Origin of the sequence: Bradyrhizobium sp. 190 (assembly GCF_023073415.1) — a bacterium.
Lineage (GTDB): Bacteria > Pseudomonadota > Alphaproteobacteria > Rhizobiales > Xanthobacteraceae > Bradyrhizobium.
Window position 1 is genome coordinate 57,672 of the sequence record NZ_JADPJL010000061.1, and the last position, 41,945, is coordinate 99,616.

Here is a 41,945-nt window from a genome sequence, read left to right on the forward strand (position 1 = left end):
CGCAGCTTTCGACGTCGCATAAGCACTGCCGGCAAACGGGTGCACCCGCGAACCCGCAATTGAGGTCACGTTGACAACTGATCCCGACGCAGTTTTCAGCTCGCGAAAAAGGCCTTGCGCGAGCAGAATCGGCGCCACGAGATTGAGGTGGAACACGCTCATCCAGGTGTCGACTGACGTCGACAACGACGTCAGTCGCGTGCCGCTCGAGGTCTTCGGTGAAATGCCGGCATTGTTGATCAATGCGTGCAATGGCGCGCCCGCAAGGCGCTCCTTGATCTCGGCGATGGCACCAGGCAACATCCGATGGTTGCTGAGATCGACCTGGATATGATCGTCTGCACCTGACTTCCAAGGGCATAGCCCGCCATCGAAGGCCTGGCGCGCGCAAGAAATGATGCGCCAACCCGCTTGCGAAAATAGCTTTCCGGTGGCGTGGCCGATGCCACGCGATGCCCCGGTCAACAGCACAGTCTTCTGCTCTCCCTGCGGGATGGGGCCCCTATCGGTCTGAAATGGACAGCGCACATCCGTCGCCGACGATGGATCGGCAACGGCATCGTCATTTCTCCGGTCGGAACTCAAACACGCCTCCGATTCTGTCCTTGCCCGTGAGCGACCGTGCAGGATTTGGGCCAGTTGCGATGCAGACGAACCTCTGTAGTTCTGCGGCCGAGTGTCGTGTTCGCGACAGTTTGGATCGTTCCAGACATAGGCCCGTTTGGCTTCGGACAGCAGCAATGCGCTGCGCGCACCAAGCCGAATGCGAGTGCCCGCAAACACGTCGGTGCGTGGCGCGGTGCATAGGCCCGGCGCATCCTCAAAGCGGGTACCGTGCGGCATTGGCGATGGTCGCTAGTTGCCTGCTGCTGATGCAGCCAGGTGGGGTCCGCAACCTAAGTTGGGTCGATACACAACAGCTATCGATCTCACTTAATTCGACCCTTTATGTGCGACGGATGACGTGTGGTTGCTTGACACTCCGCGCGTCCTGAGAACCAGCATAAGGTCGATAATCATTTCCAATTCATCCTCTCCCGATCGACTGGGTCCGCTTATCCCATGAAGCGAGCAGATGAACTAAGACGAACGCCTTCCCATATCAAGACTAGGAAATGGGAAAGTACGACACGTCGCGATTCTTACTGTCGCCCGGCAGTCGCTGGGGATTGTAATCTGACGTGGCTCACGCTTTACGTGAGGTTCGCATGCGAAGTGGCACCATTGTCGGCGGACGCTCTGCACCTTTTGGTCAACGATGCCAGCTTCTCCGGCTGAATGATGAGGCGACCAGAAGCTGAAAACAATGGATTTCTCAGACGCCCCCGCCCTCACGATCACAAGCATGCTGGTCGATGCGAAGGAGTCCGCCCCCGCGGAGTGCGCCCCCCGGGGCGCTCGTCGATGCTCCCCCTATTGTCGAACGCTAATCCTTGCAGAGGAAACAACATCGTCGACAGGACCGAAGGGCTATAGGGGCAATGCTAAGGGGCGATATGATCCACGACAATGCTGGTTATGATCTGCACCCAACCGAGATAACAGCGGACGATTTTTCATTCCAGATCAAACGACTGAAATCATTCAAGTCGAACTCAATGATTCGGGGCACGAAACGGCTCGCATAGCGCGTGAAGGCGCTAGTCGGCGGAAAACGGATCACGGTATCGCATCGCCCAAGAAGATACATATCGATGAGAGCGGAAACACCGCCATCGGCCCCGAGGGCTGCACTATGTAATGGCCCGGTCTGATGCGCCTGGAAACGTTTTTCGATAGTAAATAGATCGGGAAACACACCCGACACCCGATCAAGGACCTGCGCGCTGTCCGTGCACAAGAACACCCTTATAGGTCTTTGATGCGGTAACGCTTTGGCCTTACGAATCGCAGTGCATACCTGCCGTAAGGCGAGCTCTGGATCGGCCCAGTACGGCGCGTGCCCCATAACATCTTCGCCGTTGCCGTGTCGAATATGAACCCCGACAACGGTGTAGAAGTGTTCCTGATAGATCGCATCAATTCGAGCTTGGATTTCAGATCGCGGTTTGATGCTCTGAATATCTGTCGTTCCGCATCCTCATCGCAACGCGACATCAGACAAGCATCATCACACACCACGGTGTTAGCTTCACTATCCTGCAGGGTTTCGAATAGATGGCTGAGCTCGTCACGTTCTCGGAAGATTTGTTCATCTGGCCGGTAAACGCAGTCGATCGATGGCCTATTCCACCAGTCGGGGAAAAACGGACCCGGGAATGAGAACTGATTAATCTGGTCATCGCAGATGACGCGTACGCCAGCGATGTCTTGAATTGGTTCGAAAAAGACTGGAAAGGCGTTGGTGAAGGGTTCGTCCAGATAACAGGAGCCACGCCAATCGATGGCTAGGGTCCGCCCCGTCCCCTGCGCATAACGCCAAGCTGCCGCGAGCGACCACAGACAATCGCCAAACCAGTACGTCGTCGAGAAACCACGAACCGATCGTTCATCGAGCCTCCAACAAGCATTTGCGTCGGCCCGCTGCAGGATACCGCATGGATAGGAACATTATTGAAGATCTCCTATTCTGGCCGCTGTTATGCTTCGTCTGGCATTTGATCGCGGTCTCGATGCACCCGAGCGGCATATGGTGGATGTACTCGAACGAGGCGCAGCTCCCACAATTCCCGAAGTTCCTTGACGAGAACCTCACGCCTAGCCTGATCGAGCGTAGTTTTCTCGAGGAGATCCCCGAGCAGGGCTTCGCCCTCGATCCCCATCAGCAGATCGAACAAATCATGGGAAATACGCACAGCGCCACGGCTGGACGAGCTCACACGGATGCCGCACAAAGTCTCCTGGCGATCTCGGGCTGTGTAAGCGCGGACGCGATGAAGTGATGCATAAGCCGGCAACGAAACCGCGAGTGAGCTCCAGTCCTTTAACGTTGTCGCCCGTTTTTTGACGAGGAAGGGCCCGACCACAAGTCCATCTAGGTCTGTGGTCAGAAATGTGGCAATGGCGTCTGCAACCGAATCCACGATTGGCTCGGCATTGTTGTTAAAGGACGTATTGAGCAGAACCGGAATTCCTGTCCGCTTCTTAAACTCACTGATAAGCTCCCAGTAGGCCGGATTCGCTTTGCGCGACACTGTTTGCAGCCGCGCCGTACCGTCAACATGCGTGATGGCGCTGAGCAAGTCACGCTTGGCGCGGTGCACGCGAACGACGAAGTTCATAAAGGGCAATTCGTGCGTGCCATCAGGCAGGTCGAAAAATTCGCGCGCATCCTCCTCAAGCACTGATGGCGCGAACGGTCGATAGCCCTCGCGCTTTTTGACCATCGCGTTGATCCGGTCCTTGTTTGCGGCAGGCCGAGGATCGGCAAGAATGCTGCGGTTGCCAAGTGCACGTGGCCCGAACTCCGAACGACCCTGCACCCAGCCGATCACCGCTCCATTAGCCATCCAGTCGGCTGCACTCCGTGCCACGTTATCACTACGTTCAACGTCGAGGTGGCCGGCCCATGCATTTAGCTCCTGCTCCACGGTGCGGTCGCTCCCGAGATCAGGACCCCAATAGACTTCCTGCAGTCGCTCGCGCGGCGCCGGTCGGCCGAACTCGTTAGAAATCATTAGTGCAGCGCCTAACGCGCAGCCAGCGTCGTGAGACGCGGGTTGCACAAAGATGTCTTCGAAGAGCCCGGAATACAGCAGCTTACCATTCAAGGTGCAGTTGTGGGCTACCCCTCCAGCTAGGCATAACCGCTTCATACCGGTGGCCCCGCGGTGATGCCTGAGGATATGAAACACGATCCGCTCCAGCGCTTCCTGCAATGAAGCACTTACGTCTCGATGCTGCTGCGTGAATGGCATTCCCTTTCGTCGAACCTCGATGTTGCGGAGCAACGTCGGACCGATGCGGTCCAGGTGGACCCGGTAACGTCCATTGTCGGAGAGTTCGTAGAACTGCTTGAAAAGCTCGCGGTGGGGCGCGGGATCCCCGTAAGGTGCAAGCCCCATGACCTTGTATTCGTCGAATAATCCATAGCCGAGATACCGGATCGTCTCGAGATAAAATAGCCCCAGAGAATTGCTCTCCGGGAACGTTTCGACTTGCGTAACTTCGGTTCCAGAACCTCGTGCCAAGAGCCCAGAGAGGAAATCACCACCGCCATCAATCGCGAAAATCAAGCTTTGGTCGAATCCCGACATCGCAAACGCGCTGACGGCATGCGCGATATGGTGGCTTACGAATGAGACACGCGAAGCATCGACCTCAGTGCCGAACTCCTGCTCCAACATTTTCCGCAGCAACAGTTTGGCATCCAATGGAATGGAGACGTCTGGGTTGGAAATGACCAGACGTTCGAGCATGGCATTCGAATAGGCCTCGGTAGCGTAGAACGCGATACGATCGATATCACTGAGCTGAACTCCCGCAGCCGAAAGGCAGTATTGAATCGAACTACTCGGGAATTTGTTAGAGTGCTTGATCCGATTGAAGCGCTCTTCTTCGACCGCCGCAATCACGCGTCCGTTCCGGACGAGCACTGCCGCGCCATCGTGCAGAAATGTATTCCCAAGCTCGAGTGGGTTTTCATATACTTTATCCAACCCGCCGCTCAGTCCCAGACACAGCATCTTGCTCTCCATTCCTCGTGACAGGAGGCCCTATTGGCCTGATTTCAGCATCGTTCCACTAAGCTGCACTGTCGCTCGCGGCTGCGAACGCCATTCAGACATCACCAGCATCCAAGGATTCTTACGTGGTGCCCGGCTTACTCAACGATATGAGCTCAGCCATTGTGGCGCCCGCGTTCCATACTGCTGACAAATTCACTGGATCGCCTTCGCTCACAGGTTGACATCCATGCGCGCGATTTCGCGCTTCAGTCGCGGCACAGAGGCAGCGCCCACTAGGGTGCTTGCAGCAGAGGGCAGGCAGTCGACAAAGATAGCGCGCTGAGCCAGTCATGTCGTCCTTCCAAAACGGAACCGTACATGTAACTGCCGTATGCTGCGCCGTCTCGAGCTGTCGCGGCACAATTGGCGGTACAACATCGTGTGTCTCCATCGCTTCTGCGGAACGTCGCATTAACGCATGAGGCGCCGGCGAAACAGCGCCGTCGACAGGAAAAACGGTATCACCGCGTATATGCAAAGCGCACTGATATGGAGGGCTGCACTGCCAGCCGGGCGCCCCAGCATCGCGGGCCGGATGAGGTCGACCGATTGTGCCAGCGGCAGTATGCCCGCCACGCTTTGAAAGATGCTGGGCAGCTGGGCTACCGGAACGACTGCGCCGCAGAGGAAGATCATCGGCGTGATGAAGAGCGTCTGGTAAAACACGAAATACTCGTACTGGGCGCAAGCGATATGACGACCATCGCAAGGTCGCGAAGACGAGGCCAGTGAGAGCGATTGCTGGCAGCACATAAAGAATTGACGGCCCATTCGGCATAGCCCAATGTAGCGGCAACAATCGCGATTATAGTTCCGGCCAGAACGGCCTTTGTCGCTGCCCACGCCAGTTCACCGAGGACGATGTCGCCTAGCGTGAGCTGCGTGTACAAAATTGCTTCCCAAGTTCGCTTGGCATCCATGCGGGCGAAAGTCGCGTACATCGCTTCGAAGCTCGCGGAGATCATCGCACTCGTCGCCACCATGCCAGCCGCTACAAACGCGATGTATGAAGCGCCGTCAACGCGCCCCACAATATTTCCGAGGCCAAAGCCGAGACCAAAGAGATTTGTCATGGGATCGACGAGATTCCCCAGAAGCGATGCAAGCGCGACCTTCCTCCATGCCAGAAAATTCCGACGCCATACCGAGACCCAGTTATATGCGTTCGCAGGCATGGCCGCCATGTAGCCTTCACCCACGATTCATTTCTCCATCTCGCGCCCGGTTAGCCGCAAAAAGACATCCTCTAGATTCGGAGGACGCTGCAGAATGCGTAGACCCGCGCGCCCGCGCAGCCGCACGCGGACCTGCTCCGGATCTGGCGCATAGCAAAAGAGCGTCTCGTCACTGACTTCGATGCGGCGCGCGTAAGGTTTGATCAGCGCCAACAACTCATGCGGATTGCCGCCATAGATCTCGATAACGTCGCATCCAATCTGCTCATCGATCAGCGTATGAGGCTTGCCTTCGGAGATCTTGCGACCATTCTCGAGCACACACAGCCGATCGCACAACCGCTCGGCCTCTTCCATAAAGTGAGTGGTCAAAAGAATCGTCTTGCCGCGGGCCAGAAGTAATCGCAGGCGTTCCCAGATGGCGTCCATGCGGATCGAGGCCGGTGGTCGGCTCGTCCATTATCAGCAAATGCGGGTCGTTGATCAGCGCACGCGCCAGCGTCAACCGCCGCTTCATGCCGCCGGATAGGCCGGCGACGCGCGCATCCGTCTTGCTTTCGAGGCGGGCGAACTCAAGCAGTGACGGCACGATCGCTTCGATTTCGCGTGCGCTCATTCTGAAGTAGCGCCCAAATACGAGCAGGTTCTCGCGTACGGTGAACTCGAGTTCAAGGTTGTCGAACTGCGGCACCACGCCGATACGCACGCGTGCCAAGGTTGCGCGTACGGGGAGCGGCTCGCCGAGCACTGTGATCTTGCCCGCATCAGGCCGTACCATGCCGAGGACCATACGCGCGATCGTGCTCTTGCCCGCGCCGTTCGGCCCCAGCAGGCCGAAGCACTCTCCCGGCGCAACGGCGAACGACAGCCCGTTGACGGCAATCTTGTCGCCATTATGACTTCCCTACGGCCGGTAAAGTCGATTGCTGCGGTGGACATACGTTGATCCTAGACTGAAAGAAGTCGTTCGGCCGGCGATCGCTCACTTACAACGGTTTTGGTCCACAGCAGGCCGTCGCACCAGACGTGTTCAACGCCTCCCCACTGGCAGGCCGCTGCGGCATCCGGAAAAAACCCGCGTCCATGGTGGTTGGCACTCGTATTGCAAAGTAGCGGAATGCCGGTGAGTTTTTCATATTCGACGAGAAGCTCGGCCACTTTGTGCTGAGAGGTTCTTGGAATGGTCTGCAATCGCGCAGATCCGTCGAGGTGTAGAACAGCAGGAATTTTGTCCCACCATTCTGCCCGTATCTGGTGATCGAAAAGCATGTAAGGATCAGGCGTTCCGGGGCTGAAAATTTCCGGCGCACGGTCCGCCAGGCATATCGGCGCCACTGGCCGGAAGAGCTCACGAAGCTTGATGTCGTTGAGATGGTCCTTCGTTCCCGCCGATGTCGCGGCTGCGAGAATGCTTCTGCCACCCAATGCCCGTGGTCCAAGTTCGGCGCGGCCGGCCAGGAACACCACGGGCTTGTTGCTCGCGAGGATGGTAGCGAGTTCACGCATACTGCATGGCGCAGCGTCCCATTCGGACGAGGCGTTGCTGCTGGGTGCCAGAGCCGGGCCACTGTAAACCGACCATTGCAGCGCAACGAAGCCTTTCTCCGCCGCCATTGCGGAGCAAGCGGCACCGATTGCCGAGCCGCTGTCGTTCGGAAAGGGCGGCACCCAGACATCATCGAACAGTCCGGTAGCACGAAGTGCACTATTCCATTTGATATTGAGACCGCAACCACCGGCTATGCATAAATTGCGCGGTCCCGGACGTGAATGTCGCTGCAAAGCAACAGCAATTTCCCGGACGAGGAGACGCTCGAGGAAACTATGAAACGATGCAAGTACATCTTCGGGCAGCTTGGCCTTCAATCGGAGCGCGCTCGCGTCGAAAAAGTCGTGCATAGCCTCAAGTGAGGACTCCGCGCTGTTGATCTCGGCACGGTAGCGTCGAGCATGCTCCGTGTCGGCCGCAAAGCGCTCCTCGTAGAGCTCCCGAAACACTGCAACGATGTCTTCATCCACAGACCCGAGCGCGATGTAGGCCATCAGCTTGCCGGCAACTCCTAGGTCCCAGCTGGTACGGCTCGCCCGTTTATAAGGTCCAAAGTGATGGCCGGCGACAGCATAAGCATGGCCTATGATCGGAAACAAGCATTCGAGGAAGCGCGCGCCGCTGGGTTCTACATAGTAGAGACGTGGAAGGATGGACCCATCCCATACCAGGCAGAAGGCGGGTTGTCCGGCTTTGGCAAAAGGACTCGTGCAGTATGCGGAGGCCACATGGCCTGTGACGTGGGGATAGCTTCTATAAGGGAAGACCCTGCCGTCAAGCATCAGGCTAGAACCGTCGCGCGAAGTGAGAAGGCCTTCGGCATGGCGCTCAACATACGGCGCCCCTTTGAGAGTGATAGGTGTCGCCCCACTGAGGACCTGGAATTGCGACTCGACCTCCCCGTCCCAGCCGTCGATGACGAACTGATCTACATCCTGCGGATCCAGACCATGCTCGGCCAAAGCGACAACAACCGCATCAAGATTGTCGATGGATTGATACCGCGGATTATTGTCACGTTTCTCCTGCTCGACGCAAAAGACCAGCCGCCCGTCCTCCACAAGAGCGATAGCCCCGTCATGCGTCAGCTTGATGCCGCAGATGCGCATAGTGCCTCCCTATTAAAGTTGGCGATTCGATTGAATTGAAGATCGAAACGGACGCCGAAAGCAGGCGATCAAGCAGTCTTCATTATCCGACACACCCTGGCACTGCACGCGCTCGACCTCGACCAAGGTTTCGTTCAACATGGCGATGACCGTTTCGGCACCAGCAGCGTGACCCCAGCGCCGGCAGTTGGCATCTCGGGCTGATCCGAAAATCAGATGCCCGTCCGGCGCGAGCATACTCACCAGCTTGTCAATGGCCGTGCGCATCTCGGCCACGTCACGGAGGTAATACAAAACTTCCGCCACGACGATCAGATCGAACCGCTCGGCGGTCGAGAACTGTTGAATATCGGAGACTGTCCACGCAATATGCGACCACCGCTTCGTCCGTGCGGACGCGCGACCAATCGCTCGCGGCACGACATCAATCACCGTGAGCCGTTGGCAGTGAGGTGCTAGCTTTTCCGTGAATGCGCCGGCCGCGCACCCGACTTCGAGACCATTTCTGATGACCCCTTGGGAAATTGATAGCCGGAGCATCTGCGTGTGACGCTCCCGCTCGAACGGACTACCGTCGAGCCGCCACGGATCGTCGGCGGCCAATTCCCGTTCTAACAATTCATACTTCTCGTTCAAGCGCACAGATCGTCCACCTCGGTTGAAGAATCACTTGCCGCTGCAAACGCCGTCAGAGGTCGCCAACCTCGACGAGCCGCGCGAAAGATCCGTCCTGCGAATTGACCCAGAAACTCCCGAAGCTCCTGTAGCGTTCGGTCCAGTGATCGGGTTTCGGATGACGACCTGCTGTTCACCCTTCTTCGGTACGCTGGCAGCCTCCCGTGACAGCCAATCGCTGTTGCTCAAGGTACACAACGCGTAGGCTTTCACGGGTAGTAAGAGAAAGAGGTTGATGAGTGTGTGCAGAGAAAAGCCGAGAAATCGAAGTTGCCGAGCACGCAACGCCGCCACGCTGCAGCGGACCACGGTCATTAATGTGATCAGTAGGCATGTCCACCACGGCACTGTGGCTGTGAGTGCGAACTGCGTGAGCCCCGTCAATAATGATAGAGCGAGCAATAGCGGCCCGAGATTCTGCCCGACAACATCTAGTGTGAGATAGCGATCGAGACCGGAGAGCAGGCGCAGCCCAAGTAGCGTGTCCCGGAAAGTGCTCCGTGCCCACCGGAGTTGTTGGCGCAGATACGGCCTTAGGCTATCCGGGACCACCGTTGCGGCGATGGCGTCCGGAACGTACTCGGTTCGAAACCCTGCTTTCAGCATGAGTATCGTGAGATGACGATCCTCACCAAAGTCGCTCGGCTTTCCCCGAAAAAATTGCGTCTCGTACTGATCTAGCAGTAAAAGAAGCGCGGACCGGCGGTACATAGCACAGGGGCCGCAGCAGCACATAACAGCACCGAAGCGAGCCTGTGCCGCGCGCTCTTCGTTGCAAGCCAGCCAGTACTCCATATCAATCAATCGGGTGAGCCAGGTGTCGCTCCGGTTGCTGGCTGTCAACTGCCCCATGGCCGCGCCGATCGCCGGATTTTGCATCTTTCGGGTAAGCTTCGTAACCACATCGGGGGCGAGTACCGTGTCCGAGTCGACGTTGAGCACCAAGTCTCCAGATGAGCGCCGTATTGCGGCGATCTGCGCCTTGCGCTTTCCTACATTCTCTCGCAGCATAACAAACTTAAACCTCGGATCGTCAGTGTAGGTCTCGTGGACGGGCGCCACATCGTCGAGGTTTCCAGAACCGTCATCAACAACATAGACCTGCAGTTTTCCTGCGTAGTCTTGACTTGCGATGGACTCTAGGCACGCCGAGAGCGTACGCGGGCCCTCGTTGAAGCAGGGGATGATGACATCCACGCTCGGCAGAGCTTCGGTGTCGATAGCATTGTCCAGCGATGAGACGTCTGTCGGCAGGGCATAAAGCGTCTGCACGCCCTTATAGACAGTCGAGAGCAACGCATAAGACAAGACAGTGACAGTGCTGGTTGTGGCAAGCAGGTTCATAGGGGCGTGTCTGTTCTTTGAGATTGAGGAAGCGAGCGGATTGCAAATCCACGGCCGCGGATTGCTGGAATGAGGCGAGAAAGCGCCTTCAGGGTCTGGTCGCGCAGACCAGCGTGAGTGCCCCGTCCCAACTCGTCGGGAGGACATCCGTCGTGCAGGAGCACAATTGCACCTGACCGGAGAGAGGCCAGCACCATCTCGACAATTGCGTCCACGCCAGGACGAGACCAGTCTCGCGGGTCGACCGACCAGTGCAGGGCAGCCAATCCAGCCCTCGCTGACGAAGCGAGCACTTGTTCGGTCCACATGCCATACGGCGCACGGATGTGTCGCACCAAGGCCTGGGGGCACGCCGTTCTGATGGCGCTGCTCGCCGCTAGTATTTCAAATTGCACTTCAGCCGGTTTGCACCTAGATAGGTCCGGATGATTCATCGTGTGGTTTGCGACCTCGTGCCCTTCTGCGATCATTCGTTGGACTAGTTTCGGCTGGTCTGCTGCGTACGCGCCGATAACAAAGAACGTCGCCGGCACCCGCTGTTCCGCCAGCACGTCCAGGACATCCGATGTGCAAAGCGGATTAGGACCGTCGTCAAACGTCAAATAGACGCTGCGATCCCCGGCGGCCTCAGCGCACTCGCTACGCACTGCGGACAAGCAGTCGAGATATCTCACAGCTCTGGCCCGTTGCGATCAATCAACGTACCAGTCGGCCACTCGCTGATCGGCCGTCCAATTGGCAAAACCACAACGAGCACGTCTTCGGTCCGCGTGGGCGACAAGTTGGGATACACATCTGGGAGGGTTGACCGCACGCGAACGCCCGAGAGTACGGTGGCCAGACCGGGCCGCTCGAGCAGCCTTGTAAGATGTTCCTTCAGCGCATGCCGAACCGCGCCGAAGCCGAATGGCACGCCAAGGTGCTGGAGTACTGGATACATCACGCGCATTGAGTGGCTGATTCCGAGTCCCTCAAGATCCGGACGTACACCGTACAATCCCAATTCGGCCACCAGTAGGTCGACCTCTCCGACTTTGATGAAGCGCCGCAGTGCCCCGATGTGAGCAGCTACGCCGCGCGTGTCGTAGCCAATGACACGGACCTCAGGCCTCGCGCCGGCCCAACTTCGACCGCCTTCGAACGGACTTGCATTAAACTCGCCGGTCGGTCCGTAGGTCTCTCGAAAGAACTCGGACAGTTCGATGTGGTCGGCGAGTCGCAACTCATTCTCCCAGCACACCCTCCACTGCACCTGAGAGCGCATTGAGAGACCTCTCGCTGAACTGGAAAGGACTATGTTCATGGCTGCCCCTGCGCACTGTCCGGTCTCTGAGAGTGGAGTTGTTGATGCATGCGAGCAGTTCGCGCTCGCTGAATGGCCTGCTCAGGTAACGGGACACGCTGGCACGTAGCGCGCGCGGCCGGTCGTCCCCAGGACGGCCCGTGAGCAGAATGGTTGGGATAGCCTTTCCAGATGCGACCAGATGCTCGCGTCGCTCGACCGCGAGCATCGCTGTCTAACTGCGTCTCCGCGATCAAGAAGGACGCTCTTAGAAAGCGACTGCATTTTTGGCACTTATCTGCGCTCTGGACCGGTTCTGGGATGTAACCCGCCGAAAAGAGCATGTCCGTCAACTCATCACGGAAAGATCGATAAGCACCCATGACGGAGATTAGGTCCAGCGCTCTTGGCACTCGCACCAAACCTACGAGGGACTTTCCCTGCAGTTTTGGCACAATTTGACTGCGAGGATGCGCGATCCATTTGACCGAAGCGCAGACGTATTTGACGCCTGTATTCGACTCCGGTGTCTTCGAGAAGCTAAGACGGAGTCGAGCGCCGGTTCAGCAGCACGGAGGTAAGCTGCCGATATACTCAGAGTTGGAAAGACTATACGAAGGTTTATCGGCAGTCGGCGGCCATGCGAACTACGCGGCGCTTGTCGCATCGACCCATGGTGATGCGGCTTACGCATTCCGCCGAATCTCGCGGAAATGGCAGGGTTAAGTTGATGCTCAGCAAACACTTGAGTTCTCTTGGAGCCAGGGCAAAGATCGTTAATCAGCCTGGTTGCCTGAATTCGATTTGACTGACGTTTTTGCTATCCGTCATTCCGCAAAATTGGTAAAATCGATTGTTTTTATGTAACCCATTCACAGCATGGATAGCTCAAGATTATGCGCTTCAAAGGCCTCGACTTGAATCTCCTCGTCGCGCTCGACGCTCTGATGACCGAGCGTAATCTCACCGCCGCAGCGCGCAGCATCAACCTGAGCCAGCCAGCCATGAGCGCGGCAGTCGCCCGGCTCCGCGCCTATTTTCGTGATGAACTATTTACGATGAGGGGCCGCGAACTTGTCCCAACACCTGGTGCGGAAGGGCTTGCCGTCCCAATTCGGGAGGCTCTGCTGCACATCCAGCTGTCGATTATTTCGCGGGATACGTTCAATCCAGCGCGATCGGATCGCCGCTTCAGGATCAACCTTTCCGATTTCATGACAGTCGTGTTCTTCCGAAAGATCGTGGACCGTGTCGCGCGGGACGCTCCCGCCGTCCGCTTCGAATTCCTGCCTCTCTCGGACGACCCCGATCAGGCTCTTCGGCGCGGCGAGGTCGATTTTCTTATCTTACCAGAGTTGTTCATGTCGACCGTCCACCCTAAAGCGGCACTGTTCGAGGAGACGCTCGTGTGCGTGGGTTGCCGCACGAACAAGCAGCTATCACGGCAGCTTACATTCGAGAGATACATGTCGATAGGGCACGTCGCGGCCACGTTCGGGTCGACGCAAAGGCCCTCCATCGAGGAATGGTTTTTGCTCGAACACGGTGTCAAGAGACGCATTGAGGTCGTTGTGCAGGGCTTTAGCATGATCCCGCCTATACTATTGAACACCGGCCGTGTAGCAACGATGCCCGGAAGGCTTGCCAAGCATTTCGCAAAGACCACGCCTCTGCAGATAGTCGATCTTCCGCTGCCACTTCCCGCATTCACGGAGGCCCTCCAATGGCCTGCCCTTCACAATACTGATCCGGCAAGCATATGGATGCGGCAGATAATATTGGAGGAGGCGTCCCGCATGGCTTCTCCCCGAGAGGCCACGCGACGTCGCAGGCACTGCTAGTTTGCTCGCCGCGTCTGACCACCCGCTCTTCGCCAATCGAGATATATCTTTAGGGGCTTCAAGAGCAGCCGGCCCAGATAAGCTCCCTGCCTGCCAATCCTTCGGATGGCTAGCCCTGCAAGAGGACACGAACGCCCTCTATTGCACGAATGGGATTGCACAGTCGAACAGCCGCAGCCCGCGCCGAATTGCCATCAAGAAATCGATGCCAGGCATCGACTCTGTCGTGTGGTCAAGCGATACAATCCTCCTGAACGCCGGGACCTTGAGCGTCCCGGCAACAGCCGTGAAGCGAAATGTTCTCAGAACTGGCCCAACGCGAACGAGATGATCATCGGCGATCGCGGCAGTCGGCATTTGGCATACCAGCATCATCGCAACTAATGCATTTCAATCAAGAGAAGACGCCCGCCTGCCAGGACACGATACCTAAACGACAAATCGCTTGAATCGCACGCTGCGTCAGGTTGTAAGCAGGGCTGGAGTTTCGACCATGAGTCCAGCAACATCACGTAGCCGGCGATTGGCCATGCAAAAGCGCTGAAGCCACCGGCGTAGCGGTAAGCACTAGCGCCGCTGTGATCGTGGAGGGTTTCCGAGCGAATGTTACCGTGATGGCGTACTTCAAAACTGCGAGCGATTTCCACGCCCGGTCAGCTCTCCTTCGCGCGGACCGACGTGCTTCCGATCGAGTACGAGATCTGGGGCGCTATAATTTTGGGAATGGCTGGGCGCGATAGCGATCCCCGATGGCCAGCAGATTCCGTTGCGGACTCGGGTCTTGGCGAGGAGAGTGAAACAGTCACAGGAGTCGCCGCCGCTTTCAACAGAGTAACAGACATGCGTTTTGAAGGCCTTGATCTAAATCTTCTCGTCGCGCTCGATGCTTTGATGACCGAGCGCAACCTTACCGCGGCGGCACGCCGCATCAACTTGAGCCAGCCGGCCATGAGCGCGGCCGTCGCCCGACTGCGCGCCTATTTCCGCGATGAGCTATTTACGATGAGGGGCCGCGAACTTGTCCCAACAGTGCGTGCGGAAGAGCTGGCCGCCCCAATTCGCGAGGCTCTCTTGCACATCCGGCGCTCCATTATTTCGCAGGATACGTTCAACCCAGCGCGTTCGAATCGCCATTTCAGGATCATCCTTTCCGACTTCATGACAGTCGTGTTTTTTCCGAGGATCGTGAACCGTACCGCCCGGGAAGCTCCCGGCGTCAGTTTCGAACTGCTGCCACTGGCCGATGAGCCGGATGAGCCTCTCCGGCGCGGTGAAGTCGATTTTCTTATCTTACCAAAATTGTTCATGTCGAACGAGCATCCTAAAGCGACACTGTTCGAGGAGACACTTGTGTGTGTAGGCTGCTGTTCCAACAAGCAGCTGCCAAGGCAGCTTACATTCGAGAGATACATGTCGATGGGGCACGTTGCGGTTCGGTTCGGGCTGACGCGAAAGTCCTCGATCGAGGAATGTTTCTTGCTCGAACATGGTCTCAAGAGACGTATCGAGGTCGTTGTGCAGGGCTTTAGCATGATCCCGCCTATGCTATCAGACACCGGCCGCATAGGGACAATGCCACGAAGGCTGGTTGAGCATTTCGAAGAAACGACGCATCTGCGGATCATTCAACTTCCACTATCACTTCCCGCATTCACTGAGGCCGTACAATGGCCTGCCTTTCACAACAGCGATCCGGCAAGCATCTGGATGCGCGAGATATTATTGCAGGAGGCTTCCCGAATGGCTTCTGCGCGTAAGACCACGCAAATGTCCACCCGTTCTTGAAATTTAGGCAGAACGTCTCATCACCTGCTCTTCACATCAATCAGGATCTAGATCCTTAGTGCGAACTGGCCCTCATTTTTCGTAAGCGCGACCCACTAAGTACGTTTACGTGACGGCTTTCTCGCTTCACCTGAATGGGCGACAATTTGCGGCGCGCGCACGGATCCCCCGCCCAAGCGGTTCGCAATGTTATCAATTCAATGATAGCAGCATTGGTCCTTTGTCAACACGCTGCGTCCTGGATAGCGTATTAAGATACTCGGCGAATCTACACGGGCGACGATGAGCCAGCATCGCATCGGTCTATTAGTGGCGCTGGTCGAGGATGATCGCCTGCTGGCGGGTCACTCCCGCGGGTCGCGATGCGCATCGTTATCGCTATAATTTATACTTCGAGGACTTCGAGTAGCGCATCACCTGTAACGCGAGCATGTCGGACAGCCCGTCGCCACTCGATCGCTTACCCTATCGTCGTTCTTCCCAGCCTCGGCTGCCGATCAACACACGCATTCGGCTTTCCGCATTTCTTGCAACCATCTCTCAGGATCTGCGTCCCTGCGAATTTGAGACTTCGTACTCTTCACCCGGCCAATCCGCCTGCATATAGAGACCACTTGGCTGGGCTATTCTTTAGAGAAAGTGGTCCGATATCGCCTCAGCGATTCAAGTCAAAGCACAGCGCGACCGTGTTGCAAAACTGCATCACTTGAATGCGAATTGCATTTCGTCGATGTACGTCGCCGGTTTGTCTCCATTTGACTCTACCGCAACCAAACAACTGGACGATGTGCGCCCACTTGGCGCGATGATAAATAAGGAGCCGATGTTGCAGCAATACAGTGGCGTCTACGATCCGGAAGAACTCTCGGCCTTGGGAAAGATTCTTGATGAAGCATTCGCGGCGTTACCGGCATCCATGCAAACACCAGAGAATCGAACGGAACTCGCCAAGCTTGTTCTCGCTCGTGAAGCCACAAGCGAGAGCGACTTGGCAACCCTGAGGAATTTGATGGACGCCGTTGCATCTGCCGCTTGATCAATTGGCACTCTGAGGAGAGTCACGTTGCTTGCGGCGGCAATGGACGTCGGTTCACTAGACCCTTGAAATGTCTTGACTCTTACGCGACGTCAGGTTGTAGCCTCGCAGACCGAGAAACATGACCAAAGCTACATCACGAACGCGTCGACGCGCATTGGCGAACTTGCAGAGGCTGCCGGCATAACGGTACGCATCCTGCATCACTGCAAGCACACAGGCCATTAGGTGCGTCGGAGCGAACCAAAGGCGCTCAGCGGATGTACGACCGTGAGGGCGTAGAACGAGTATATCAAATTCGATCGCTGCATGAGCTTGGCTTCGCCCCTCACTAGCGGAGCCAAAACGTTGCGGCGATGCAGTGGTTTGTACGAGCGGAAGGGCCTCTCGATCTTAGGAAACATTCTGATGAAATATTCGCGACGTTACCGGTCTTGATACGAATGAGCGAAGAATGGTACGGCACTCGCCAACATCAAGCGCAGCAGCCAGCGAAGCCGAATTGACGTTCCTGATGATCTTGATGGTCACCATCGCATCACCGCTTAATCAATCGGCGATATGAGCAAAGTCACCTTGGTTGCGCCCAGATGGAAGACGGTTCAGCTAGATCATTCAAATAGCTTGAATCTCACGCAATGTCAGGTTGTAGGCTTGGAAACTGAGAAACATGACCAAAGCTACACCACGAAGGCGTCGATGGCGCATTGGCGAACTTGCAGAGGCTACCGGCGTAACGGTACGCACTCTGCATCACTACGAGCACATAGGGCTATTAAGTGCGGCGGAGCGCACCGATGGTGGCCACCGAATGTACGACCGCGACAGTGTACAACGAGTGAACCAAATTCTAGCACTGCGTGAGCTTAGCTTCTCACTTGAGGAGATCCGCGGAGCCATGGAAGGCAGCTCTTCGCTTACCGACCTGTTGCGCAACCACTTGGAGCGCATCGAAGTTCAAGTCGAACGTACGACCCAGTTGCGAGATCGTTTACGTAACATGACCACGGATGACGAAGTACATGTCAGTGTGGATGAGCTACCTGCGACGTTAGATGCAATGTCGCGGGTTGAGAAACGCGCTCAAACGCCCCGATGCAGATGCGCCTCAGACCCAAATCGAGAGGAGCGGTGGCAACGGATCCACAAGGAGTTGCGCGATTGTATGATTAGAGGCGAGCATCCTTGCAGCGAACGGGTCACTGCTGTGGCCCTTCAAGCGCGCTCGCTAATCACCGAAGTCGCAGGAGCGGAATCAACAGCTTCAACGATACTGAAAGTTCTTGCGCGATTGAGCGCACCTCGCAATTTGGCTGGCTGGGATCCCGGACTAATGCAGTATCTCGATCTTGCACTTGCCGCATTACAGTGATTAGCCGTGCTGGCACTCGCGCCTAATCCGTGCGCGGCTGCCGTTTGCGTTCAGCCAGCGCGCTTCGGAACCTGTCGGATCTCAATTGAGCAGCCGATTTAGATCTCGATTAGCCGGTCATGCGCTTCGAGCCACGAGCGGCCTTAAGGCAAATGTAGAACCAACGTCCGATCTACACAGCAATCTGACAGGCCCCTATGGCGGCGCCGGTCGGCTTGCAAGCACCTCCGGCGTCTGAAGCCTGATGCTCGAAGCCGTCGTCCCAAGCTCCCAAGCCAATGGCGCGAGCAGCACCAAGTGCGGAGAGCCAAATGTACCTTGTGACCAGGCACGATCCTGCCTCGGGGGTGAGACGTCCTGACCACTGGTGAGCCCGAGCAGCTTGCTCAACACCTGACCGCTCGGACTTGGCAACTCGAAACGAGCCTGGGTCGGTGTTCCGAGTTGAAAGATCCTTCTGCATACATCTTTCGTAATTCCGAGCGAAATCTCCAACGGTGGCGAGCGAACGTCCCCTTCTGGTTCGTGCCAGATGCTTTGAGGCATGCGCTGCATTTTCTCAAGTTTTCCTCGTCTGCTTCTGGGGCCCGGCAGTTTGGCCATATTCATCCAAGAGTCTTTGAGGGGGCTTGAATCGCACGCAGCGTCAAATTGTACGATCTCAAAGTAGGTGGCGCGGTCTCTTGGCAGAACGCTCAGAGACTACTCCGGCTATCCGTGGAGGATCGCCTTGGACCTGCAGTACGTGATGGACTTCTGGGCGAGAGCTCTCGGCGTCTACGGGGCCGAAATGGATGATAATCAATGGTGTTACATAAGTTTGATCAGCGCGAGCCCGGCTCGCGACTAAGCGACACCTCAGAAGGTCTGGCGCACAGCACGACTGACCGCAAACTCCGGCCATATCGGGAGCTCCGAATGTCAATTTATCGTGTCAGTTCAGCCGCGAGTGCAGCCATCCTTGCTTGTGCTTTGGTTTCGACTGCGCCCGCTGCAGACATTAATATTGCCGTCGCCGGACCGATGACCGGAAGCACTGCTGCGATTGGTGTGCAGCTGCGCGAGGGTGCTGCCGCGGCCGTTGATGCTTTGAATGCCTCCGGCCTACTTCCCGGTACAAAGGTCATATTGAGCGTCGCCGACGACGCGTGCGATCCCAAGCAGGCTGTCGCAGTAGCGAATCGGCTGACGGCGGATCGGGTCAAGTTGGTCGTTGGCCACCTTTGTTCTTCTTCCTCGATCCCAGCTTCCGACATTTACGCTGAAGCGCAAGTTATTCAAATTTCGCCCGGCACAACTAATCCGCAGCTGACAGAGCGTGGTCTCAAGACGGTATTTCGAATCTGCGGCCGCGATGACCAACAAGGCGTCGTGGCAGCCCAATACATCCTGCGACACTACCCGAACAACAAAATTGCCGTACTTGACGACAAGAGCACCGCTGGCAAGGGTATTGCCGATGTCGTCGAGTCGCGTCTTCGGGAAGCGGGCAAAAACGTCATTCGGCAAAGCTATGCAGCCGGCGAAAAGGACTACACGGCCCTGGTCTCAAGGATGAAAAGGGACGGAATCCAGATCGCCTATATTGGCGGCTATTACACCGAGATCGGGTTGATTGTGCGCCAGGCGGCAGACGCAGGCGCAGCTTTCACGATCATGGCGAACGATCCGTTGATGACTTACGAATTCTGGGCCATCACGAGCAGAGCCGGAAACGGCACCCTGTTCACCTTCATGCCCGATGCCACCAAGAATTCCCAAGCCGCGGACGTCGTGGCTAGACTCAAGGCTTCCAAACTGTCTGCGGAAGGCTATACGCTCTACGCCTATGCGGCCGTCCAAGCTTGGGCGGACGCGGTGAAGCGGGCCGGCTCCCTCAACGCCACCCGGGTGGCAGCGGCGCTTCGTTCGCAGCCGATCGAAACAGTAGTCGGGACGATCCGATTTGATACCAAAGGAGACAACGCGTCTCCCGGCTTCGTAGTTTACCGCTGGCACGACAGTATTGTCGAACCCGTCGAGTAGAACTGATCGTCGCGACGGCCCCGCATATTCAGCCAATGAAGGAAATCATGAAACCTCCGCAACAGCGCAAATGGCGAGCTACTCGCGTTGCTTCTCGCGCTCTCCGCGATGCTTGCGGTCCTACCCTACCCCGGATGCGTCTTCCGGAAGGCGACGAGGGCGCGGCATTAGTTTTGCCTGGCACCTGGACTAAATGCTGGAATGTCATTCTGGCCAACTCAAGAATGACAGCCAATCCCATTCCGGCATTGAGCCGCCAGATCGCGCAAAACTTCGACCGCCGACGATTATCTTCGGCTTCGCTGGGGTTGGCACGTAGCGGCAGGTTCACCAACCTCTAAGAAACTCGGCAGTTCGAGCTGCCGCCCCCAGCAAGATTTGGATGGCTGCCGTCTTGTTATCCCAATGAGGCATCCAGCTCTGCCATCGCCGGCGCAACGGGTCGGCATGCTGACAATCCGAATCGCCTCGGCGGCTTAAAGGAGAACGATGTGTCTGATGCAAAATTGCAAGGTGTGCTCTCTTCTCTTTCGCAGGCAGCGAGACAATTAGATGCTGTGCCGTCCGGCCGGCCCGCACCGGATGCTAGCTACGTGAAGCTAAACACGAATGAGAACCCATTTCCACTACCAACAATGGTGTGGCAAAGTGCGATGGCGGCTCTCGAGCGGCAATATCTATATCCGGAAGATGACAATATTGGCTTGAGGAAAGCAGCCGCCGATGCTTACGGCCTATCGAAAGATCATGTAATCGCCGGTAACGGATCGTCTGAGCTTCTCGGGCTAATTTACAGAGCTTTTCTTGCCCCGGGCGACAGCCTGGCAATGATCTCGCCGGGCTTTTCGTTCAACCGAAAACTTGCCATGTTGCAGGGCGCTCGATTGCTCGAAATCAAATCGCGCGATGCTGATTCTTTGCCTATGGAGCAATTGCTTCTTGGTCCCGCGAAAGATGCCAAGTTCATTGTGTTAGCTAACCCGAACAATCCGACCGGATCCTTCGTTCGGATATCCGATATCGAGTGCCTCGTGGCAAACTCGAACCGGTTAATCGTTTTGGACGAGGCCTATGTAGACTTCGCACCCGATAACGGTATGCGCCTCGTCAGTCGCTATTCGAATCTTCTTCTCCTCAGAACATTCTCGAAAAGCTATGCTGCCGCTGGCATTCGCGTCGGCTTCGGTTTCGGCCACCCCGAGCTCATTGGGAGGCTACGTAATATCCAGAACGTCTTCAACATGAATGTGGTCGCGCATGCGATGGGCATCAGCGTCCTGGCGCATCGCGCCGCTTACGAGGAGAACCATAGACATATCAGGCACGAAAGACAGCGAGTTACGACCGCTCTGTCGCAACTTGGCTTTTCTGTAACACCCTCCCATGCAAACTTCTTGCTAGCCGGAGTGCCGGAGGGCAAAGACGGTAGATGGTGGCAGGCAGCCTTGGAAACGCAAAAGATACTCGTTGCCTTCTTTCCTGATGAAGACCTGGAAAATTGTATCCGGGTTAGCATTGGCACGAGATCGCAAATGGACGCGTTTCTCGCAGCAGTCGGTTACATATCTGAGTTCTTAAGAACTGGAAGACCGCCCGCTTCGCGCAGTTAATGTCTCCTTTTGCGTTACCTCGGCGATCGTACCAGGTCACAAAAGATGAGTGCGATTTACGCCAAGGGCAGAGGTCAGTTCTGGCTAAACGACGAACAGTGGCCACGGGTCGACCCTTACTCTCTGATGGTCGTTAAAGCCGTCGAGGCGGAAGAACAATCGTGGGCGGCATGAACGTCGCAACGACCACAACACAGGAGACGGAAAGTGCCACCAAAGTAGGAGCCGTCCGTCTTTGACCGCTCGATGCCCGGAATTGAGCGGACCAACTTGCACTTGGAGATAATCGAATGAGAGACGTCTTCCCTCCAAAAATAACTTGCGGCATCTTCGATCACCTGGATGCGGACAGCCGTGATATCGCTCGACAATACGCAGATCGCCTCATACTAGCGGAGGCGTACGATCGCCTCGGTTTCTATGCGTATCATGTGGCAGAGCACCACTGTACGCCTCACGGGAGATGCCCGTCACCGAATCTGTTCTTATCGAGCGTCGCACAGCGGACAAGGCAACTTCGTGTGGGCCCATTGGTAATGCTGCTTAATCTTTATCATCCGCTACGCGCGTTCGAGGAGATCTGCATGCTCGACCAATTGAGCGGTGGCAGGCTCGAGCTGGGTATCGGGCGCGGCTCTCTACCGATCGAATGGGGCTACTTCGGGATCAGCGCGGACGCGGCGCCAGGACGTTATGAGGAAGCCAGCGAGATCCTTATTAAGGCGATGAAAGGCGGCACTCTATGCTATCAGGGCGACCATTTTGAGCTAAACGACGTTCCTTTGACGCTAGGACCTCATCAGCGCCCGTGGCCGCCGATATGGATTACCACCAATCGACCAGAGTCCGCAGGTTGGGCCGCCGCGAATGGTGCAAATCTCGCGTGCGTAGGCCCCTCCTCTAGTGTTCGCAAAATTACCGATACCTTCCGCGCTCACCTAGACCGCAACCGTGACGCTGATGATCATGCGCCGTTCGTCGGGTTGCTGCGTATGATCGTTATTGCGCGTTCTGAGAAAGATGCCCATTCGCTCGCGACCTCTGCTTACGAACGATGGCTCAAGAGCTTTAGATTCCTATACGAGCTCAATGCCATTCCGCTACCACCAAACCTCCCACTAACCTTCGATGCGGCACTCGCAAGTGAACTGTGTGTAGTCGGAACTCCAGCTTCTGTACGAAAGGCTCTGCTTTGCCAGCTGGAAGAGGCAGGTGCCAACTATCTCCTTTGTCAACTCGCATTTGGGAATCTGCCGTTGGATGCTTCCCTATTTGCCGCAACCACGATTCAATCCGAAATCATCCCTGGAATTGGCTGACCATGATTCGCTCCGACTGTGGAAATCCAAATTGTTGTCCAGCACTCCTTCACACCCGAATACAGTCGGCGTGGACTGACAGTAAGCTCCCAGGAGTTGCGTCGAAACACCTCGCGATGGCGTTCGAAACTGAACAAATGCTCGAACGATTCGTTTCAATATACCGAAGGACTCTGGGGTAAGACGCTGGAATGCCAATCCCAACACTGCTGATGATGAGGAGGACGATTAAAATGTCTGAGTAGCGAATGATTGCGGCATGCGGGTCGATACCGGGGCTCGATCATATGTTTCAGACGTTTCTGCATGTGATCGATACTGACAACACAACTTCTCCCCGCCTTCGGGAACGGTGCACACGGTGCTAGACGCGACTCTTCTTCTCGCAAAGGCACGACTTCTTGACCGCATCACGCAACGAGAGGCGCGACGCGATGAACGTTAGCGCGGCTCTTTCAGGTGCTGCGGCGCTCGGCACGGCCGGCGCCGCGTTCGCCCAGCGCCTCAGCGAGAAGCCGAACAGGATCGCAAAAAAGAGCATCTGCAGGATATCCCCGCCCGCCAGCGCGCCGATGACGCTTTCGGGAATGACGGTAAGGATGAATCGACGGTTCTTGAGGCCTGGTCCAGTTTCACACAGTTGGCAAGTTCCACGGCATCGGGCTTGGCGGCAAAGCCACGGCCGATCTGGAACAAACTGCCCACAACCAGGCCGAGCACCAGGGCAAAAGTGGAGACGTGTTCGAAATAGATAAGCGCTTTAACGCCAACCGGGCCGACTTTCTAATATGGGCAATCCCGGACACGACAGTGCAGAAGATGATCGGCGCCGTCAACATTGTGGTAAGCTTGATGAAGCCGTCGCCAAGAGCCTTGACCAAATCGTTGGTCGCAAGCGACGGCCACAGCCAGCCGAACGACGACGCCAATCAGGATCGCAATCAGCACCTGAACGTAAAGGATCTTGTACAAGGGTCGAGACGCCCGCGCGGACTTTGCAGTTGCGATTGTCGGCATGACGCTCTCTCCCACACTCACGCAGGTATCTGAGCCGCTCCGGCTGAAGTGGCGTCGTGTCCCGCCCCACCAAGGCCAATTGTATCAGCGGAGTCAGAACTGTTTGCAGTTCTCGGTCCCTGCCTATTCCGCAGGCATGACTGATTGGGACATTCGCACGGGCGGGACGCTCCCAGATCATGCTCCACTTAACCAGGACGAGATTCGGACAACCGCTTCGCGCATACCATCGGCGGAACGCGATAGGAGACGCGCATGAACTTCTGCCCTGCAAGGGATCGAAGTTAACGCCGGGCGTTGCAGGGACACATGGTCCTGGCAAAGGCGAAGTCGGAGGTGAAGTCGGAGACATCAGCATAGAGATAGAAGGCGCCGTTCGCGGGCCGGAATTGGTGAGGCTTGCCGCGGCAGTCTTTCGATCGGAATCTATCGGTTCTCAACATAGCCGCGCTTGACCACCTCTATCTGCAAAAGCGGCTACAGTCCCAATTGCGAAAGCGACTGCACGGAGATTGCGAGACTCTGCGGCACCCGCTCAATCGCGCGCAGCTGTCACTGTGGCACGAGAGCCGACGTGCCGGCCGGCGATGCAGGATTATTTCGACATCGAAAACCACGAGCGCAGCTCTAGTTCTTCGCCAGCAATGCTAGCCGTGTTCAGCCAAATGATGTCGCATTCACTGCGGGCCTTTCATGATAAGCCAAGAATACATAGAAGCATTTGCAAATCTTCCTGAAACCTTCCCTTGGAACGAATTCTCCATGGGGTCCCCGGCAGCTGATCCTGATAAACCTGTGATCGCTTAGACACGCGACAGTCCTTCAGAACCACCCTTGAGTTACAGAACGCTGCTGTCTTCAGCACGCCTTGAGATCAGCCAATCATCGCGCCCTCCTCCCGGCGAGCAACACGGCCAACCGTAACCTCTCCAGCCGCTTGCAGCGCCTGATGCGTATCCGCGATCAGGTCGCTCGCTCTCTCCATGCCCGCATGGATGCGAATCAACGGCCCCTCGAAGGCGAGCGGCGTTTCCGTTCGTTTCGGTGGGTCAACCAGGAGAACGAGGCTTTCAAACCCGCCCCAGGATGCACCGATGCCAAAAAGCCGCAGGCTATTGAAGAGAACCGAAAGTTGAGGCCGAGACATCGGTTTCAGGACGACTCCAAATAGTCCGCTTGCGCCCAAAAAGTCGCGTTTCCAGATTGCATAGCCGGGATCATTGGGAAGCGCTGGGTGCAAGACCTTGTCGACAGCCGGATGCGACTGCAGGCTTTCCGCCAGCTTGAGGCCATTGTCCCAATGCTGCTTCATGCGGACCGCTAGCGTACGAAGTCCCCGCAGGGCCAAATAGATATCGTCTGGCCCAGCTATCTCTCCGAAATGATGGGCGCTCGACTGCAACGTGGGCCAGGCGGCCTCATTCGCAGTCGCAATGCCAAGTAAGGCATCGGAATGACCAACGATATACTTGGTCGCGGCATGGATGGAGATGTCGACACCGTGGTCAAACGCCTTGAAAAAAAGAGGCGTCGCCCAAGAGTTATCCATGATCACGAGCGCATCAGATCGATGCGCGATCGCAGCGAGTGCGGGGACATCCTGAACCTCAAAGGTCATGGATCCGGGCGACTCCAGATAGACGGCCCGGGTGTTTGCTTTGATTTTTGTTGAGAGCTCCGAACCTTGCGTTGGACGGAAATACTGCACTTCAATGCGAAGCCTTGCGAGGACTTGGTCCGCGAAAACTCTCACAGGTTGATAAACGCTATCGCTGATTAACAGATGGTCGCCCGCCTTCAAAACCCCAAGAAGCGAGTGCGTGCAAGCAGATAATCCCGATGGGAATAGGATGGAACGGTGGCCGCCCTCCAATTCGCAAATGGCAGCCTCAAATGCGCGAGACAACGGCGATCCGAAGCGTCCGTAGCTGGGTATCGGATTGCGTCTCCGCGACTCCCATTCTTCCAGGGTCTCCGAAAGAATTGTAGAGCCGCGATAGATGGGCACATTGACCATCCCGGCGTGTTTACTGGGCTCTCGACCGACATGACAGAGTTGCGTCTCGGTATGTCGTGGATTGTTGCCGTCGTTCAGGTACTTCATAACTCTTCTATCGGGATGTCTTTGCCCTGCCAAACAACAGCAACGGTCGCGAGCTGCTCTGATTCAACCAAAGCGCTATTGTGACCTCAGGATACCGAGCGGCGTTCAGCGGCCTCTTTCATTTTGCGGTGCAGAAGCTAGAGCCACGTTTGATTACAGCACAATCTCTCGTTGCGTTAACCTCATCGACAGTAGTGTCTATTAATGGAGAAACCGCGAAGAGCGCGCTCCTTCCAGGACGTTTATAAGAATCGCTTGATGATCAACTAGTCGTGTTCGCATTTCATCGCCTCTTGTGACGCCTCGCCAAAGCCATTGCGCAGCCATTGGTGCAAGAGCCGGGCCAAATGCGAATGGCCGTGCGCGGGTCGGAAGGATCCCGATAACTCGCAAATCACATCGGCGTCCCTGTATGCTTCTGTCCAAAGCAAACGCGTCATGTTTCGAACCCGCCAAGCCGTTCGGGACCACGATAGTGAGCTAACGCAGGGAGTCCCAACGGTCGGCGGATCTCCACACCTGGGACGCTGACCGGGCAGCAAACAGCCGCAGAGAAGGCCTGCAGCCGCCCATGGGAACTCTTCGGCTATCCAGCGAAGACCTGACGGCTTTCCGATTTAATCGCCTTCCTTCCCAAGGCCGTTGTGGCTCGCTTCGCAGCACCACGCCACACGAATCTTCTCGGAAACATCGGTCGACACGATCCCGAGCCGCGCGTCAAAGTTCAGCCAGCTCTCTCCGGCAGGATCAAACGATCCATGCAGATCTCACTGCCCGCGCAAAGGTCGGCCACGACCGGAACACGATGACGCTCCGACTGCAGAAGACGCTCATCGGCCGCATTCGACGAGAACGTTCGGCGTATCGAAAGAGCATAGTACAGAGTATGCATGCTTACGCCTGCGCAGCCGGATCGTGCAAAGCGTTCGCATGCAGCGAAACGGGCTCGCGGCGTGGTTCTAAGTAAACGCCTGCGAGGGTCGAGCGGAATGAACACGTCATCATAGTGCGTTAGCATGACACGATAGCGGCCGCCTTGTTCGAGCGCGGCTTTCGAAGAGTGCGCACATACCCAGGTACGCTTCTTGAGCCGTCCGCTAGCGCCGATTGCGCCGGGATTGTGGCGGCCACATCCAGTGTCCAGCATGAGCAACGGAATGTTTTTTCGAGCGGCCACAGCACGCTTGGCAGGACGAGCATAGAAAGCCGGCACACAACTTGACAGAGCTCAAGCCGCCTCTTCGCCTCGCCTGCCAGGCTCCGTCCGGTGCCTTCAGAAATCAAGTTGGACATGGTGTTCAACGAAGGGAATGATCGGTAATCGCCTGAAGTGACTTTGAGGAATCGGCGCGAGCGTGCGGCTTGGCGCCAACTTTTGGAAGCACGACAGCGTGATCGATCGTGACAGGCTCAGATGAGCATCGATGCGACGCTGTTTTCGTTGGAGTGGAGACGAGCGACCATCTGAAAGCGAGCTCCCTACCGAATTAGAGAATGATAGCGGCATACACCTCGCGTCTAACTGATTGGACACCAACAGGCTGTTTTCGCAAAACAGAAGATATCGTCGCGCCGCTTCTCAGCTGCTCCCGTACTTGTCAGCAATTGAGAGTGGCCTCGATCTCCCGGTCCTTCGCTTCATTTTGATTGACGTTCAAGAGTCTTTGAACCGCATCGCGATCTTCCGGCCAGCTCGTCGCGACACGAGTTCCAACGTGAGCTTCGTTTTCGATGGACCGTTAGGTTCGTTATCGCTGGACCCAGAACGCTTCCAAAAGTCCTATCCGAGCACGCGATCTTCCGGTGACGACAGATAGTCAAAAAGGACCGTGCGAATAAGCCCTATGCTTCGGCCAGATTCGTCTTGCTCCGCCTTAGAGCGCCTTCTGCTCGCTTACATTCTGTGAAGAGTCGCGCGTGATTAAGTTGATGGTCGACGTTGCCGCTGTGACAAAGCCGAAGTCCAAGCTCCGCCTTTACTAGCCGCAGAATTGAACATGAGTCAGCTAAACTATTCGACGCCGTGCATCGCTGACCTCGCAACAATGCTCACCTTTTATCAGCGAGCTTCGATTCTAGCACTCTCAGCGCGCGCCCTCGGATCGGATATGCTATCGATGTTTGCTGCGTAAATTTGGTCACGACCTCCAAGTCCACAACCTCACGCAACGTGAGATTCAAGCCATTTCGTCGAAGTGAGTGTTGCGCTGTGGCTACAGCAATTCGCGATAACGTTGCTAAGACGCGGGTGGCCTGGGGGCTAATAAAACGGAATGAAACTGGAATGAAGAACTTGTTGCTTGTGACTGCAAGCATTGTCGCGTTTGGCGCGGCGGTGCCCGCATTCGGCGCGGATCTCGCTGCGCAGCCCGTCTACACCAAGGCGCCGCCGCCGCCGTCGGTAGCTGCTCCGATCTATGCCTGGAGCGGTTACTATCTCGGTATGAACGGCGGTTTGGGCACAGCCCATAACTCCTGGGACTTTGCGGGCGTCACGCCTGAGGGCTCCCATGACGCGATCGGCGGGACCATCGGTGGCCAGATCGGCTATCGCTGGCAGTCGGGGCCGGTGGTGTTCGGTGTCGAGGGCCAGGGCAACTGGGCCGACTTCAGCGGTTCCAATGTCAGCCTCGCCTTCCCAGCCAGTACCAACCGTACCAAGACCGATGCGTTCGGCTTGATCACTGGCCAGATCGGCTACGCCTTCAACAACGTACTGCTTTACGCCAAGGGCGGTGCCGCGGTGACCAGCAACACCTATCAAATCAACTCGGCCGGCGCGCTGCTGGCGAGCTCAGACAGCGCGCGTTGGGGCGGGACGGTCGGCGTTGGCGTGGAAGTCGGTTTCGCACCCAATTGGTCGCTCGGCGTCGAGTACGACCACCTCTTTAGGCAAGAAGGCACTGTGGCCTTCACTGGTGCGACTGGTTCACTAGGCAACGATCGCATCAGTCAGGATTTCGATATCCTGGCCGCGCGGATCAATTACAAGTTCGCCCCGATGATTCTCAACTACTGATCTCTTCGCGTTCAAACGGCGGATCGAGAGCCCTGGCCCATGGCCAGGGCTCTTTTTTGTTATTTATCGCCGTGCAATCTCGCTTTCTATTTCCTAGAGTGACGCCTCTAATTTATGCAATCCGCTCCCGCCGGCGAGCCGCAATCCCTTGACCATCTTCGGCGTGACTACTGCTCAACGCGACGGGCAAAAATGGGAACGGCGCGTTTGGGCGACGGCGCCGGTACAATGGTGATGGACGCAGCCGGTAAGAATACCAGCCCGGTTCAACCGCGTCTCCCATGCTTCCGCGACTTTCGGTTCAACACCGCGCAATCCCGCTACAATGAAAAACCGTACTATCTGCCTAAAGAGGGTGCCGGCGTCCCGGCGGAACGCGGGGGCAATATTGGATACTCGATCTTAGGCAGCTGCCCGGTCAGCGAATTCAGAAATGCCACAATATCGTTCTCTTCCTTGTCGCTAAGCTTGGTGCCGAGCTGGATTTTAGCCATCACGCCGACTGCTTGCTTAAGGCTCCAAACCTGACCCGAATGGAAGTATGGGGCTCGCAAAGCGACGTTGCGCAACGGCGCCGCTCGAAAAACGTATTCATCGCTGGCCGCCTTAGTGACCGCGAACCGGCCCTTGTCAGCAGTCGGAAGCAGGCTTGCGGCCGGCCTTTCGATCACGCCAAACGGGAAATAATCCTGTCCACCAACGTTGATGCCGTTGTGGCAAGAGGAGCATCCCTTTTCCATGAATAGCTTCAATCCTGCCTTCTGCTGATCATCGAGAGCGTTCGGATTGCCTTCGAGGTATTGATCGAAGGGGGCGGCCGGCGTAATCAGAGTCGCTTCAAAAGCCTCGATCGCCTTCGCGAAATTATCAAAGGTGACCGGCGGTTCCTCGCTCGGGAACGCCTTCTTGAACCTGACGACATAGTTGCTCATCGAATTGAGCGTATTGATCACGCGATCTGCGGTCGCATTCATTTCGACACTCGCCTGCACGGGTCCCTTGGCTTGCGCCTTGAGATCTACGGCGCGTCCATCCCAAAACTGCGCTACATTAAATACTGCGTTATAGACGGTTGGGGCCCGACGTGGCCCTTGCTGCCATCCGTGACCGACCGAGGTCGGACCGGCATCGACTCCGCCCGTCCCAAGGTTATGGCAGGAATTGCAGCTAATGATCTCACTGGCCGATATGCGTGGATCAAAGAATAGCATCTTGCCGAGTTCGATCTTCTCGCGGGTGACCGGGTTGTCCTTCACCACAGGCACCGCCGAGGGGATTGCCTTGAAAATCTGCCTGGCAGCTGTCATCACCTCATCATCGGCGCTAACTTGTGATGAGGCCAGGATCGCGACGGCCACAATCGATAAATTATTCACAAGGTGAAGCACCCATCTCGCTGATTTCTTCATAATAGGTCTCATCGGCGCGTTCTCATTGATGCTTTAAGGACACTGATCGAAGACATGACCCGCGGCAGGCGCCCGCATCAAGTTGGCAGCCCTGGAGCCGCCGAGAACTCAATGAGATTGAGTCGAACTGCCTTCACGATGGCCTGGGTCCGGCTCGTCGTATCGAGTTTTCGCATGGCGTTCTTAAAATGAAAATTGACCGTATTCTCGCTGATCTTCAGTATCATCCCGATTGCCCATGACGATTTCCCTTCTGCCGCCCACCGCAGGCAATCTTTTTCGCGATCCGACAGCGGAACTTTCCTGATGCAGCTGCTAGCCGAGGGCCGCGCGATTTCCGCAAATGCGAGGTGAAAGTGCCAGGCCAGTACATAGAGATGACTGATGCGATACTGAGGATCGGCATCGTCGACGGGGGATGCAAACGATGCCACAGAGATTTGGCCCGAGGGCCCAAATAACGGCACGCTCATGGCACACTTCAAACCCGCTTCTCTGGCCTCGTCCAGTACGCGCTGCTCGCCTGATTGCAGTTGATATTGCTTGGCGAGTTCGTCCCACAGAAACGGCCCCGAAATCATTGGTGTTCGCCGGACCACCGGGTCGATGACATGGTAGTTGCGCTCAAAATAACGGTGGCACCAGTCAGGCGGGAAGTTCACGGTCACTGCGGGCGGCAGATACTCCGGTAGACGAGGCGGCTCTGCGCAGGTGAGTGCTCCGTAAGCGACTTCACTGAAGCCCTCCTCGCTCGCACAGCTCACAAGAAGATCGAACAGCGCCTTGATGGATTGCGTCCGCTTCGCGCATTCGATGAAGCTGAAAAGGTCCATGTAGCGCCTCACGAGACCGGCAAAAACGGCCGGTGTTTGCGTTCAATTGAGCGTGTCTTACCCAGCACCTAGTCCCGTTTTGCTCACCTGAGCCTTGGGCTCCGCTCCTCATACAGCTGAACACTCGCGCGCTATGACAAACGCTATTCTCGAATTCGTGGACTTTCGTGCATGCGCCCAAAAAGAACAGGTGAACCCAAACTGCGGGTACGCCGATCAAGCCGGCAGATGCAGCGGCCACCTACACTCGAACAGCACACCATAAACGTCGCTCGGACAGCTCTCTTTTTTCTCGTTTGGGGCGCTCCCGAGGGCGCGGTACATGCCGCATTCCATGCAGCCGTCGAGGGTGCTTTGCATCTTGCACTTCGTAGCAGTGCGGGCTGGCTTTCACGAGAGAAACAGCTGCGGCGACAACGTTGTGCGCACGCGCGCTGATATGGAGACGACCGACTTCGACAAGATAGCGGTTGTCGAACAGTTCCTCCTCGAGGCACAATAAGGGATCGACGTTCCTGGTTCTGCCTTCGTAGCTGGTAACCACGATCAGACCTCAACGATGTAGTTGCCTGTTTACGTGCGAACTTTCCGAACGCCGGCGACTTGTCCGGATCGTGCGCGGTCGTACTGGGCGCGGGCGACTCTTCGTCGCGCCCCGGCCGCAGCACATTCATGCCGCGCTTGGCTACAGTTACTGCGGCGATATTGCCGGCCATCCCGGCGCCGACCAAGATGCCATCGAGCATTACATCGATCGTGACAACCTGTTCTGGTTTGCGATCCGGTTGCGCGAATGCAGCGGCCGGCGCGCACCAAACGCGGCTGTCAGCGGTGCGATTGGCGCCGACGGTCAGTGCCTTGCGTAAGGACTCAGCGGCATCTGGAGGCCCATGGCGAGGACGGTGAGCTCGCCAGCCAGCTCGTCGCTTAGTACCGGCACTGCTCGCAGCTTGGACGGGTCGTACATATTCGTGATGGTCCGCCTCCCCTTGGCGCACTTCGTTGTTGCCCACGGGACGCGCGCGGATCTGCACGAAGTCGAAAATCTGCTTGATGCAAAAGATACCCTGCATTCGGTACTCCACAAGTTCCGCGAACCTGGGATGAGAACAGCAAGGCTCGTACCAAGTTGCGGGAGCTCACGAAACTGAGGCATGGGATAGACGCTTGAGCGAATTGGCGATTGATGATGCGTTAGCGATCGAAGCAATCGCGACATACGTCGGAAACGCGACATCGTCGTTGCAGCAGCCGCGACATTAGTTGATATATCGGTCAAGAAGAGCGCGGTTTAAAGCGCGATGCGTTTTGCTCCCTCATTTGCGGCAAGAACCCGGCGTAACGAAGAGAACCGGCCGCAGCTCACGAGGACCGAATCCCTTCGATCCGCCCTACACAATGCTTCGCACCTGCAAGTCGAGATCTCGGATCGTCTCGACGCGACCAGAGCAAGAAGTGCTGAGTCGACGAGGTCTCCGGCTGTCGAACGGATGCGTTTTCTATTACTTTCCGCCCACCGACGATCGAACATCTTGTGATTGTCAGGGCTAAGCCCGGACTTCCGCGGCATCCCATAGCGAGGAGTAACAATTTGCGGAGCGGTCAACTACCAAAGCTAGTGATTGATCTAGAAAACAGACGCATGTCATCTACCCGTCGAGCTGCGGATTGGCCGAGCGGCTTGCCTCGCCTCGATCGCGACCTGCGCGGCGCACGCCCTGAATGGCCGGTCGGTCAAACGCGCCCGTTAGGAGTCGGCATGCAAGATCAATCACGATCTTTCTTCGCCAACGGCCCTGATCGATGTGCTGACCCCTCCCTTGCCGAAATGCTGCGCGCGGAGATCTGCTCCAACCGCGACATCTCCTTCCTCATGGAGGCTCATGATGCACTCTCCGGCGCCATTGCCAAGCGCGCAGGCTTCAAAGGTCTCTGGGCGTCGGGCCTGTCAGTTGCCTGCTCTCTCGGCTATCGCGATGCCAACGAAGCTTCATGGAGTCAAATCGTCGATGTGGTCGAGCGCATCGTCGACTCGACCGAACTGCCCGTGCTCGTTGACGGCGATGGCGGCTTTGGGAATTTCAATAATGCGCGCCTCCTGGCGCGCAAACTCCTACAGCGGGGCCGCTGCCGGAGTTGCGCTGGAGGACAGCTGTTTTCCAAAGATGAACTCGTTTGTTGGCGATCGGCATCCCCTAGCCGATATCGATGAATTCTCTGGCCGGCTACGAGCAGTTAAAGATACGGTCGCGGACGACTCGGTCCTCGTGGCTCGGATCGAAGCGCTGATCGCCGGCCATGGAATGGACGAAGCACTTTTACGTGCTAGCGCTTACGCCGCCGCGGGAGCCGACGCGATCCTCATTCACTCGCGTAAGAGCACCGCGGACGAGTTCCTCTCGTTCGCGAGTTCCTGGCAGAACCGCCGGCCCGTCGTAATCGTTCCTACGAAGTATTATCAAACACCGATTTCTACATATCGTGATGCTGGCATCCGCCTGAACTACGACAATAGGCTTTCATCCACGCAACAACGGATTCGTTCTCGACAGACACCTGTCATGCACCGTCTTCCATGCCGTCACGCTCAAGTGATATCTCACGGCGCATTTGTTTGGACGACACAAGAACAGCCACGAGTTGATTTCTCTTTCGGAGAACGAACGATGAGGACCATGATTTTTCTATTTTGACTCGTAGGGTTGCATTTCCAAGGACTTGGATTGGCATCACGCCGCTGTAGCAACCATAAGCGACGGCCTTAGGCTGCTCGTCGAGGTCCTCAACGCCTGGAAACAAATGCGCGATAAGGGGAATGAAATGGCTATCAATGCTCCCAAGAAAGCCGTCATTCTCGCGGCCGGCTTGGGCTCCCGCCTGCGTCCGCTGACCGATCTACGCCCGAAGCCGCTGGTCACGGTCAATGGAACTCCTATCATTCACAACGCTCTGCGCAATCTGGAGTCCGTCGGCGTTGAGGAGGTGACGATCGTCGTCGGTTACCGGAAGGACGCCATTCAATACGCCTGTGGCAGCCGCTTTGGCGAGCTTGAAATCAACTATGTCGAGTCGACGGTCTTCGACCGTACAGGCAGTGCCTATTCCCTATGGCTGGCGCGGGACGCCCTTCTTTCCGGGGACTGCTTTCTTCTCGAGGGCGACGTCTTTTTCGAGGAGGATGCGTTACGCTACCTTCTGTTCGGAGAGGCGACCGATGTGGCTGCAGTCGCCCCCTTCAATGCATTGATGGAGGGGTCGGCGGTTCTATTGTCGGATAGAGGCTTCATCTCCGGTTTCCGCATGAAGCACACCTCAGCAAAGCTTAACGCGGATGGTCCAAGGCTATTCAAGACGCTGAACCTGCTACGATTCTCGGCGACGACCCTCAGGACAATGATCGTTCCAGCTCTCGAAGATATCATCGGCTCCGGAGCTACGCAGGCCTACACCGAGGAGCTTTTCGCCTATTTGGTGGAAAAGCGTGGCCTACAGCTCGCCACGGCGCGTTGCGACGATCTCAGGTGGTACGAAATCGACAGCACCGAAGATCTGCAGATCGCGGAGCGCATTTTCGCAAGGGCGAAAGCCTTCGGCGTGCCGTATGAGCTGCGGAATAGGTGATGTTCCAATGCCAGCACATCGCCGGATGATTCCGAATGGCTCGATCGGCGTTTCGAAGACGGCGATCGCTTTAATGCCGCGAGCAATGTCGCGCCGTTTGAACCACTGGATCTGAGCGAACACGATCACGGTCTCGGCCGACGCGTTGTCGATGCCATTGTTGAAGACATCCTCCGTCAACTCAGAACGGTGCCTCCATGACCCGCATTGCGCTTGTTGTATCCGACGTCGACGGCACGTTGCTCACCCAGAGAAGATCTTGAGCAGGAGCGCCAGGGATGGTGCGCAAGTTGCATGCCGCGGGCATCGGCTTCACGATCGCTTCCAGCCGGCCGACGATCGGCATGGGCTTCCTGATCGAGCCTTTGGGAATCACGCTGCCGGTCGGCACTTTCAACGGAAGCTGCATTGTCGATCCGCGGCTGAAAACTGTCCGTAAAGTTTGAAAGACGTGTTGGTGCCCGGAATTCGCATGCTCCCGGGGAAACTCCCTTGCAGTGGATCTGCTCCGTCTGCGCTGCTTGCGCCTTCGCACGAGCAGTTTCAGCCTGCTGTCGCGCTCCTCCGCGCGTGCCCTCGCCTCCTCTGCTTCCGTTTGCGCCAATCTCGCTCCCTTTGCCGCTGCACGATCGGCGCGCGATCCCGTCTGTTCGGCGGCCTCAAGTGAATGAACGCGAGCCTGCAGACGTCTCAGCTCTTGCCTTAGATCGTCTAATGACTCGGCATGGGCCATGGAAGGTGAATACGCGATTGCACAACCAACCAAGGCCCCAGTCGCGATCCATCGCGATGCTATCGACCTGGCGGGACGGCCATGGCCAACTAAAATTAGACTCATCTCGGCTAGATATCCGTCCAACAATTCTTTTTTGCACTGAAGCCCTCACATAAGTACGCAAATATAGACCCCTATGTTTTTCACATAGGACGAACGAGCGACGTCTTGGATATCTGTGCTAGGCCCTACCGCGTCGTGACCAGCTACTGCGAGAGAGACGTGTTGGCCTCAAGCAAATTCCGGGATCGGCCTGACAGATGGCGCCTGTTGCTGGCTCGCGCGCAAAGAAACGCACGTGTTCAGGCCTGATGCTGACGTGAGACGTCTGACCGTCAACGAGGCAAGCGCGTGAAATAACCGTCCGCCTTCTGTACGGTCGGCTCGCCCGAGGATCGATCAGCGTGCTCGCAGTTCGTGGCCAACATCAAATCCGAAGTCTTGGCTGAAGAGCTGATCGCGCTACCAATCGCGAGTCAGTCGCCCCACCGGGCTGGAACGAGTCCTAATTAGCTCTAGCAAGAGTTCTACGGGGCGCCTCGCAAATACGGGGCGACGCCGGATCGCTGCGCGATGCAGGGGCGGAGAGTCTTGAATTCGGCACAGATCGGCGACGAAATGCAACCTTTGCTCCCTCAGAAATCTCGATGATCTGTTCTTTCAGAAGCGATTGCGCTTTACGCTTTTGTCCTCGTCTTGCACGCAGAGCGAACTTCAACCTGAATTAAGTCCGTGGGACAGGTCAGTAGAGATCGCGCATACCAGCCTCGACGTGCTGCACGCCTTGCCGACAGTGAGATCGAAGCGCTGAAGAGCGAGCCATGCTTCCGGCGCCGTCACCGAAGCCCCATCTTGAGGTGCAAGGGCGCTTGTCGCTGCTGGGCGAGACGTTTTTGAAAACGCTGAAGCCGCCCTAGTGATACAGCTTTTCGAGGAACCGTGACCTTTGCTTTGCCGCTTCGTGATCGCCGCGACGACCTACGCTGGCAATCGGCCAGCACCGGCACGCCCAATGAAGTGGCAATCAACGCGGCCGTCCACCGGACAAGGCGCCGAAGGACCTGTTGCTAAAGAAGCGATGACGCCCGCGGCCAAGTGGAAAGCCGTCATGCATTTCATGGATAGTCACGGGACGAGCGAGGCTGCGTGTATAAAGTCATCGGCCATTGTCGCGTGACCATTAGATACGAGACGACCTGGGCGGAGCCTCCCTGTGTTAACGCATGAGGCGATCGCCCAGGAGTGCGGTCACTTCGCCTATCGGCGCCTGCATGTTCTGCTCAAGCGGGGGACTATTTGATCAACCACAAGAAACTCTTCCGGCTCTACCGGGAAGAGAGGTTCGCAGTTCGTCGCCGGGCAGCCGCGGCAAACGGCGATCGCGACCTCAGGTGACGATACCGACAGCGCCGAATGGCCGCTCAATCGACTTCGGATCGAATTAGCTCACAGATAGCCGCAGCTTCCACATCCTAATCGTGGTCGATGATTGCGCCGCCCCCATATACAGCCTGATCGTCAGCCAAGATAAAGGCATTTGGATCCGCAGGCCTGACTGGCCGATGTCCTCACCCGGATCGCGTCCTATCCGGCTCATCGGCTAGAGGAGCTGCTGCTATTGGATGGATGCCGCCAACCTTAGCGATCTCCGCTCGAGCTGCGTTACCATCACGTCAACTAGGTTCATCCCGTCACCATCATCAATCGCGCCGCCCAACTTGGCGAAGACTCGCTGCGGGAGGTCGCCAAGAATGAATCGCTCGAGGACGACGCCATCTCGGTCCATGGTGTCGGAGAAACCGGCGTCAAGGCATTCACCGACTTTGGATTCGAAAATCTGATTATCACGTTCTACAAGGATAACCCCAGTGCTTGAGGCGCTGACTGCTCCGCCTGCGGCCAACGCCGGACGGATATACGAGACCTAGCCATGGAAGATGACCAGGGATGGGAAACGGTCGGCGTCGAGGACCTGAGGCCCGGCGGTGATCCAGGTCTCAGTTGCGCGGCAGAAGCAAGAAAAACGAACCTCAGTTAGCTACCACACCCGTGTGAAGGTATCGGCCCCCCTCAGTTTTTGCGGTCGGCCATTTCCGTCGACATAAAACAATGTCCAGGATGTTGGCATTTGAGAACCATTGGTCCTTCCGACCCAGCGCGTGAAGGAATTGCATTGGGCAAATGTTACAACGAAATACAGACCGGTCGGTTTAACGGCGCCGGATGCAGGATATGGAATGCCCTGACATTGGAAGCCCTGAGCATGATTTGTAAAAGTGCCTTGTATGCTCCCGTTGTTGGAGGACCATACAAACAATTCCGAGCCACGCACATTCTTCCAATACGACGGAGCCGGAAGTCCCTGGGCCAAGACCTCACCGGAGAGCAACAAGAACTGAGCGGTCAGGAAAAGTCCTAGAAGTTTATTCATGATGAGAACCCCAATAATAAGCTCGCTTAAAGGTAGTAGCCTATATTACATTCTCGGTCTCTACAATGACTTATGCAATACAAATTGAAAACGTACTGCAGCGGCGAGCATATAGCAGAACTTGAAGGAGAACCGAGCACGCTAGACCTATTTCGTTCTGACGAATAGGCTATGCGAGGAGTACATCGCAGCCGAGCCGAACAATCACCGCTACCGCCGGTTCTACGAACTATACCGCATTTGAGGCGCCTGCCGGTGACGATGCGCCAGTCCCACGCGGGCCAGCGACAAGCTGTTCGTGGGTTATGCGGGCGACGGCATTCCGGTGGTCCTCGATCGGCTCACGGGGAAACGGAGCACAGCCCAGACCTTCGTGGCGTGCTTGGCGCCCTCCTCCATCTCTGCGCGAACCGCAACACTGACTCCTTCACGAAACCTAACAGTCGAGGCACAGCGCCGCAATCGAGTCATCGCCGCGAGCAAGTCCATATGAGAGCCAAATTGAAGGGCGTGAAGTCCGAGGGCATGCATGCCAACGTCCTCAAATTATCAGGAGGTCAGACAACTCTCAAATCGCCTGTTTAGATTTTACAGGTGGTCTGGTGCAGCTTGATTACGCTGGACCTTTTTGGACAGAGTACAATAAGTAATCACTGACGTGACAAGCGCCAGGTCTCTTCCGCAACTCGCGTGATGGAGGGTGTGGGTGATTAGGACAACAAACCGCGTCGCAAGGCCTCAGCGACGCATTGGGCAATAGATACTGCGCCGAGCTTGCGGCGAGCATTCTCAAGATGAAAAATTACAGTACGCGGTGCAATCTGGACCAGCACCGCGATATCCGCGACAGTTTTTCCGCGCGCGGTCCATGCAAGGCATTGGCGCTCGCGCTGAGTGAGTTCACTTGCGGCTAATTTACCGGCAGAGGGCACGTCAAGTCTGGCGGCGACATGACAATGAAAGTGCAACCCGACGAGGTGTACCAGATCCTTCCCGTCGGCCACGAGCCGCTCGGGGTGAAGATCGCGGTCGCCCGTCGCCAGCGTAAATGCAGCCATCCGTCCAAATCCACCCCTGATTGGCACAGTGATACCTGATCTAATCCCGAAGGTCGTCGCTTCATCGAAGAACCGGCGCTGCTCGCGATTTCCGGCCAGGGCCGACGCCTCGCCTCCCCAGCTGAATAGCGCGTGCTCGGCACGCGCGCGGCGCACCACAGGATCGAGCTGCTGATATCTAAGTTGGAAGTACCGACTGGTCCAGGATTTGGGATAGGACGAGATCAACATCGGCGTCTCGCCGGTCAGGCTCAGATAGGCAAATTGCTGGAAGCCGAGCCTCTGTGTTAGCCGCGTTGCGACACGCTCGAATTCATCCGCGTTGGTTGCGGTTTGGATGGCATCAATAAATTCCTGGAAGATGCTTTCGACCGGGCTCATTCCGGCTCTACCATTTGAACATAATCGACGTGCTTCCTAATGACATCACCCTCGCCTTGGCAAGAAGCTGCTCGGCCTACCAGGTCGCGCGAGCTCCCGCCAGAACAGCCACGCCATGAGGCCGCGCAGCCGCAGCGCAGAAAGACCCAGCCCGTCCGCCATCGTACTTTGGTGGAAATGCCACACCCCAGTATCGTTCCACGCCAGTATCGTTGGGAAGCAGTAGGCCGGTAACGCCGGTAACAGACATCAATCAATGTGATGGACCGTCCTGATTTGGCGATAGATTTGTTCGAAAGGCTCTGCGTGTCGTTGAATGCCACCTGGTGGCCTTACCTGATCAAGGCGCGAATGTTAGCGCCCCGATTCAATATCGGCCGAACCTGAAGTGAAAAAGAGTAGGTACGTTCGCAACGTGCAGAATGCGTCTTTATTTCATCGCTGTATTCGCGACGCTTCACTTTTGTCCGCATCGTACTAACGATTTTGATCTGTCTGCTCCGGAGGCATTGTCCCTTTTTTTGATTTGCTCTAAAGGAAACCCTAGCCAACGATGGAAACCCTGAGATACAATGCCGACGGATTTGCCCAGCCCAGCAAGAGCCCTCGGCAGTAGCTCTGCTGAGGGGCAGGAGGTGGTCCGGCGGTTCATGTGGGAGATCAGATCCATCAATGTGTATCTGGAGGAACTGCGCCAATTCCGGGCGAATGTACTTGGCATCACTGGGCCACAGTGGATGATCTTGATGGCCTTGGCAGACTTGGACAGAGAAGACGGTGTTCCTGTCAATGCGGTGTCAAAATTGATGCACGTCGACGCTTCATTCGTAACGACCCAATCGAAGCTCCTCGAGAAAAAAGGGCTCCTGCGGCGCAAGCCCTCCACGAGCGATGCCCGGGTCGTACAGCTGTCGCTGACGGACAAGACTTACAAGCATCTCGCGAGCCTTGCTGCACAACAGGAAGCACTCGATCAATTTGTTTTTGGTGAGTTCAGTATTCGCGAATTGACCGAGTTCGCTAACAGTCTCACTGCACTCAGGTATCGCCTAGAGAAAGCTCGCTTGAAAGTCGCTCTGGATTTCTGACGACCAGAACGCACAATCCTCAGAAACGGCGCACTATCTACGTGAGGTTAACTCCGGATCGAGATAAGATACAGAGCATTCAAAGGATGCACGTGTTCTCCCAGGAACCTCAGTGTGGGCCTCCGCTGCTGGCGGCTAGTGGTTTTACGGGCACTGCCGTGCGGGTTCCGAGAAAGACTTAATGGGTTGCCTCGATCTGCCGGCTCCCTGCAAAAAAGTCTCTTTCGGAGCCCCGACAATCGTGCCGATCGTCTCTCTTGTGGCTCGCTTCTGCGTCGCTTCGAGACGAGAACAAGCCGAGTGTCGATAGAGAAGCCTTAAACAAGCCGAACGCTGGCCCGTCTCTTAAATCCAGAGCGGAGGGCCCGCTGACGAGCAGACTTTTCTCGAAGCGTCACGTACTCTAAAGTTGGGGCGGAGGCGAGCGCTGCGCGCGAGCCTCTTGATCAGGTTGGATCGGTCGAGACGAAAGTCGGGAACGATACGGCACGCTAAGCAGCAACACAAAAAGCGCCCTGTTGGCTTCATAGCTGGCAGCGGATCGGCTGCTTCTTGACCCCGTCATTGCCGGCGTGCCTTCGTCGGTGCAGACCGACCATGACCATCTTCGCCTGCGCTGCTTTAAGAAAACCTCGAATACTGGAAATCGATCAGACATGGCATCACCCCCTGAAGCCAAACAGAGCTGGTCCCGGTTGTCTGAACAGATTCTCCGCGTCGATAAGTGGATCCTCTGCCGGGATTAGGCCGCCACGCGGAGCGGCGGAAGGTTGAAGTAGGCTTGATCCGGGGTCATGTCGTCAAGGTGTAGCGCGACAAACTGGATAAGAGGCCGTATTGCCGCATCTAGCGATGTTCCCGAGAGACCTCTTGTTGCCTCATCTATTTTGCTCCCTAGCGAGGGGAGCGAAGAGGCCAGTCTCACAACTGGTCGTCATTACGAGCGCGCCGATGTCGCGCTCGGTCCTCGACCGAGCGCTTGCCAAGCCAACAGACCGGTGATCGGGCGTGGTCAAGGCCGCCAGCCGCCGAAGGCGGTGGCGCATCGCGCCAGCCTTGAGCACGGTCGATCACCGGTCTACCTTAGACTACCGACGCTCCGTCGAGCAGCGGGGGACTTTCCGGTGATGTGACAATCACATCGCTTTGTGCCGCGTTTTCCCCGGAGCCAAACACCAGTGCGCTTGCTTGCTCGCTGCGCCACAATTTGAGACGACGTTGAAGGGTTCGGAGTACTTTGCGCGGGTAGACCCCGGGGTTTTCTGCCTGAAGCTTGGACAGGAGTTTGCTGCTGGTCCGCCATGGCTCGGCCTCGAACCATTCGCGCAGCTGTGGCGTGGCTTTGACCAGCGGATCGGGGCGTCGTCGCTCTCGCTTCAGCTTCGCAATTGGCCTGTCGGTCGGGCGTCCCGCTCCTTCT

The 41,945-nt window shown here is 56.7% G+C and carries 24 protein-coding genes and 7 pseudogenes (1 of these 31 only partly in view); 12 read left to right on the forward strand and 19 right to left on the reverse strand.

The window, feature by feature from the left end; all coding sequences use genetic code 11:
- From IVB22_RS29100 to IVB22_RS29150, 11 genes and pseudogenes are all read right to left on the reverse strand, one after another.
- Positions 1-528: the 5' portion of an SDR family NAD(P)-dependent oxidoreductase gene (locus IVB22_RS29100; protein WP_247520634.1), read on the reverse strand. 252 nt of this gene lie to the left of the window's left edge; 528 of the gene's 780 nt are visible here — the first part of the coding sequence; it begins with the start codon at positions 526-528; the stop codon falls past the left edge of the window.
- 988 nt (positions 529-1,516) lie between these two features.
- A pseudogene (locus IVB22_RS29105) lies at positions 1,517-2,510 on the reverse strand (nodulation protein NodZ).
- Between the two features lie 69 nt (positions 2,511-2,579).
- A complete protein-coding gene (locus IVB22_RS29110; protein WP_247520608.1) occupies positions 2,580-4,625 on the reverse strand; it encodes a carbamoyltransferase in 2,046 nt (681 codons plus the stop codon).
- A gap of 453 nt (positions 4,626-5,078) precedes the next feature.
- Positions 5,079-5,333: an ABC transporter permease gene (locus IVB22_RS29115; protein ID WP_247520609.1), complete on the reverse strand. Its 255-nt coding sequence runs from the start codon at positions 5,331-5,333 to the stop codon at positions 5,079-5,081.
- Positions 5,300-5,866, reverse strand: coding sequence for a hypothetical protein (locus tag IVB22_RS29120; protein WP_247520610.1), 567 nt, complete (start codon positions 5,864-5,866; stop codon positions 5,300-5,302). The genes IVB22_RS29115 and IVB22_RS29120 overlap by 34 nt, the downstream gene beginning before the upstream one ends.
- Positions 5,867-5,869: 3 nt before the next feature.
- Positions 5,870-6,781 (reverse strand): annotated as a pseudogene (nodI, locus tag IVB22_RS29125) (nodulation factor ABC transporter ATP-binding protein NodI).
- 9 nt (positions 6,782-6,790) lie between these two features.
- The gene (gene nodU / locus IVB22_RS29130; protein WP_247520611.1) at positions 6,791-8,500 is read right to left on the reverse strand and encodes a nodulation protein NodU; all 1,710 of its coding nucleotides are present in this window, start codon (positions 8,498-8,500) and stop codon (positions 6,791-6,793) included.
- A 12-nt stretch (positions 8,501-8,512) separates the two neighbouring features.
- Positions 8,513-9,136: a nodulation methyltransferase NodS gene (gene nodS, locus IVB22_RS29135; RefSeq protein WP_249805433.1), complete on the reverse strand. Its 624-nt coding sequence runs from the start codon at positions 9,134-9,136 to the stop codon at positions 8,513-8,515.
- 30 nt (positions 9,137-9,166) lie between these two features.
- Positions 9,167-10,519 (reverse strand): chitooligosaccharide synthase NodC, encoded by a 1,353-nt coding sequence (gene nodC / locus IVB22_RS29140; protein ID WP_247520613.1) that lies wholly within the window; start codon positions 10,517-10,519, stop codon positions 9,167-9,169.
- Entirely contained in the window at positions 10,516-11,193 is a 678-nt protein-coding gene (gene nodB / locus IVB22_RS29145) for a chitooligosaccharide deacetylase NodB (protein ID WP_247520614.1), read from the reverse strand. Before nodB ends, nodC begins: the two co-directional genes overlap by 4 nt.
- A complete protein-coding gene (locus IVB22_RS29150; protein ID WP_276576924.1) occupies positions 11,190-11,822 on the reverse strand; it encodes a NodA family N-acyltransferase in 633 nt (210 codons plus the stop codon). The genes nodB and IVB22_RS29150 overlap by 4 nt, the downstream gene beginning before the upstream one ends.
- A gap of 875 nt (positions 11,823-12,697) precedes the next feature.
- On the opposite strand from IVB22_RS29150, the gene IVB22_RS29155 reads away from it, so the two are divergent.
- The 7 genes from IVB22_RS29155 to IVB22_RS29185 all read left to right on the forward strand — a co-directional run bounded on the left by IVB22_RS29155 (position 12,698) and on the right by IVB22_RS29185 (position 22,789).
- Positions 12,698-13,642, forward strand: coding sequence for a LysR family transcriptional regulator (locus tag IVB22_RS29155; RefSeq protein WP_247520615.1), 945 nt, complete (start codon positions 12,698-12,700; stop codon positions 13,640-13,642).
- Positions 13,643-14,482: 840 nt separating this feature from the next.
- On the forward strand, positions 14,483-15,427 hold the full coding sequence (locus IVB22_RS29160) for a LysR family transcriptional regulator (RefSeq protein ID WP_247520616.1): 945 nt from the start codon (positions 14,483-14,485) through the stop codon (positions 15,425-15,427).
- Positions 15,428-16,157: 730 nt separating this feature from the next.
- Positions 16,158-16,463 (forward strand): hypothetical protein, encoded by a 306-nt coding sequence (locus IVB22_RS29165; RefSeq protein ID WP_247520617.1) that lies wholly within the window; start codon positions 16,158-16,160, stop codon positions 16,461-16,463.
- A gap of 670 nt (positions 16,464-17,133) precedes the next feature.
- A complete protein-coding gene (locus tag IVB22_RS29170; RefSeq protein ID WP_247520618.1) occupies positions 17,134-17,835 on the forward strand; it encodes a MerR family transcriptional regulator in 702 nt (233 codons plus the stop codon).
- Positions 17,836-18,753: 918 nt separating this feature from the next.
- Entirely contained in the window at positions 18,754-19,860 is a 1,107-nt protein-coding gene (locus tag IVB22_RS29175; RefSeq protein ID WP_247513443.1) for a branched-chain amino acid ABC transporter substrate-binding protein, read from the forward strand.
- 491 nt (positions 19,861-20,351) lie between these two features.
- On the forward strand, positions 20,352-21,470 hold the full coding sequence (hisC, locus tag IVB22_RS29180; RefSeq protein WP_247520619.1) for a histidinol-phosphate transaminase: 1,119 nt from the start codon (positions 20,352-20,354) through the stop codon (positions 21,468-21,470).
- A gap of 290 nt (positions 21,471-21,760) precedes the next feature.
- Entirely contained in the window at positions 21,761-22,789 is a 1,029-nt protein-coding gene (locus IVB22_RS29185) for an LLM class flavin-dependent oxidoreductase (RefSeq protein WP_247520620.1), read from the forward strand.
- Positions 22,790-23,274: 485 nt separating this feature from the next.
- Here the strand turns inward: IVB22_RS29185 and IVB22_RS29190 are convergent.
- From IVB22_RS29190 to metC, 3 genes and pseudogenes are all read right to left on the reverse strand, one after another.
- A pseudogene (locus tag IVB22_RS29190) lies at positions 23,275-23,806 on the reverse strand (cation:dicarboxylate symporter family transporter); the annotation flags it as partial.
- A 177-nt stretch (positions 23,807-23,983) separates the two neighbouring features.
- Positions 23,984-24,355: pseudogene (locus IVB22_RS42110) on the reverse strand (pyridoxal phosphate-dependent aminotransferase); the annotation flags it as partial.
- Between the two features lie 325 nt (positions 24,356-24,680).
- Entirely contained in the window at positions 24,681-25,910 is a 1,230-nt protein-coding gene (metC, locus tag IVB22_RS29195) for a cystathionine beta-lyase (RefSeq protein WP_247520621.1), read from the reverse strand.
- Positions 25,911-28,194: 2,284 nt separating this feature from the next.
- Between metC and IVB22_RS29200 the strand changes: the two genes are divergently transcribed.
- Positions 28,195-28,929, forward strand: a complete 735-nt coding sequence (locus IVB22_RS29200; RefSeq protein WP_247520622.1) for an outer membrane protein — start codon at positions 28,195-28,197, stop codon at positions 28,927-28,929.
- Between the two features lie 338 nt (positions 28,930-29,267).
- Here the strand turns inward: IVB22_RS29200 and IVB22_RS29205 are convergent, their stop codons facing one another.
- Entirely contained in the window at positions 29,268-30,338 is a 1,071-nt protein-coding gene (locus IVB22_RS29205; RefSeq protein ID WP_247520623.1) for a cytochrome-c peroxidase, read from the reverse strand.
- 77 nt (positions 30,339-30,415) lie between these two features.
- Positions 30,416-31,171 (reverse strand): LuxR family transcriptional regulator, encoded by a 756-nt coding sequence (locus IVB22_RS29210; RefSeq protein WP_247520624.1) that lies wholly within the window; start codon positions 31,169-31,171, stop codon positions 30,416-30,418.
- A 1,828-nt stretch (positions 31,172-32,999) separates the two neighbouring features.
- On the opposite strand from IVB22_RS29210, the pseudogene IVB22_RS29215 reads away from it, so the two are divergent.
- The 3 genes and pseudogenes from IVB22_RS29215 to IVB22_RS29225 all read left to right on the forward strand — a co-directional run.
- Positions 33,000-33,666, forward strand: a pseudogene (locus tag IVB22_RS29215) (isocitrate lyase/phosphoenolpyruvate mutase family protein); the annotation flags it as partial.
- 325 nt (positions 33,667-33,991) lie between these two features.
- Complete coding sequence (locus IVB22_RS29220) at positions 33,992-34,792, forward strand: phosphocholine cytidylyltransferase family protein (protein WP_247520625.1); 801 nt, start codon at positions 33,992-33,994, stop codon at positions 34,790-34,792.
- A gap of 197 nt (positions 34,793-34,989) precedes the next feature.
- Positions 34,990-35,232: pseudogene (locus IVB22_RS29225) on the forward strand (HAD hydrolase family protein); the annotation flags it as partial.
- A gap of 2,373 nt (positions 35,233-37,605) precedes the next feature.
- On the opposite strand, the gene IVB22_RS29230 reads toward IVB22_RS29225, so the two are convergent.
- Together IVB22_RS29230 and IVB22_RS29235 are read right to left on the reverse strand one after the other, a co-directional pair.
- Positions 37,606-37,998 carry an avidin/streptavidin family protein gene (locus IVB22_RS29230; RefSeq protein WP_247520626.1) on the reverse strand — a complete coding sequence of 131 codons (393 nt, stop codon included), beginning with the start codon at positions 37,996-37,998 and terminating at the stop codon, positions 37,606-37,608.
- A 710-nt stretch (positions 37,999-38,708) separates the two neighbouring features.
- Positions 38,709-39,437: an autoinducer binding domain-containing protein gene (locus IVB22_RS29235; protein ID WP_247520627.1), complete on the reverse strand. Its 729-nt coding sequence runs from the start codon at positions 39,435-39,437 to the stop codon at positions 38,709-38,711.
- 572 nt (positions 39,438-40,009) lie between these two features.
- Here IVB22_RS29235 and IVB22_RS29240 point away from each other — a divergent pair.
- The gene (locus tag IVB22_RS29240) at positions 40,010-40,525 is read left to right on the forward strand and encodes a MarR family winged helix-turn-helix transcriptional regulator (RefSeq protein WP_247520628.1); all 516 of its coding nucleotides are present in this window, start codon (positions 40,010-40,012) and stop codon (positions 40,523-40,525) included.
- Between the two features lie 1,083 nt (positions 40,526-41,608).
- Here the strand turns inward: IVB22_RS29240 and IVB22_RS29245 are convergent.
- Positions 41,609-41,945 (reverse strand): annotated as a pseudogene (locus tag IVB22_RS29245) (hypothetical protein); the annotation flags it as partial.

What these genes read in the sequence shown, in the direction of transcription:
- IVB22_RS29110 (WP_247520608.1), bottom strand. Translation starts at nt 4,625, where the DNA reads ATGCTGTGTCTGGGACTGAGCGGCGGGTTGGATAAAGTATATGAAAAC.
- nodU (WP_247520611.1), bottom strand. Translation starts at nt 8,500, where the DNA reads ATGCGCATCTGCGGCATCAAGCTGACGCATGACGGGGCTATCGCTCTT.
- nodC (WP_247520613.1), bottom strand. Translation starts at nt 10,519, where the DNA reads ATGAACCTGCTTGCCACAACCAGCACTGTCACTGTCTTGTCTTATGCG.
- IVB22_RS29150 (WP_276576924.1), bottom strand. Translation starts at nt 11,822, where the DNA reads ATGAACATAGTCCTTTCCAGTTCAGCGAGAGGTCTCTCAATGCGCTCT.
- IVB22_RS29155 (WP_247520615.1), top strand. Translation starts at nt 12,698, where the DNA reads ATGCGCTTCAAAGGCCTCGACTTGAATCTCCTCGTCGCGCTCGACGCT.
- IVB22_RS29160 (WP_247520616.1), top strand. Translation starts at nt 14,483, where the DNA reads ATGCGTTTTGAAGGCCTTGATCTAAATCTTCTCGTCGCGCTCGATGCT.
- IVB22_RS29165 (WP_247520617.1), top strand. Translation starts at nt 16,158, where the DNA reads ATGTACGTCGCCGGTTTGTCTCCATTTGACTCTACCGCAACCAAACAA.
- IVB22_RS29170 (WP_247520618.1), top strand. Translation starts at nt 17,134, where the DNA reads ATGACCAAAGCTACACCACGAAGGCGTCGATGGCGCATTGGCGAACTT.
- IVB22_RS29175 (WP_247513443.1), top strand. Translation starts at nt 18,754, where the DNA reads ATGTCAATTTATCGTGTCAGTTCAGCCGCGAGTGCAGCCATCCTTGCT.
- IVB22_RS29185 (WP_247520620.1), top strand. Translation starts at nt 21,761, where the DNA reads ATGAGAGACGTCTTCCCTCCAAAAATAACTTGCGGCATCTTCGATCAC.
- metC (WP_247520621.1), bottom strand. Translation starts at nt 25,910, where the DNA reads ATGAAGTACCTGAACGACGGCAACAATCCACGACATACCGAGACGCAA.
- IVB22_RS29200 (WP_247520622.1), top strand. Translation starts at nt 28,195, where the DNA reads ATGAAGAACTTGTTGCTTGTGACTGCAAGCATTGTCGCGTTTGGCGCG.
- IVB22_RS29205 (WP_247520623.1), bottom strand. Translation starts at nt 30,338, where the DNA reads ATGAAGAAATCAGCGAGATGGGTGCTTCACCTTGTGAATAATTTATCG.
- IVB22_RS29210 (WP_247520624.1), bottom strand. Translation starts at nt 31,171, where the DNA reads ATGGACCTTTTCAGCTTCATCGAATGCGCGAAGCGGACGCAATCCATC.
- IVB22_RS29220 (WP_247520625.1), top strand. Translation starts at nt 33,992, where the DNA reads ATGGCTATCAATGCTCCCAAGAAAGCCGTCATTCTCGCGGCCGGCTTG.
- IVB22_RS29230 (WP_247520626.1), bottom strand. Translation starts at nt 37,998, where the DNA reads ATGAATAAACTTCTAGGACTTTTCCTGACCGCTCAGTTCTTGTTGCTC.
- IVB22_RS29235 (WP_247520627.1), bottom strand. Translation starts at nt 39,437, where the DNA reads ATGAGCCCGGTCGAAAGCATCTTCCAGGAATTTATTGATGCCATCCAA.
- IVB22_RS29240 (WP_247520628.1), top strand. Translation starts at nt 40,010, where the DNA reads ATGCCGACGGATTTGCCCAGCCCAGCAAGAGCCCTCGGCAGTAGCTCT.